The sequence below is a fragment of the Nocardia albiluteola genome, from assembly GCF_018860155.1.
Lineage (GTDB): Bacteria > Actinomycetota > Actinomycetes > Mycobacteriales > Mycobacteriaceae > Nocardia > Nocardia albiluteola.
In genome coordinates this window covers 300,222-357,892 of the sequence record NZ_JAHKNI010000001.1, presented here as the reverse complement: position 1 = coordinate 357,892, position 57,671 = coordinate 300,222, and the positions used below count along the sequence as shown (strand labels likewise).

Below are 57,671 nucleotides of genomic sequence, written 5' to 3'. Positions count from 1 at the left end.
GCGAGCCGGGCATCCGGCCGCTGCCGGAACCGGTGGCGATGCTGACCTTGGGCCAGTACTCCTTGCGCAGGAACGCCGTTCGCGGGATATCCGCGTACTCGCCCGCGCCGAGCAGCGACATCAGGTCCACCCGGTGTCCCTGCACGTACAGCTGTGCCAGCGCGGAGACGACGCCCGCGGCCTCGTCCTCCTTGCGCTTGAGGGTCGGGATCAGCGCGGCGTTGTGCGCACCCGCCGCGAAGGTGGTGCCCAGCACCTGCATCAGCGCAATGGAATTCGGCGCCAGCTCGAGGAAGGTGGTGATGCCGCCGTCCACGGCCAGGCGGATCGCGTTCGCGAAGTACACCGAGTGGCGCAGGTTGGTCACCCAGTAGTCGACGTCGTGCACCGGATCGTGGCCCGCGCGGTAGACCGTGGCCTTGTGCACGGTCGAATACAGGTCGTACTTCAGCCTGGTCGGCTCGATGCCCGCCAGCTCCGCGGCCAGCTCGCCCAGCAGCGGATCCATCTGCGAGGTGTGCCCCGCACCGCGGGTCTGCAGCACGCGCGCGAACTTGCCCTCGGACTCGGCGCGCGCCACGATCGCGTGCACCTGCTCCGGCGGGCCGCCGATCACGGTGTTGTTCGCCGCGGCGTAGACGGCCACCTCGAGATCCGGGTACTCCGGCAGCATCGCCTCGACCTCCGCGGCGCTGTACTCCAGCAGCGCCATATTGCGGATATCGGAGTCGGGCAACATCTCGTCGCCCTCCTTCATCAGGCGCGAGCGCGCGCAGATGACCCGTACGGCGTCCTCGAGCGGCAGGCCGCCGGAGATGTACGCGCCCGCGGCCTCACCCTGCGAATGCCCCACCACCGCACCGGGTTCGGCGCCGTGCGCGCGCAGCAGCGCGGCCAGGCCCAGCTGGATGGCGAAGACGCCGACCTGCGAGGTGCCGATGTCCCAGTCCTGGGCGTCGTCGAGCATCATCTCGCGGACCGAGTATCCGGCCTCGTCCTGCACCAGCTCGTCGACCTGGTCGACGGTGCGGGCAAAGATCGAATTCTCCAGGTAGAGCTGCTTACCCATCTTGCGGTGGTGCGAGCCGAAGCCCGAGAACACCCACATCGCGTCCTTCGCGGCGGGCGAGTCGGCGGTGAACACGCCCTGGCCCGGCTTGCCCGCGGCGATGGCGCGCAGCCCGGCGATCGCCTCCTCGCGCGTGGTCGCGACGACCACGCCGCGCGAGCGGCCGTGATTGCGCTTGGCCAGCGACCGCGCCACATCGGCCAGCGGGGTGGCCTGTCCCGCTTCGGATTCCAGCCAGTCGGCCAGATCCTGCGCGGCGCGGCGGCGGCGTGAGGGTAGGTAGGCCGAGACCGGCAGGATCACCGGAAGCGGCTCAGTGCGGGCCTCGGTCCATTCGGGGACAACGGGTTCCGGCGCCACGGCAGCGACATCCGTTGCCGCATCGGCATTCTCGAGGATCGTCTCGGCATCCGCGATCACGTCTGTGGTCTCGTCGTCCAGATCGGCGGCGCGCGCCTCGCTCGCGGGCTCGGCCGGTGCGGACATGGCTGCCGGAATGTACTCCTGGAGCACCAGGTGCGCATTGGTGCCGCCGAAACCGAAGCCCGAGATGCCGATCGTGGCCTTGCCGCTGTAGCGCGGGAATTCCGTCGGGGCCTCGATGACCTTCAGCCGCGCCTCGTCGAACGGGATATACGGGTTCGGGCCCGCGTAGTGGATATTCTGCGGAATGACGTTGTGCTGCAACGCCATGATCGCCTTCGCGAGGCTGGCCGCGCCGGCGGCCGACTCCAGATGGCCGAAGTTGGTCTTGACCGAGCCGATCAGCACAGGCGAGTCCGCGTCGCGACCCCGGCCGATCACGCGACCGAGCGCATTCGCCTCGATCGGGTCGCCGATGAGCGTTCCGGTGCCGTGAGTCTCGACGTAGTCCACGGTGGACGGCACGATTCCGGCATCCCGGTAGGCGCGCCGCAGCACCTCGGCCTGGGCGTCCGGATTCGGCGCGAGCAGGCCGTTCGAGCGGCCGTCGTTGTTGACCGCGGTGCCCTTGATGACCGCGTAGATCGTATCGCCATCGCGCTCGGCGTCGGCCAGGCGCTTGAGCACCACCAGGCCACCGCCCTCCGAGCGCACAATGCCGTTGGCATCCGAGGAAAACGCCTTGAGGTGCCCGTCCGGCGCCATCATGCCGATGGCGTCGAAGCCGAGGGTGCCGGCGGGCGCGAGCAGCATGTTCACGCCGCCCGCCAGGGCGACATCGGCGTCGCCGGCGCGCAGATCCCGCACCGCCTGATGCACCGCGACCAGCGTCGAGGAGCAGGCCGTGTCGATGGCCACCGACGGTCCCCGGAAATCGTAGAAGTACGACACGCGGTTGGAGATGATCGAGGACGAACTGCCCGTGATCGCGTAGGCATCCGCCGATGCGGGCGCATCGGGATCGGAATTACCCGCGCCCAGCACCGCGACCATCATGAAATCGTTGGTCGAGGTGCCGATGTACACACCGACCGGCTCGCCCTTGAGGTTGCTGGCGGGAATCCTGGCGTGCTCCAGGGCTTCCCAAGCCAGCTCCATCATCAGCCGCTGCTGCGGATCGACGCGCTCCACCTCGACCGGCGACATCGCGAAGAACTCCGCGTCGAAGCCCTTGACGACATCCTGCGCCAGATAGCCGCCCTTGGTGTTGGCCTTCTCGATGGCCGCGGCGATCTCGGGGTCGGCGGCGAACTCCGACCAGCGGCCCTCGGGGAGATCGCCGGTGCCGTCCCCGCCGCTGATCAGCAGCTCCCACGTCGACTCCGGGGTGTTCCCGGCCCCCGGCAGCCGCGTCGACAGGCCCACGATCGCGATGTCGTGCGCCTGCCCCGGCTGATATCCGGCGGTATAGAACGAGTCGTCGGCGATCTCTTCGGGCGCCTCCGGCTCGCCGTTGATGATGCGCTCGGCCAGCGCGGCGATGGTCGGGTGGCGGTACACGATCGTCGCGTCGAGCAACACCCCGGTCAGTTCCTCGATATCGCCGCCCAGGGCGATCGCGTCGCGCGAGGCCAGGCCGAATTCCTCCATCGGCCGGTCCACGGTGATGTTCTCGATCGGCTGACCGGTCGCGTCGGCGACCCAGCGCTGCAGCCACTCCCGCAGCTCGGCCACCGACATGTCGGTGGCCACCGCACCCCCGGCGGCACGAGCCGGAGCGACCTCCGAACCCCCTGCCGCGGAGGCGGTGTCGGTAGACCCGGCCCCTGGGGCGGTGGTCTCGGTTGCCCCGGGGTGGTGAGCCGGCGGAGCTTGCGGAGCCGGCGGGGTGGGTGAACTCTGGGTGCCGTCGTTGTCAGCCATCAATCCTCAAGCTACCTGTGTCCGGGTGATGCGCGGGCAGGGAAGGACGGCCGGTGCCGCCGTCATCTCACTCTTCATCGGGTGCATCAGGGAAGGCCTGCTGGGTGTAACCACCCCGCAGCGTGCCCTCGAGATACGCGATTTTGCAGGCGTTGCGAGCGATCTTGCCGCTCGAGGTGCGGGGGATCGAACCCGCCGGTACCAACAGTACGTCGCGAACGGTAACACCGTGACGCTGCGAGATCGCGCCGCGGACCGCGTCGGCGATCGGCAGCGCGTCGGCCTTGCCCGCGCCCGGACCCCGCTCGGCCACGACGACCAGCTGCTCGGAGGAATCGTCGGCGTCGAACGCCAGGCCCGAATGGCTGCCGGCCTCGAAGACCTCGGCGGGCAGCTGGTTGGCCGGCACCGAGAAGGCCGCGATGAAGCCGGGCCGCAGCGCCGTGGAGGCCTGCTGCGCGGAGTACTCGAGGTCCTGCGGGTAGTGGTTGCGCCCGTCGACGATCACCAGGTCCTTGACCCGGCCGGTGATGTACAGCTCGCCGTCGATGTAGACGCCGTAGTCGCCGGTTCGCAGCCAGATCGCGTCCTGCGGGGCGCCCTCGGCGTGACTGCCCTCGGCCTGACGGTGCACCAGCTGGTTCTTGAAGGTCTTGCGGGTCTCGGCCTCGCGACCCCAGTAGCCGATGCCGATGTTGTTGCCGTGCAACCAGATCTCGCCGACCCGGCCCTCGGGCTGCTCGCTCGCACCCTCGGCGCTGTCGATGGAATCGCCGTCGACGATCGCCGCCCATTGCGACAGCGCGACGTAGCCGCAGCTGACCTGCGGGATGGCCTTCGGGGCGCCCTGCTCGACCTTGACCACCCGGCCGGCGTTCAGCTCGTCGCGGTCGACGTAGATGACCTTGGCCTCGTCCTCGTGCCGGGTCGCGGAGACGAACAGCGTCGCCTCGGCCATGCCGTAGCAGGGCTTGATGGCGGTCTTGGGCAGCCCGTAGGGGGCGAAGGCCTCGTTGAACTTCTTCATCGAGGAGGTGGTGACCGGCTCGGAGCCGTTGATCAGCCCGATGACGTTGGACAGATCCAGCGACTCACCGTTCTTCGGCAGGCCGCGCGCGGCCGCGTGCTCGAACGCGAAGTTCGGCGCGGCGGCGAAGGTGCCCGCGCCGTCCGAGACCGCGGCGAGCTCCTTGATCCAGCGGTACGGCCGCCGCACGAAGGCGCTCGGGGACATGATGGTGATGTACTTGCCGCCGATCGCGGGCAGGATCACGCACAGCAGGCCCATGTCGTGGAACAGCGGCAGCCAGGTGACGCCGCGGGAGTTCTCGTCCAGGTTGATCGCGTGGACCATCTGCAGCAGGTTGGTGCCCGCGGCCCGGTGCGTGATTTCCACGCCGGCCGGGGTGCGCGTCGATCCCGAGGTGTACTGCAGGTAAGCGATATCGTCAACACGGACGTCGGGAACCACCCACTTCTCCCCGAGGGAGTCGGGCACGGCGTCCACGGCGATGATCCGGGGACGCTTGGCGGCGGGCAGCGCACGGAACAGCTGGCGCACCCCGGCGGCGGAGGAGCTCGCCGTCAGGATCGCCGAGGGGGCGCTGTCGGCCAGCACGGCATGCAGCCGGTCGGTGTGGCCGGGCTCGTCCGGATCGAACAGCGGAACCGAGATGCACCCGGCGTAGATCGCCGCGAAGAAGGAGATGACATAGTCCAGACCCTGCGGCGCCAGAATCGCCACCCGATCGCCCGGCTTGGTCACCTGTTGCAGGCGTGCGGCAACCGCGCGCAGCCGGATGCCGAACTCTTTCCAGGTCAGGTCCTGGTACTCACCGTCGCGCTCGCGTGAGTAATCGATGTACCGGTACGCCAGCGTGTTTGCGTCGTTGCGAGTGTGCTTCTCGACGTAGTCGACCAGGGTGCGACCCTCGGGGAGCTTGATGTTCCCGGTCTCGTCCAGGTAGTCGTCGAAAGTCTCGTCCGTCATTCCTTCTTCTCCTCCGAGGCACACGCAGCACGGCGACATGGCCGCTGTTACCTGTGAGGCCCCGACTCTCTTACGCCCGCGGCCGCTCTATCGTGCACGAGCCTGCCTGCAGCTTTTGTGGGCGGTCTGCGCGGTGACCACCTATCGGCTAGATGTATTCAAACCAGAGACATGTTACAGAGCATGCTCCGCAGTGGTCTGCCGAGTATCACCGTCACGTAACAGTGGAATCACCGGCGCGAACACGTCCATCTGAGTCGGAAACACTCCGATATAGGACATCGACGTGAGTCGGCGCACGTTACGGATCTGCTCGGCGATCTCGTCGTATGTGCCTATTGCCACATACGGCGAGGCCAGAATGTCTTCGACGGTCAACCGGACGTCCACCTCGAGATCCGGGTGCAAGCCCTTGTCGATCGCGTTGAGCGCCATCTCGGCGGTGCGCTCCCGGTCGTCGGTGATCACCACTGCGGTGATGGTCCAATTCAGCTCGATGTCGGCGAAACGATCACCGGCTGCCTCCTTGATCAAATTCACTTTCTGGATCGTCTTGTCGAGGGTAATTCCGGACAGTAGCCCCTTCCCATCGGTCGTGGTGACCGGAACGATCGAGATGATGTCGGCATGCTTGGCCGCCAGCCGCAGCATTCTCGGGCCGCCACCGCCGGTGACCAGCGGCGGGCGCGGGCCCTGCCGGGGTCGCGGCGTGCCCTTGATCCCGCGCACCTGGTAGTGCTTGCCCTCGAAGTGGCATTCCTGACCGCGCAGCAGCACGTCCAGGATGGTCAGCGCCTCATCGAGCTTCTCCAGCCGCACACCGGGTGACTCGTAGGGCAGACCCGCCGCCTCGAACTCGCTCCTGATCCAGCCCGCGCCGACGCCCAGTTCCAGCCGTCCCCGCGAGAGCACATCGATGGTCGCCGCGTCCTTGGCCAGCACCACCGGGTGCCGGAAGCCGTTGGCCAGCACCGAGGTCCCGATGCGGATCCGATCGGTGGCCACAGCCAGCGCGCCCAGCGCGGCGATCGGTCCCACCTGTGGGCCGAGGTGATCGGGAATCGCGAACGAGTCGTAGCCGAACTCCTCGGCCTGCTGGGCCAGCTTGATGAACCTGCGCGCACCACCCTCCTGCGGATTTCCCTCGCCTGCCGCCGCGAAGCGAAACCTTCGCGGCGGCGTGCCCAGCGCGGTCGGCTGACCGGCCGGCGCGGCGGCTTGTGTCATGAACCCATGCTTTCTGGCGTGTGCGGAAATTGCTGCGACGCCGGGCGGTCTGGAATGGACCGGCCCCGGCGTCGCGATCAGAGGTGCACTTTACAGCCTGTGGAGCAAACCGACTGGTTCTCGCCGGGACGCCCCCGCGAGACACGCCGGACCCTTACGAATGCCGCGGGTGGGGCGCCCCGTTGATCAGCCCTTCGGCCCAGTTCGCGGTCCACTGGGTGGCCGTGATGCCGTCGGCATCCACCACGAACGAGTTGTAGAGCCTGTGAACGGGATTCCCGGCCGCGTGCACCAGGGTCAGCACGCTGGGGATCATGTTGACCGGGCTGAGCGCCTGATTCGGGGCATCACAGATCAGATCCCCCTTCGCGCAGACGGTGTAGGTGCGGTTGGCCAACGCCCCGAAACCGGCCCGGGGCCCGGTCATGGTGATGCCCGGGACATTGAGCCCCTTCAGCGCGACCTCGGCCCCGATGCCGGGCGGGGTGGCGCCGACCTCGATCGCCTGGCCCGGATCCCGCCGGCCGTCTGCGATCAGCATCACACCGAGCACCTGATTCGCCGGCACCGGCCCCTGACCCGCCCCGATATTGGTGGCGATATCGCCCGCGATCACCGCGCCCTGGGAGAACCCGGCGATCACATAGGTCGTCAGGGGGCAGTTCTTGTACATCGTGGCCAGTTCGTCGTTCGCGCGGGTGGTGCCCTCGGACCGGCTGTCGTTGTAGGACTGCTGGCCGTCGGGCGGGAGCGCGATCGGATTGGAGAACTGCGCGACGTACGGCACGGTGTAGACGTCCAGGCGGCTGTTCGCGAACTGCTCCCGCGCCGGCTTGGTGACGTTGAGCATCAGCGACAGCGGATTCGCCGTCGGATTGTGCGGGTCGTCGTTGCTGTTGGACTCCCAGGTGCCCGGGATCGCCAGCAGCTGCACATCCGGGCAGGAGGCGGGCTGCGAGGTCGGCGGGCGCGGTGTGGGCGGGGCGGGCTTGGGCACGCGCAGCAGCCCGGCCAGCAGATACCACGCCAGGATCACCACGACGACGATCACCGCGATGATCGCCAGGAAACTCAGGCATCCGATGCGCCTGCGGCGGCCCCGCCCTCGAAAGTTCCGGCCCCCGAACCCGTTACGTCGCGGCGTCACTTGTCGCAGTACGTCTGGTTGGCCGCGTCGGTGTAGATCTGGCCCAGCTGAGCGATCGACATCTTATTGGGGTCGTAGGACGGATCCTGGCCGGCCATCGCGTTCACGTAGGTCTGGATCTCCTGGGCGGAGACGCCGCTCTTCTTGGCCTGGCAGACGTACTGGGCCACGGCCAGCGGGATATCGGAGGACGACGGGTTCACGCCCTTGGCCTTGAGCGCGTCCAGAAAGGCCTGATCCTTCGCGGTCGGCTTCGGCGTGCTCGGGGTCGGGGTCGTCTGGGCGGGCTGGGGCTGCTCCCTGACCGTGGTCTTGGGCGCGGGCGCCGCGGACGTGGTCGGGGCGGCCGGGCTCGGCGTCGGCGAGGACGATGCGGCGGAGGTCGTGGTCGAGGTCTGTAGCGTGGGCGTGCTCGAGGCGGTCGAGTCGTTGTTGCCACAGGCGCCGAGCAGCAGCACAGAGGCGATGGCGAGCGCCGCGCCGGCGGCGGCACCACGTCCGGCGATGATGTCGGTCGCCTTTCCACGGGTCCGAAGCATGAATTCGTATCCTCGATCTAGTCCGGGAGTCACAGGTCGCCATCCAGGCTAGCTGTGTTCATATGCCACCGCCGCACGCTGGCGTGTTGGCGACGACTCTCAGATCCCGTGCACCTCGGCCTTGCCGCCACGAAAGACGATGAAACCGGTCTGGAAGTTCTGCTGCACGCCGCCCGGCACCGCGAACTCGTCGCTGATCGGATAGCCGAGCCTGCCGCGCTCGAAGCCCTGCTGCCCCCAGGCGTCCATGATCGGGCCGGTGTGCACCGCCCAGGCGCCCGAGAGCGGGCTCCAGTAGATATTGCCGCCCTCGAATCGGCTGAGGCGCCCGGCGTTGGCCAGCGGCTGCTCGTCGGCGGCGGGGAAGCCCAGGAAGCTGTTCTCGAAGCCCAGCTGCGCGTACTTGCCCCGGATCAGGCCCTGGATCCGATGGGCGCCGGTCTTCGGGCTGAAGTAGACGGTCCCGTTCTCGAAGCCCTGCACGACGCCGTCCCTGTTCGGGGTCTTCAGCTCCGCTCCGGTCGGGTATCCGGCCGGTCCGCGTTCGTACCCCTGCTTGCCCCAGGCGTCGAGGATCGCGCCGCGCACCAGCTGGGCGCCGGTCTGCGGGGTCCAATAGACCATGCCGTTCTGGAAGGCCTGGAAGCGGCCGCGGCCGTCGGGCAGCGGGCGCTCGTCGGAGACCGGAAGACCCAGCGGCCCACCGGGTCCCACGCTCGCCTGGTAGGTGCCGCCGATCGCGCCGGCCACCGGGTGCGCCCCGGTCGCCTGCGACCAGAACACCTGCCCGCCGTGGAAGTCCTGGGCCGTGCCGCCGGTCACCTGGTATTCGCCGCCGGTGCAGGCGCCGAGCCACTTGCCCGCCTGCGCCACGCCCGCGATCGCCCCGGCGGGCTTGCAGGCGGGCGGATTCGGGTCCAGGCCCAGGGCGCCCGCGGCCTGCTGCCAGGACTGGCGCATCTCGAAATCCCAGTACGGCCACGAGTGCGTGCCCGAGGGCCGGAACTCCGCGGTCACCGGGATCGCCAGCTTGTTCAGCTGGCTGACGAAGTTCTGGCTGGTCAGCCGGGAGAGGATCTCGAGCCCCATGCCGGTGACATTGGTGCTGACGCCCGGCACGCCGGCCGGCGCGTCGAAGGCGCCCACGGTGCCCGCACCGGCCGAAACGTACAGGCTGATGCCCTTGAGCTTCGGGGCCAGCTCGTACGGGTCGTGCGCGGCCCACTCCGGGTTGGTGGGCGCGCCCCACATCTTGTTGGCGTCGAAGTTGCCCGCATCGCGCATCGCGAACATGATCGCCTGCGGCATGCCCAGCGTGGTGGTGGTCAGGAAGCCCGAGTGCGAGGCGGCGTAGCGCACCCAGCCCGGGTTGCGCCCGGCCAGGAACATCGCGGCCGTGCCACCCATCGAAAGCCCTTCCACGCCACGCACATTCGCCGCGCGCCACTGGTTCTCCAGCAGCGGCGAGAGCTCCTTGGTCAGGAAGGTTTCCCACTTGTAGGTCTTGCCGTTGTCCGGCTGCGCCCAGTCGGAGTAGAAGCTGGACTGGCCGCCGATCGGCAACACCACCAGGGCGTCCTTGTCGGCGTAGAAGTCGACCGCGCCCGCGTCGTGGGTCCAGCCGCTGAAGTCGTCGGTCGCGCGCAGGCCGTCCAGCATGATCAGCTGCGGGAAGTGCATGTCCGGGCGGGTGTACCAGTCGCGCGGCAGCAGCAGCTGCACCTGCACGGGCGAGCCCATCGACGGCGAGGTGATCCACAGCGAGACCCAGCGATCGGTCAGCCAGACCACCTTCTGGACCGCGGCGACGCCCGGAGGCGGCGCGGGGGCGGCCTGGGGCGCGGGGGCCGGCCGAGCCTGGGGCGCGGGGGCCAGCCGGGCCTGGGGCGCGGGGGCGGGCTGGGCCTGAGGCGCCGGTTGCGCGGGCTGCGGAGCGGGCTGGGCGGGTGCGGGTGCAGCAGGGGCGGCGGGGGCCGCGGGTTGCGGGGCGGCCTGCGGCGGGACGGGAGCGACGGGTATGCCCGCGGCCGGTGTCTCGCCGGGAGCGGGCGCCGCGACGGGCGCCTGGGCGGGTCCGTCCGCCGGAGCGGCAGGCGCCTCGGCCGGTCCCGGCGCCGGAGCGGGCGTCTGGGCTGCGGGCGCGGCGGGTGGCTGGGCGACGGCGGGGACGGTGGCGGCGGTGTACCCCACGGCCAGGGGCAGGACCACGATCGCGGCCAGTGCCGCCAGCCTGCTGCGGCGCGCCAATGCGCGCTCCGCTCTCCCCCGTGTATCAGATGCCACACCTGCCACAGAAGTTTTCTACCGCGCAGAGGGTCGTTCTCCCCGGAAGACGCGCGGGCACACGCCGAGTTATCAGGTTCGCCGCGGCGATCCCGGACTACTCCGACGCCGGGACCTGCGCATAAACGACGACCGGCGTCGTGCTGAGCACGACGCCGGTCGAGGGAGCTTACGTATGGCCTCAGGCGTGCAACGCCGCCAGGATGCCGGGCCGAGCCTTGGCCAGCTCGGTCTGCCAGTTCAGCCAGATGTGCGTGCCGGTGGCCGGGAAATCGTAGGCGGCCGGGATGTCCAGCGACTCCAGCCGCGCCTGGAAGGCGCGCGTGCTCACCATCGCGATGGCCTCGAGCGCCATCGCGTCGCCCGTGTTGAACAGGCAGGCCCCGCCGCAGCTCAGGTTGTCGCGCCCGTCCGGGAGGCCGCTGCCGGAGGAGATGAACATCGGCAGGCCGCGCAGCTCCGGCGCGAACACCATCGGGTCCGAGCGCAGCCACTGCGGGCTCCACGGCATGGCCATCGAGTCGACGTTGTAGCGGCCCGCGTCCAGCATCATGACGCGGATGGCCTCGCGCATACCCGGCGCGTTCCAGTTCAGCGGGCCCGAGAACGAGGCCGCGTACTTGAACTGGTCGCGGTGGAACGCCGCCAGTCGCAGCGACGCCGGGCCGCTCATCGACAGGCCCGCCACCGCCCAGTTGCTGTGCGAGACGCCGTAGTTGGCCAGGAAGTTGGGGAGCTCCTTGGTCAGGAAGGTCTCCCACATGTAGGTGAACTTCTGGCCGTTGGTGTTGCTGGGCCCCTGCCAGTCCGCGTACCAGCTGGACTGACCGCCGACCGGCATCACGAGCGTGACGTTGTCGTTACCGAACATCTGCTGCGCGTTGGTCTCGAACGACCAGGCGTTGCGATCGTCGCGGGCACGCAGGCCGTCGAGCAGCAGCAGCGCGGCGTTGCCGCCGTGGCGCGCCCACTGCACCTGCACCTTGATCGGTCCCATGCTGGAGGGAACCATCAGGTCCTGGTATCCGCCGGGCGGGGTCTGACGGACCGGATGCGCCACCGGCGCGGCCGTGGCGATCGTCGGAACCGTGACCACCGCGGCGAGCGGCAGAGCGAGCGCTGCGGCGCCCGCAGCGAGAAGGCGCGCACGCCAACCGAACTGAGCACGTCGCCCAGACCGGACATCCTTCGACACGGACGCCGACTTCGGCGCCGACGCGTCGGACCTGCCGAACCGCATGGGTCTTGCTCACTTTCTGCTGCTGTAGCCTGCTGTTGTAGCCATGTCGCATGACAGCAGGCGAGCTGCTGCCGAGGCGCACACCACACCCCGCATCGGAACCGAGTTTCCGACAGGGGAACGGCACGTCTACGAAGTTGGTCACACTTGCGCTCGCTGGACCATATTCGACCCGTCCACCGTTAGCAAGACGGGGGCGTATACGTGTCCGAAATCCGCCCGAGCACCTTTCGTAATCGTGCAGTGACCCTATCGCGTCCGGCCGGCTATGTCGCGGGAACCCTTCCCACAACCGGGCTTTCACGGCAAATGGCCACCCGATGTTCAAATTCATGTCCGGCAGCATCTTGTAGACCTCGTCGGTCCAGTAGGGCCAGTTGTGCACACCGGCGGCAGAGAGTCGAATACCGCGTTACCCGGACCGAAACCGTCCCACCGGGCCTGGAAGACGCGGGTGTCGGACAGCGAGATCGCCTCCAGCACCTCCGAATTCGTCAGATGGTAGGCGCCCTCCGGGCCGGCCACCGCGTCGTGCGGGCCGGGGCTTCGGTTACCGGTGGATATCCACAACCGAGTGCCGTGGGCGTGCAGCAGCCCGGCGAACTCCATGGGATTGTCGCGCTGCCAGCGCGGCCCCCCGGCCGAGCCCCACATGGCGTCGATATTGAATCCGCCCGCCTCGAGCATTGCCGCGCGCAGCCCCGCCGGCATCCCCGGCCCCATGGTGTTCAGATAGCCCGAATAGGAGGCGGCATAACGGAACTGGTCCGGGTGATAGGCGGCCGGCATCAATGCGGAACCGCCGCCCATCGACAGTCCGAACACACCGTTTCCGTGCGGATTGAAGTGCAGCCGAGCCGGCGCGAAAAATCCTGGATTTGATCGGGCCCATGCTGGAGTCGACCCAGAAATCGAATCCGGCCGGGTTGTACTTTGCCACGGCCGGGGGCGCACCCACCGCAACGGAAAGCGGCTGCACCACCGCCAGCGCCGCAACAGCTACCGCGCGACCGAGCCGGGAAAGCCGGCGACCGCGGCGGGCCGGACCGCGGCCTTCGGCAATCGCTCCGCATACCGATCCAGACCGCATCGAACAGACCTTTCGCCCGCGCGGCCAGCGCTGACCGCTATCCGAATGCATGACGCTCGGTTCTGCCCACCGCCGAAACCTCGGTATTCACCGATACTTTCGTCGATCGTGCCCGGCAGTTCTATCGGCAGTCGTTCGGAACCGCACGCTTGAAAACGCACCCGGATACCGAATTGTGATGGAACCGAGCTATTTGCTGTACCGCTGCCACACGCGAGGGGGCCCGGGATTTCCCCGAAATCCCGGGGCCCGTCAACTCGCCTTGCCGACAGCACTTTTCGACGCAGAGCTTCCCTTGGGCAACAACTCATCGCGTCGCCGCGGCGGCAATATGTCAGCCGATATTGCGCGACATGTCCGGAATCATCCGATACGCCTCGTTGCTCCAGTTGATCCAGTCGTGGATCCCGTAGCTGGGGAACGCGTAGACCACGTTCCGCGCGCCGAGGGTGTCCATCCGGACCTGGAACGAGCGGGTGTTCAGCAGCGCCATGAACTCCAGCGGCATACCGAGGATCACCCGGTCGGCCGCGACGCCGATCGGCGCGGCCATGTCCGCCTTATCCGGCATGGCACTGCCGGCGGCGACCCAGAGCCGGGTGTTGTCAGCAACCAGCCGCGGCGCGAAGACGAACGGATCCATGCGCAACCACCCGGGCCCCCAGGGCGGCGCCATAGAGTCCACGTTGTAGCCGCCCGCGTCGATCATCGCCATCCGGATCGCCTCCCGCATGCCGGGCGCGGAGACGTTGAGGTACCCCGAGAACGATCCGGCGTAGCTGAACTGGTCCGGGTGGTACGCGGTCAGCGTCAGCGCCGCGCTACCGCCCATGGACACGCCGAAGACGCCGTTGCGGGTGGCCCGGAAGCCCAGCCGGTCGTGCAGCGCGTTGCGCAGGTCCCGGGTCAGGAAGGTCTCCCAGTCGTAGCGGTAGTCCTTGCCGGGGTCGGACATGAACGTCTCCGTCGCGCCCGATCCGGTCGACGAGCCGAAGTTGGTCTTCGGCAGGCCGAGGAACGAGCTCGGCGCGTTCCAGTTGGCATAGAAGCTGGACTGCCCGCCGACGGGCATCACCACGTTGATGTTCCAATTGGCCAGTACCTCGGCCACATTGGTCTCGATCTCCCAGCCGTTGAGGTCCTGCCGGGCGCGCATGCCGTCCAGGGCGTAGACGACGCGGTCGGTGTTGCCGTCGCGGGCGCGCAGGATGCGGGTCTTCACCGGCCCCATCGCGGCGTTGGTCACCCAGAAGTCGAAGGCCCGCGGATCGAAGGCCGCGCGGGTGGGAGCGACGTCGCCGAACACCGCGACACCGAGCGGCAGGGCCACGGACAGCACCATGGCCACCGCCGTGCGCCACAGCCACCCCGAAAGACCGGGACGACCGAACCGGTCCGCGGCCGGTCGGGGTTGAGCGGATCGAGCGGGGTCTGGCTTACTGGGCGCAACTCGCATCGGGCATCGCCTTTCGCTCGGACACCCGGCCCGCACTAACCCTGCGGACCGGCACCGGGGTCATTCAACTCCCGAATTATCCCGAAGAGTGATCAGCGACACCGGCAAGTCGGAGGCCGTGTCTCGATAACAACAGCGAATTTGCAGCAAAAACCCGCAGTGACGAGAATCACTGCGGGTTTTCGCGCTGCCGGCGATCGCCGGGACGATCAGCCGATGTGCGCCGAGAGGTCCGGGATCATCTTGTCGACCTCGGCCTCCCAGTTGTGCCAGTTGTGCACGCCGAACGCCGGGAAGTCATAGGTGGCGTTGCTCGCTCCCAGGCTCAGCATCCGCAACTGGAAGGCCCGGGTGTTGGCCAGCGCCAGCGTCTCGAGCGGCGAACCCTGGATGACATCCATCGCGTTGTTCACATCGCCCGCGCCGGGCAGGCCGCTGGCCGCGGCGACCCAGAGCCGGGTGTTGTTGGCCTTGAGCATCGGCGCGAAGACGAACGGGTCCATGTAGTACCACTTCGCGCTCCACGGCGGCGCCATCGAGTCGATGTTGTACCCGCCGGCGTCGATCATCGCCACGCGCAGCGCCTCGCGCATGCCGGGCGCGGAGATGTTCAGGTAGCCCGAGAATGCTCCGGCGTAATTGAACTGATCCGGATGGTGCGCCGCCAGCGTGAGGGCCGCGCTGCCGCCCATGGACAGGCCGAAGGCGCCGTTGTGATTGTTCCGGAAGCCCAGCCGGTCGTGCAGCGCATCGCGCAGGTCGCGGTGGACGAAGGTGTCCCAGTCGTACCGGTAGCTCTTGCCCGGCCCCTGGTCGAAGATCTGCAGCGCGCCCGATCCGGAGGACGAACCGGTGGCCGCGGACAGGCTGTTCGACCCCGAGGCCGACCCCGACGAGCCCGCCTGCGGCGGAATCCCCAGGAAGGCGCTCGGCGCGTTCCAGTCCATGTAGAAGCTGGACTGGCCGCCGATCGGCATGACCACATTGATGTTCGCCCTGGTCAGGGCGTTGGCGACGTCGGTGTTGATCTCCCACCCTGACAGATCCAGACCGGCGCGCTCGCCGTCGAGCGCGTAGACCACGCGGTCGGTGTTGCCATCGGCGGCGCGGAAGATCCGCGACTTGATCGGGCCCATCACCGGGGAATTGACCCAGAAGTCGAATCCGGTCGGGGTGAACGCGGCGGTTGCCCCGCCGGCCTCGGCCAGCGACATACCCAGCACGGTCGCCAGCGCCACTCCGAGCGCGGTTCGCTTCATCCAGGTCCGCCGTTGCGTACCCTGCTGAAGCGACCGTCTCCGACGTCTTTCCTGCGCCCAACGCACAGTCACGCCTCGCATATTCTGTTCGGCCTTTCGTTGTGCGGCCGGGCTCGGCCGCTCCTTGCGGGCCGCCCCGGGGTACGCCAAATGCGCAACCGCCGAGGCGGAAGTACTCGCTGAGCTTATCGTGAGCACGATACCCGGACGTTACCAAAATGAGACGAAGTGGCGGAAAACGCAGTTTAGAGCCGGTAACGACCACGTCACACGACCCGGAACCGCGACCTACGGAAAGCGCGGCGACAACCACGACTCCGGGCCGGTCCAGCCTGCCCGATCCGACGCGGGATCGGGGGCTGGTCGGCGAAAATACACAGCTACGTCACAGCAAGCCGGGGTAGCACCGGCCCAGGCCCTACTTGGGCGGGGCCAGCGCCGGCGGAGGCGGAGGCGGGGCCGGATCGACCAGGTGGCAGCGCTCGATCTCGTACTTGGGCACGCGGTCGGTGCGGTACTTGGTGAAGGCGTAGGCCTGAAGCAGATTGTGCTTGAAGCGGTCGAACGTCAGCGGGCCCCGCGAGGACGCGAGCATCGCCTGGGTCTCCGGGCAGGCGATCGCGGTGCGCGCCTGCCTGACCCAGCGCTCGTCCATGTACCAGGGCATCCACGGATGCTGATCGACCATGCCGCTGTCGGCCACCACCCAGTCCGGGTAGAGGTCCTTGTCGTGGCCGATGCGCCCGTCGGCGAGGCGGTCGGTGTGGGCGGCCAGCGGATACGCCAACCCCTCCTGATCGATGACCTTCACGTCCAGCGGCACATTCATGCTGGTCATGCCGAGGTTCAGGAAGTAGACCGCGTGCGGGTATCCGCCCGCCGGGATCGGCAGCGGTGGCGGGGCGATGTACCAGAACGTGAACGAGGGGGAGTTCAGCAGCACGCCGCCGTTCGGGGAGTCCTCGATGTCCTGGACCATCGCCCGCATCCGCGGATAGTCGAGGTAGTCCTCGGCCAGGATCGGATGGTCGTGGCCGCCGTTCAAGACGTAGAAGATGCGCTCGTCGACGATGCCGTCCGCGCTGACCCCGCCACCGGCCTTGTTGCCGGTGGTGTTCGCCGCGACCAGCGCCCAGCCGATCATGGCCAGCCACAGCACCGGAAGCGCCAGCGCCCAGGCCGCGCTCGTCAGGCCCGCGCGGGCCTGCCCGACCGTGCCGAACCGCCAGACCGGCAGCACCGACACCGGCAGCATCAGCATGTAGAGCGCGGGCAGCAGCTGCCGGCCGTGCATGAAATCGCCGCCGACCTTCAGCTCGAAGACGATGTTCAGCAGCGCGCCGACGAGTATCAGCACGACGACCGCGCGCGGGGTGCGCAGCTGGTGGCGCAGCCCCAGGATCCGCGCGAGCCAGCGTGTCACGGCGTTGCGCGACCCCGCGCCGGACGCATCCGACTGCGCCGCAGCGTCATCGGCCTCCGCCGGCACGATTTCCGGCTGCTGCAGCGCACTTTCGGCCCGCCGCGACCGCACGAGCGGCACCGCGACCACCGCCAGGATCAGCAGCGGCGCCCACAGGTAGTACGGCCCGGTCAGGTCCCAGACGTACTTGAAACCCTGGCCCCACTTGTTGCCGCTGGCCTCCTTGGCGATCGCGGTATTGGGGACCATCAGGCCGTAGTAGCCCATCCGCCAGATCTGATAACCCAGCGGAACCGCGCCCCCGACCACAACGGTGCACGCGCGCAACACGATCGGCCCCACCCGGGAGGCCGGCATCGGGGCGAGGAACACCAGCGCCAGCGCCAGCCCGCCCAGCATGGTCATCTCCGGGCGCACCACCCAGCACAGCCCGGCCCAGAACACCAGCCCGAAAAGCAGTGCCAGCCGCGCCCTTTCGGCCTGGCTCCAGCGAATCAGCAGGTACCACAACACGCCCAGCCAGAAGATGACCAGGCAGTTCTCCAGGCCGGAGGTGGCGAAGTCGCGCGCCGGGGGCACCGCGATATAGACGATCGCGCCCGCGGGCAGCAGCAGTTGTGCGGTCGCGCCGCCCCACAGCCGCGCCGCGCCGAGCATGGCGAACAGCACCGCCAGGAGCGAAAGCGCCAACGCGGTAAACAGACTCACGTACTCGAGCCTGGCGTGGGTGATCCAGCCGAAGAACCAGATCACGTAGGTCCACGCGGCGCTGGTGTTGGTCTCCACCCGCTCACCCGCGTTGAAGACCGGGCCGTTTCCGGCCATCAGGTTGCGCACCGTGCGCAACACGATCAAGCCGTCGTCGGCGATCCAGCGGCGCGCCCAGGCGCCGCAGGCGAAGGTGACGATCGTCGCGACGATCCCACCGGCGAGTACGGCTCGGGAGGCCAGCGCGAAGCGCTGGGCGGGATCTCGTAGTCGGGCGCGCTCGGGCATATCGCCCGATACCTCCGCACCCTCCCGCTCTCCCCCGTCTGCCAGCATCTCGTCAGGTGAGATAGACAGCGACAACTACCGCTCCGATCCAGGCGATGGCCAGGAACTGCAAAACGCGGTCACCCAGCGCGATCTCTTCCGGTTCACCGGCCTCGCCACCATCGACGTCGACCGCATAGCGCAGGACTGCGATGGTAAACGGAATCATCGAGATGGCGAACCACTGGGTGTGCTTGTGATCGGTTTCGAACGCCCACAGGCCGTAGAACACCACCATCGCGGTGGCCGACAGCGTCCAGACGAAGCGCAGGTAGGTGGGCGTGTAGTACTGCAGCGAGCGGCGGATCTTCGCGCCGGTGTCCATGGCGATCTTCAGTTCGGCGTAGCGCTTGCCCGCCGCCATGAACAGCGAGCCGACCGCCATGATCAGCAGGAACCACTGGGACAGCGTGATATTCGCCGCCGCACCGCCGGCCACCGCGCGCAGCAGGAAGCCCGAGGACACGATGCAGATATCCAGCACCGCCTGGTGCTTGAGCCCGAAGCAGTAGGCCAGCTGGATACCGATGTAGACCGCCATGGTGATGGCCAGCTGCCAGGCCGCCAGGAACGAGCCCGCGATCGAGCCGATCAGCAGTACGACCGACAGCGCATAGGCCAGATGCACCGGCACGACACCCGCGGCGATGGGGCGGTAGCGCTTGGTCGGGTGCGCCCGGTCCGCCTCCACGTCCTTGGCGTCGTTGATCAGATAGATGCCCGAGGCCGCCATGCAGAAGACCACGAAGGCGATGCCGATGTGCCAATCCCTGGTCACGTCCGCGATCGCGTAGGTGCCGTTGGGCAGCTTGCCCGCCGCCAGCGGCGCGGCCAGCACCAGGACGTTCTTGACCCACTGACGCGGCCGCATGGTCTTGATCAGGCCCCCGACCAGTGTCTTGGGCGGGCCCTTCAGGACGGCGTCGTCGAGGTCGGTGCCGGTCGGCTCTTCACTCATTTCAGCGAGGGCTCTTTCCTGTGCGGTCACTTGATCTCTTTTCGGCGGCTAGCACTACTGCGGCTGATGCGGCACCCAACGCAGAACCGGCGAGCACGTCGGAGGGATAGTGCACTCCCAGGACGAGCCGGGAGAGCAGCATCGGAGGCACGAGCACCGCAGGCAAGGGTAGCCCGGTCAGCCGTCCGAGCAACACCGCCGCCGCCGTGGTCGAGGTGGCGTGCGAGGACGGGAAACTCAGTTTGCTCGGCGTAGAAACGTTGACCTGCACCGACGGATCGTGGGGGCGCGGGCGGCGGACGATTCTCTTGATGACGACCGACGCGGCGTGCGAGCCGAACGCGCCGACCGCGACGCCCGCCCACTGCCGGCGCCGTGGCTTGTCGACCAGCGCACCCAGCGCGCCGATCGCCATCCAGCCCAGGGCGTGCTCCCCGAAGTGGGACATCCCGCGCGCGGCGGCGACCACCCGCGGGTCGCGGCCGATGGTGCCCTGCACGGCGTTGAGGATCTTCACCTCGGCCGAGCGCTCCTGCAGGTCGGGCACGACGTGCAAGCCGGGCGCGTGGCCCGCCGCATCGGAGGCGGTGGCTGTCATTTCCTGGTCTCCTCTGTGCTCGGGGCGATCCCGAAGGCCTGCTCCCAGGCCGCGGTGCTGGTCAGCTTCGCGTGTGCGGCACGATACTGCTTGCGGACCTCGGGGAAGCGCTCGGCCAGCTCCCGCCGCAGCCGCATCGCCTCCTTGAACAGCGCCAGGGCCTGGCGGGGGTCGCGCTTGCGGTAGACCACGCCACGGCCGTCGGCCGTGGTGACGGTGACGCCGTCGACCTGCGAAAGCAGGAACCAGCGCGCGTCGAGGGTGGGGACGTTCAGCTGCGGGATCTCGTGGTGCTTCGGGTTGGCCTTGCGCACGTTGTGCAGCATGCCCTTGCCCAGGCGCGCCACCTTCGCGATCGGGTTGCCCGGCTCGCCCACCGCGCCGACCTCGGCGTGCGAGGCCAGCGGCAGTTCGGTGGACGAGGGCAGGATCACCGCGTCCGGGAACTGCTTGCGCATCGCGTGCACCTTGCTCAGCGCGGTCGGCAGCAGGCCGAACAGCTTGTCCGGACCCGCCAGATAGTCGCGGATCGCCTCGTTCTGGATGGCGACCGTCGAATACTCCAGGCACAGCAGGTGTTTCAGGGTGGCCTTGATGGTGTTGACGACCATCGGCCGGCCGTCGTTCGGCAGGTGCAGCGACGCCACGACCAGGCGGTTGCGCAGGTGGAAGTAGGCCTGCCAGTCGATCGCGTCGTCCTTGTCGGACCAGGCCATGTGCCAGACCGCCGCACCCGGCAGGGTGACCGTCGGGTAGCCGTGTTCCCTTGCGCGCAAACCGTATTCGGCATCGTCCCACTTGAGGAACAGCGGCAGCGGCTGGCCGAGCTCCTGGGCGACGGTGCGCGGGATGACGCAGGTCCACCAGCCGTTGAAGTCCACATCGATGCGGCGGTGCAACAGCTTCGAGTTGTCGCGGTCGCGCAGCGGGTTCTTGGCGAAGTCATGGTCGTATTCGACGTTCGGGGCGGCGGTCCACATGAAGATCGAGCGGTCCACCACCTCGCCCATGACGTGCAGGTGCGAGCGCTCCTGCAGGTTGAGCATCTGCCCACCGGTCAGGATCGGCGAACGGGCGAAGCGCGAGAAGGCCAGCGCGCGCAGAATGCAGTCCGGCTCGATCTCGATGTCGTCGTCCATGTAGACGATGTACTCGGCGTCGGTGGTCTTCAACGCCTCGTACATCACACGGCTGTAGCCGCCCGAACCGCCCAGGTTGGGCTGGTCGTGGATGGCCAGGCGATCGCCCAGCGGCGCGGCGGCCTCGGCGAAGCCGGGCTCGTCCACCACCTTGCGGGTGCCCTGGTCGGGAATGATCACCGCGCGGATCTTCTCCAGCACCAGCGGATCCGAGCCAAGGGCCGCAATGGTTTTCACCGCGTCGCCGGGGCGGTTGAAGGTCGGCATGCCGACCGCGATGCTGCCCGCGCCCGGCGCCTCGATCGGCGCGTACCAGCCGCCGCGATGCAACTGCACCGCCGAATCGGTGGTGATGTCGAACCAGATCCAGCCGCCGTCCTCGAACGGTGCCAGCTCCACCTCGAATTCCACTGCTGTCGTGGTCATCTCCGCGAGCTCCGCGGTCAGCTCGGCGGAATCCAGCGAACCGGTTCCGAATTCGCGGCCCTGCACGTGGATTCGCGAGCCGTCCGCCTTGGAGCGGTACACGTCCACCCGGCCGTGGCCGGACAGTTCCAGCCGCAGCACCACCGAGTTCAGTACGCTCCAGCGCCGCCAGTAGCTGGCGGGCACGGCGTTGAAGTAGGTGCAGAACGACACCTCGGACTCGGCGCCGATCGACAACGAGGTGCGCGAGATCGCGTGTGCGCGCCGGGAGTTGGTCTCGGACTCCTCGAGGTACAGCTTGCGCACGTCGAGCGGCTCACCCGGCCGCGGCAAGATGATCCGCTGCAGCAGCGAGATCGCGCGGGTGGGGGTCGCGGTATGTTCCAACGTCACTTGTGCGGTCATATCACTTCCTGCGGAAGATGTTTCGGGCTCACTCGTCCGCGGCGGCCAGCGGGGCGCCGGATTCGAGGTGGGGGCGCAGCGTGTTGTCGAACATGCTCAGCGCAGAGCCGATGGCCATGTGCATATCGAGATACTGATAGGTGCCCAGCCGGCCGCCGAAAAGCACCTTGGCCGTGGCGGTCTCGTTCTTGGCGAGCTCGCGGTAGGCGACCAGCTTCTCGCGGTTCTCGGTGCTGTTGATCGGGTAGTACGGCTCGTCACCGGTCTGCGCGAAGCGGGAGTACTCGCGCTGGATCACCGTCTTGTCGCCCGGGTAGTCGCGCTCGGGGTGGAAGTGGCGCGGCTCGATGATGCGGGTGAAGGGCACGTCCCCGTCGTTGTAGTTCATCACCGAGGTGCCCTGGAAATCACCGGTGTTCAGCACCTCGGTCTCGAGATCGATGGTGCGCCAGCCCAGTTCGCCCGCGCTGTAGTCGAAATAGCGGTCCAGCGGGCCGGTGTACACGACCGGGGCGTCCGGGCTCTGGGCACGGATCTCCTCGCGCACCTCGAACCAGTCGGTGTTCAGCCGGACCTCGATGAGCTCGGATTCGGCCATCTTCTCCAGCCACGCGGTATAGCCGTTGCGCGGCAGGCCCTCGTAGGCGTCGTTGAAGTAGCGGTTGTCGAAGGTGTAGCGCACGGGCAGGCGGGTGATGATGCCCTCGGACAGTTCCTTCGGATCGGTCTGCCACTGCTTGGCCGTGTAATCACGGATGAACGCCTCGTAGAGCGGGCGGCCGATCAGCGAGACCGCCTTCTCCTCGAGGTTGGAGACATCCTTGGAGTCGACCTCCGCGGACTGCTCGGCGATCAGCGCGCGGGCCTCGTCGGGGGTGAAGTAGCGGCCGAAGAACTGCGACAGCAGGCCCAGGCCCATCGGGAACTGGTACGCCTGGCCCTTGTGCATCGCGAACACCCGATGCTGGTAGCCGGTGAACTCGGTGAACTGGTTGACGTAGTCCCAGACCCGCTTGTTCGAGGTGTGGAACAGGTGCGCACCGTATTTGTGCACCTCGATACCGGTTTCCGGATCGGCCTCGGAGTATGCGTTGCCGCCCAGGTGGTAGCGCCGTTCGACGACCAACACCCGCTTACCTAACTGGGAGGCCGCCCGTTCGGCGATGGTCAGTCCGAAGAATCCGGAGCCGACAATGATGAGATCGAAGGGAGATGCGACGGTCACGGGTGCCCAGCGTATCGGAAGTCCGCGCGAGTGCCCGGTGGAGTCGAATACTGGGCCACCGCGAGGGCCGTGACGGGGGATTTTTCGGTCCCGGCCACCAGAATTTCGCATGCTGTTGCCGAAGCCGGGTCCAACCGGACATCGAACTGATATGTCATCGTTTTGAACGTACGACCAGTTTATTTCTGTGACAATCACTCCGCGGCAGCGTCGCCGCGATCCGACAGTTCGACCGGAAGACCCCCATATGCAGATCCCTGGCCCCCTGACCCCACTCCTGTGCGCGCTGGCCCTGTCGGCGGCGCTCGGCGCCGGCCTGCTGACCCCCACGGTCGCACACGCCGACGACCTCGGCACGCTCGGCGCCGTCCCGGTGGCCGACGGCACCGGGACGTGCGCCCAGGGCGCACCCACCGTCGACGACGTCGTCACCGAGGCCGCCTCCGCGGTGCGCACCGTGATTCCCGCGGGCCAACTGGTCTCCTACGACCGGCAGGTGCAGGATTTCCGCCGCACCATCGCCACGGTGCGGGTGCACCGCGACGGGCTCCCGACCGATCCGACGCAACGCCCCGGGCGACTGGGACAGCTCGACGATCCGATCGTCACCTATCTGGTCAACGGCCTCGACGCCATCCGCACCGGGCGCCTCGACCACACGATGTCGGTGTCGCGGCTCACCGTGAACGACGTCATCGAGGTGTTCATCCTCGCGAACCGGATCGTGAAGATCCCCGCCGCGATCCTGTCTGGGCTGGTGCCCACCGCCGGCTTCTTCCTCAGCTTCATCGTCAGTGCCGCGTTCGACGGCGTGCAGTGGCTCGCCCGCCGGGTGCAGGCGCAGATCCGCGCCACCTGCCTGGCGCCCGGCAGCTATCAGCGGCTGCATCTGGACGGCGCGGACTTCCCCGACGAGCACATCGCGGTGCCCGGGCCGATCGCCGATCTGGCCCGGCAACTGGTCCTCGCCGGTCCGAAATGCACCCCCGTCTCCGACCTGACCACAAGCACGGTCCTCGAGCGGGCCCGCGGTTTCCTGGAGCACACCGATCTGCCGATCGACCACGCCGCGGTGAACAGCACCGCTGCCGGAGTGCAGGAATTCCTGCGCGACAACCGCATTGCCAAGGCCGCGCTGCTGCGCAAGACCGATCAGCTCGGCCCGATCGTGGACTACCTGGACTACGGCCCCGTCACCTTCCTGGCCAACCTGGGTTTCGACATCTACGAGGGCAAGGCGCTGGACACCGTTCCCCTGTCGGATATGACGGTGGAGAACGCCTTCGATCTCACCACCGTCGTGCTGGACACGACCAGCCTGCTGCTCAGCGGCGCCGGCGTCGTCGCGGGGTGGACCGGAGTGGCATCGACGGTTCTCACCCCGCTCGGGATTGCCGAGACCCTCGCGTTCGCGCCCGAGTACTACGGGGCGCCGATCGTGCGCGGGGTGATGCAGTCGATGTGCGCGGTGTGAATTACTGGCCTTAGTAAGGGTATTGGGGTTGGGGGGCGTAGCCGTCGGCTACGCCCGCGCCGGTCGTGCGGGAGGCCACCCAGCGACCGGCCGAACTGGTCAGCGCCAGGCACATGGTGGTGAGTTCCAACGTGAACGCGAAGGTGAGGACGACCACGAAGAACGAGACGTTGCTGGCGACGTCCGAGGGGTCGGTGATGAGGCTGTACGCCACTCCACCCAACGCTGCGAGCAAGACAATGATCGGCATGGCGATCACTAGAATGCGCCCAATTCTTTGCTTGATCAGCAGCAGGATTGCCCCGGCCAGAAGCAGGCCGGCGAGGGTTCCAACAAGGATCAGCGCAATATAGTCACCGGTCAGCGAGTCCCCATTGCGCCGATCGGTCCACGTCCCGATGGCTCCGGCGAGGGCGTAGCAGAACACGGCAATGCCCTGGATCAGCGCCAGGACGCCCGCAGCAATGGCGGTACCTCCGCTGGGTTTGGGTACCCGAGTTCCCGGCTGCGGGGTGCCCTGCGGAGGGAAGCCATGGTGGAACGATCCCCCCGAGCTCGGATTTCCGGGCTGCCCATACGGATAGCTCATCGCCCTCCCCTTTCCTATCCGAGAGCGAGACACTACCACCGCCAGTTGCGCGGTCGGTGATTCGACCGAATCCCGTACTCGCGCACGATCATCGAGATTCGAACCGGCTCATCGTGTCCCATATACAGCTCGGCGGCCGCATCGCTGCGATGCGGCCGCCGAGGTGAATATTATTGTGCGCCGATAATTTTCGGCCTCGGGTCAGAACGGCCGCGGGGGCTGCTGGCCGTAGGCGGGCTGCGGGAATTGGGGCGCACGGCCGACCTCGCACCAGCGCCGGGTGGAGCCGGAGAGGGTCAGGAAGAGCATCAGGCCCGCGATCAGCAGGCCCGGGATGGCGAAGACGGCGGACAGGGCCACGCCCGAGGCGATTCCCACGATCGCCCCGATCAGGCCACCGAAGGCGCCGAAGCCGGACAGGATGACCAGCATGATGCGGCCGGCGTTCTTGTGATTCAGCAGCAGGATGCCGGCGAGGATGTACAGCAGGGCGATCAGGCCCTCGACCACCGCACCGAAGTAGTAGTCGCCGGAGGCGACGCTCTGCTGCGGCATCGACACCCCGGTGCCGCCATTCTGCGAATCCAGCGAACTGAGCTGGCTCTTGATGGCATCCAGATTCTCCTGAGCGACGCTCAGCTCGTGGATCGTGAAGACGATCAGGCCGATCCCGATGAGCGCCATGACGATCGCTAGCAGGCTCGCGGTGATCGCGGTGCCGCCGCTGGCAGCCTGTTGCGCGCTACCGGGTTGCGGAAATCCCGGCTGCTGGGGAAAACCCGGCTGCTGCTGGGGAAAACCGGACGGCTGCGGATATCCCGGTTGCTGGGGCGACCCCGGTTGTTGCGCGAAACCCGGCTGCTGCTGTGGATAACCGGGCTGTTGTGGATAACTCGGTTGCTGGGGATATCCCGGCTGCTGTGGATAACCGGGCTGCTGACCATACGGCTGCTGCGGATTCCCGCCGCCGTAGCCGGGCTGGCCGTACGGGTAGCTCATGACGTGTCCTTCTCACTCGGCTGCCCACCCAACGGGTGGTCGTCGGGTTGCGAATCCGGCTGGCCTGCGAGTGGTGTTCCCCGGGTCCTCCCCCTGTGCTGAGCGAACTGTACCGCGCGACGCCCGGCCCGGGCGATGTGAAAGCCGACCGGCCCGTCTGTCCATCGGTCCAGCCTCGACCGCCGGCCGATCAGCCGTCATTCCTCGGACGCCGCTTCGACGAACACGCACGGACAGCTGATCACTCGGCCCGTAAGTCGGTCGATGAAGCAGGCATGCCCGCACACCAGGGTGTGCGGGCATGCCTGCATTTCCACGAGCCTCCTATTTCAGGTGGGACTCCGAGTAGACCCGCATGGCGTCGCGCACGAACTCGGCCGTACCCGCACCGTGCTTGTCGTAGTTCGCCGCGAAACGCGGGTCCGCGACATACATGCCGCCGAGGCCGGTGAAGGCGCAGGCGTCCGGGCGCTTGCCCTGCCAGCCGATCGCGATCCAGTCGTAGTGACGCTGGACGACGGCCTGCACCTCCTCGGCGCCCGGCGCCAGGCCGGCCGCGTGGGCGCGGCCGTAGTCGGCGGCGATATCCAGGTGGGTCTGCTGGAGCGCCTGCTTGTCGGCCTCGCTGATCGAGCGCCACCAGCGGTCACCGCTCTCGTACGCCTCCCTGCCCCAGCGTTCGATCACCTCGTCCTTGTACCGGGTGTGATCGAAGCCGTCGAATGTTTCCGAAGCCATAAGTGGCTCACCTGCTTCCGTCTTGCGCAATGTGGTGTGCACCGACGCGATCTGGCGCGCGATCCGATCCTGCTGCTGCCGCAGCAATTCCAGATGCGTGCGCAATGCGGCCGCCGTATCCTGCTCTCCCGCAAGAACTTCGGCGATGACCGGCAGGCCGAGGCCGAGCTCGCGCAGCAGCAGAATGCGCTGCAGCCGCACGAGCGAGCCCTGGTCGTAGTACCGATAACCGTTGGCCCCGACCCGGCTGGGCGGTAGCAGCCCGAGCTCGCCGTAGTGGCGCAGTGTCCGGCTGGTGGTCCCGGCCGCCCGGGCCAGGTCCTGGATCGACCATTCGCCCTGTACCACCGCAACCTCCCTGATCACGTCGATGAAACCAGCATGCAAGTTGACGCTACGTCAATGTCAAGACGGAATCTCCGCGGAGCAACGGTCAGTATCCGACGGTGAATCGCGTGCGATGGTGCTTGGGCCGCTCAGCCTCATCGAGCAGCGCGACGGCGAAGTCCTCCATGGAGATGAACGAGTTCCCGTCCGCATCGCTGAGCAGCTCATCGGAGCCGATCCGATAGACCCCGCGCCGTTCGCCGGGCTCGAGCAGGGCGGGCGGGCTCAGGTAGGTCCAGTCGACGGGACCGTCGCCGTGCGCGTGGAATTCGCGCCACTGCGCATCGCACGCCGACGCGATCGGCATCAGATCATCGGGGAACCCGGGCATCTCCATCACGGTCCTGCCCTCCCCGGGCATGATCAGATTGCCCGCACCCCCGACGACCAGCAGCCGGACGTCGGCGGACGCGAGCCCCGCCAGCAACCCCGCCGCCACGTCGACCAGTTCGCGCTCGCGCCCGACGACCGGCCGCGTCGCGCTGATGACCAGGTCCCGCCCGGAACTCAGCTCCGACACCACGCCGGGATCGGTCGCGTCACCCGCCCGCACCTCGACCTCCGCGGGCAGCCCGCGCAGCCGGTCCGCATCGCGGGAGACGGCGGTGATGCGATGCCCCCGCGACAATGCCTCGGTCACGACCCGGCTTCCGACTGCTCCGGCGGCGCCAAACACGGTGATGTGCATAACTTTTCAACTCCTGTAACTGTTGAACCAACCCTGGCGGATGCGCCGGGGCTGTATGGGATCACCGAACCGAGAGGTGCCGTCCACCGCATCGGTCCGGCGCTGAATCACGCCCGGATGACGGATCCAGCATTCCGACGATCACTGCGCCGTTCGGAGACGTTGTCCCGCCACCGGCCCGCTACGATTCACAGCGGTCCTTCTCCGACAGTCGCTCCGTACTCCCGGCCGGCCCGCTCCGCCGCTTCGCGATCCTCTGCAGCCACCTCCTGGCGTTCCGGAACATCCTGCGCCACAACGTCATTGCCGTCCTTCCCGGGAGCCTGCGCCGCCTGTTGCTTCCCGGCGCCGATCTGCCCCAACAGCGTTCCGCCCAGCGCGATCGCGATGCCCGCCACCTGCAGCGGCGACAGGCTCTGGCCGAGCGCGACCCAGCCGATCACGGCCGCCGACAGCGGGCTCAGCAGCGTCAGGAATGCGACCGAGGTGGCGGGCAACCGCGACAGGCCCCGGAACCAGATCCCGTATGCCGCAGCCGTTCCGATCACGCCCAGGTAGAGGTAGCCGCCGATGTTGCGGGCGTCCAGCGCGGGCGGCGCGCCCTCGATGATCAGGGCGAGCGGCACCAGCAGCAGGCCGCCGGCGGTGAGCTGCCAGCCGGTCAGCGCCAGCGGGCCGACACCCTCGGGCCGTCCCCAGCGCTTGGTCAGCACGGTGCCCGCGGACATCAGTGCGGCACCGGCGATTCCGGCCAGCACTCCGATCGGGTCGAGAGCGGCCCCGGCCCGCAGCACGACCAGCGCGACGCCCAGGATGCCGACGACACCGGCGATCAGCTTGCGTGCGGTCGGCCGCTCGGACAGGAACAGCGCGGCGAAGCCCTGCGCGAACAGCGGGCCCGCCGCCGAGAGCACCGCGGCGACACCGCCGGGCAGCCGGTAGGCGGCCAGGAACAGCAGCGGGAAGAAGGCGCCGATATTGAGCGTGCCGAGCAGGGCCGCGCGCCAGATCCATTGGCCGCGCGGCAGCACCCGCGTGATGGCCAGCAGCACCAGACCCGCGGGCAGCGCCCGCATCAGGGCGGTGAACATCGGTCGGTCGGGGGGCAGGAATTCGGTGGTGATCGCGTAGGTCGAGCCCCACACCAGCGGCGGAAGCGCCGTGAGCGCGAGGGTCAGCGCGGTGGCCGTGGGTCCGATACGAGTGTTCGACATCTTGTCTCCATGTTCATTATCTCAACGTTGAAATAACACGACGGCGGGCCGGGTATTCCAAGTAGGTCAACGTTAAGATTCTTTCCATGCAGAGGAATGCCGATGGGTGACGCGGTAGACCTGATCACGGCCGCTTGGGCCCGCGAGCGGCCGGACGTCGACACCGACCCGATGGCCGTCGTCGGACGGCTCACCCGCCTGGGCCGCATACTCGACCGTGAGCTGCAGAAGTTCTTCGTCGCGCACGGCCTCGAGCGCTGGGAGTTCGACGTGCTCGCCACGCTGCGCCGCTCCGGCAGCGAGCAGGGCCTGACCGCGGGCCAGCTGAACCGGGCGGCGATGATCACCTCGGGAGCGATCACCAACCGTGTCGACCGCCTCACCGCGAAGGGCCTGGTCCAGCGCACCTCCGATCCCGACGACCGCCGCTCGGTCCGGGTTCAGCTCACCCCGGCCGGACGGGACAGGGTGGACGATCTGCTCGCGGCGCACATGGACAACGAGGAGCGGCTGCTGGCCGCCCTCTCACCGGAGGATCGCAGTCAGCTTGTCGGGCTGCTGCGCACGCTGTCCGAATCACTGGGCGACACGACGCTGACCTGAGGCCATCGACGCGGCCTCATCGAGCGTTGCCGGCTCAGCCGACCCCGAGGCCGAACCGACGCCGGTAGGCCGAGGGCGTGAGGCCGGTGTGGCGCTGCATCAGCGCACGCAGGTTGGCCGCGGTGCCCAGCCCGCTGGCCCGGGCCACGGCATCGAATCCGAGCTCGCCGCCTTCGATCAGGCGGCATGCGTATTCGAGTCGCTCCCGGGTGAGCCAGGCCAGCGGCGTCGTCCCCAGTTGCATCCGGAACCTGCGATGCAGCGTGGCCTGACTGACCGCGGCCCTGTCGGCGAGCGCCGCGACGGTCAGCGGGCGGTCCAGACGCTCCTGCGCCCAGACCAGCACCGGCGCCAGCGATTCGTCGCGCACCTGCGGCACCGGGCGTTCGATGAACTGCTTCTGACCGCCGTCGCGATGGGCACCGAAGACCAGCCGCCTGCTCACGGAGTTCGCGATGTCCGCCCCGTGGTCCCGTCCGACGATGTACAGCCCCAGGTCGAGGGCCGCGGCGCTCCCGGCGGCGGTGAGAATGTCGCCGTCGTCGACGAACAGCACATCCTCCTCGATCACCACTCCCGGGAACCGCCCGCGAAACAGCTCTGCCCACTGCCAGTGCGCGGTCACCCGGCGACCCTCCAGTACCCCGGCCTCGGCCAAAGTGAATGCCCCGCTGCAGAATCCGACCAGCCGCGCGCCGCGGGCATGTGCCCGCCGGATCGCCGCGAGCACCGCGGGCCGGCGCGGCACCTCGATGTCCGGGCGGTTCGGCACGATGAGCGTGTCCGCCGCATCGGCCGCGCTCAGGTCCGCGACGCCGGTGAGGGTGAAGAAGCCGTCCCGCATAAGGGTGCGCGGCCGCGGCGCGCACAGCCTGAAGTCGTACAGCTCGCGCCCGAGCTCGGGGCGGCGAAGGCCGAAAACCTCGATGGCGCAACTCAACTCGAAGGGATTCGAGTTCTCGTCCACGATTACCACGACGCGGTGCGCCGCGCGGCGCTCGCCTCGAGAGGATTCTTGCGACATATGCGATTTCTAGCACTCACGCCCGGCCCGCTCAACCGCCGACGATAAAGATCATGAGCAACGAACCGATCGAACTCGCCGCGGCGCTGGCCTGCTTCGATACCCTGTGGAGCCCGCGAATCGTCGCCGGCGTCAACGACTACGACGTGCGCGTGGCGAAGATCCAGGGCGAATTCGTCTGGCACTCGCACGCCGACACCGACGAATTCTTCCTCGTCCTGGACGGCGAGATCGACATCGCACTGCGAGAGGCGCAGGGCGAGCGCACCGTTCACCTCCCCAAGGGCTCGGTGTTCGTGGTCCCCAAAGGCACCGAACACAAGCCGATCTCGCGCGAGGGCGCATCGATCCTGCTGTTCGAGCCCACCGGAACCCTGAACGTCGGCGATCGGCACGACGAGGTCCCGGACTACGTGGATGCGACAACGGGTCACGAACTCGGCAGTGGGGCGACCACATCCAGCTGATAATCCGCCTCTGCGGGCCCGCGGCGGCAGATCGCCGAAGTTGGGCGGCACGAACCACGTCGGATCCTCCGGGCGGCGCGAACGGCCCGCCCTGCTCTTGCCGCCACTCGAATGGGCCGGTCGGGCATGCACAACCGCCGCGAACACCTCTCTAGAGCGGCCTGCGGTCCGTCGGCAGCGCCCTCACCCGTCGCAATCCTGGTCGCACGGCCCCCGCGGGCGGCGGTGGCGCTCCGCGGACATCCGACCGGTGGCGCCGCGGCGATCGGTGCGGTCTGGGAGATCAGTCACCCGCAGCCGGCGCGTCAACCGGTGGCGCAGCGGCGATCGGCGGCGCGGCAGCGACCGGTGCCGGGCCCGCCGCAGCGTCGGAGCCCGGGTTGGCAGAGGCATCCGTAGTGGGCACCGTCGCCCCGGGATCCCCACCGGGCACCCCGGGGCTCGTCCCGGGACCGTCCGCCGCCGGAGCCGCGGATGGCGCGGGATCAGGTGTCGCGGGCCCAGGCGGTACCTGCCGCGCGGGAGCGGGCGCAGGCGTGGGACCAGCGGGATCGAGGGCAACCGGCGGTGTCTGAGCCGGTGCCGCCTGATCCAGCACCGATTGCGGCGCGGGCTGCGCCGGGGCGGCCGGGGCCTGATCGGACGCGCCGCCCGGTGGGGCCGGTGCGGGCGAGGGTGTGGGGGTGCCGGGGGTGCCCGGCGCGGCATCGGCCGCCGCGCCCGGTGCCAGCTGCATCAATGTGGTGAAGTCGACGACCTGTGCACCCAGGGCCGGGGTCGCGACGATGACACCGTTGCGGTACAGCTGGAAGGTGCCCTCGCGGCCGGGCAACTGCGAGACCGGTCCCAGTGCGGCACCCAAAGGACCTGTGGGACCGCCGGTTTGGGCGTACTTCGCATCGACCGCACTGGTATCCACCGAGGCGCGCTGCGCGCCGTCGGCCGTCGGATCCGGCGGCGCGGGGGCGATGGCGGGCAGCAGCTGGTCGGGAGCGGGGCCGATGGCCATGGTGGTGATATCGCAGGGGTGTCCGCCGTTGGGCGCGGAGGAGTATTCCGTGCGGAGCAGGTGGCCGTCGCGCAGCAGCACCTGCCCGGCGGTGTCGCGCACCGCCGCGTCGCTGCGACCGTCCTCCCGCTCGGTGCCCGAATAGGCCTGGCAGTCCTGGGTGTCACAGGTCTGGGCATAGGGGTAGCGCGTTTCGGCAAGGGCGTAGGAGCGCGCGGCGATCGCCTGCGCCCGCAGCGCCTCGGCCCCGCCCTGATCGGCCCAGCCCGCCGACATCTCGGTGGGCACGACGCCGCGCAGGTAGTCCTCGGTGTCGACCTCGTTGACCGTGCGAATATCGTTGGCGTCCAACGCGACTCCGAGCGCGCCGCGGTACTCGCCGCCGCCGCAGAGCTTCAGATGTTCCGCCGCGGGCCGATCGGCGCCCGGATCGACCGGATAGGCCCACGGCTTGTCCGTGGCCCCCTGCCACACGGTGTCCCCCGCGCAGCCCGCGGTGATGGTAACCGCCGCGCCCCCGCCGGGCGTCGGCGTCAGATGGACGGCCTGCCCGGGGTCGACGTGGCGGTCCGCGACGGTCAGGCCGGAATCGGAGTAGACGGCGAGGGGCTGGCTGTCCTGTCCCATCAGCCGCACCCGCACTCGCGTCGGCGCGATCGTGGCCGGCTGGGCCCCCGGGTAGTAGTACTGCAGGATATTCATGGCACTCATGCCCGACTGAGCCTTGCCGAACGCGCCGAGCTGGCTCATGCCGCGGCCGTGTCCCTCGCTGACCCCGGCGGCCGGTCGGACCGGATCGCCGTGCGGCCACGCCCAGTACAGGGCGACACCGCCGGCCGACGTCGCGACGACGACCACGCTCACCACCGCGACACGCCGATGCCACCGTCTTCGTAGTAGCTCCCCGCGCCGCAGCGCGGCAATCCCTCGACGTTTCGTGCGTGTCATCGTGCACTCCCCACGGCTTCCGCGGACCGGACCGACCGAGGCGATCACGTTTCTGATCGGAACCCCGACCCGCTGGACGGCTATCCGAAAGCTACATTCGAGTTATCCTACATAAGCCTCTACATAAGGTTTAGATTTGTGACAGTTGGGACTAGTGTGACGCCAGATCCGTCAGGAATCAACCATCTCCTCCTGCTGACGGTCGCCGGTTCTACCTGAATGGGAGATGCTCGTGCCGCACCGCAGACCGAAACGATCGTTCGTCCTGCCGGTTGTCACCACACTGGCGGTGGCCGCGCCACTGGCCGCGCTCGCCATGCCGGAACGGGTCGAATACCGCAATACGGATAACAGCGATCTTGCGGCTATTCCGGCGCAACTCGTCGAGATCGGGCTCGCCCAGGCCCCGGACGTGGTGCTGCCGCTGCGCGAGCTGACCGGCCTGAACCTGCCGGACCTGCATCTGTCCGACCTACGTCAGCTACCGCTGCCGAAGTCCGTGCAGATCCCCCAGGGGCTGCCACTGCCGCCCGGCGTGCAGCTCCCCGCATCGATCCCGCTCCCCCAGTTCAACCAGCCGCAGGCGGGCTCGCCGAGCCAGCCCGCGCCGCAGGGCTCGTTCGCACCGCTTCACCAGCCCGGAATGCAGCCCCCCGCCGCACCGCAGCTGCTGCCCGGCGTCCAGCTCCCCGGCGCATCGCAGTCCCCCGGCACCCCGCCGCCGAGCACACTGCAGACGCAACCGGGCGTCCAAGCCCCGGCAGCGACCCAGCCCGGCGCGCAGTCCCCGGCACCCCAGGGCCAGCTCGGTGCACAGAATCCCGGTGCGCCCCAACCCAACTCGCAGGCCCCCGCCGCTCCCCAGGCACCGGCCGCCCCGGCAGCACAACCCAACGCCCAGAGTCCTGCCACACCGCGGACGCAACCCGTCCCACAAGCTCCCGGTCGCTCCCAACTCCAGCCCGGCGCCGCCCCGGCTCCAAGCGCACCGCAGGCCCCCGGCACCCCGCATGCTCCCGCCGCGCCCCCGGTACCGGCTCGCACGCAGAGTCCCGCCGCACCGCAGGCAAGGTCGATCGCCCAGCCCCAGGCCGCACCGCTGGGCGCCTACACACCCCAGCTCCCCGCGGCACCGGAAAGCCCTGCGGCACCACAACTTCCGGGCGTTGCCCCAGCTGCCCCGTCCGTACCCGCGCCCGCCGCGGCCGCCCCCGCACCGGCCGCTTCACCCGCCGCCGACCCGGCACCGGCGGTAATTCCCGGAGCCGACCCCAACGCCCCGGCACTCGCGCGGGGTGCGGTCGCGCCCGACCTGAGCGGCAAGGTCGGGGCCGAGGTCAAAGAGCTCACCCGGGACAAGCCCTTCAGCATGGTCGCGCTCACCGCGAAGGATATGGACGGCACCAACGCGCTGATCCGGTCGCGCAATGCCGATGACGGCTGGGGTCCCTGGTATCCCACGTCACGGGTCGACACCGGCGGCAACGACCACGGCTCGACCGACAGGGCCGGCACCGAGCCGATCTACGTCGGCCTCACCAGGGCCGTGCAGGTCCTGGTGACGCACAAGGCCTCCGGCACCGTGCCGCCCGGCGTGACCCCGGCGCGCTCGGACGATCCCGAGCTGATCGGATCGCCGGATCTCTCTGCCGTGCTGATCGATCCGGGCCGCGTCGCCGCGGATGCGGCCCTGTCCACCGTCGCCACGCCGCTGCCCGGCGGCGGGCCGAAGGTGATCACCCGCGCCGAGTGGGGCGCGGATCCCTCGCTGCTGTGTGACAAGCCCACCTACGACGACGGCCTCGGCGGCATCACCGTGCACCACACGGACGGTCGCAACGACTACACCCAGGCCGAGTCCGCGGGCATCGTGCGCGCCATCTACGCCTATCACGCAAAGACGTTGCACTGGTGCGACATCGGATACAACGCGCTGGTCGACAAGTACGGCCAGATCTTCGAGGGCCGCGCCGGCGGGCTGGACAAACCGGTCGAGGGCGCGCACGCGGGCGGCTTCAACGAGAACACCTCGGGTGTGGCGCTGATGGGCGACTACCAAACCCAGACTCCCAGCGATGCGGCGATCCAGGCGCTCGGGCAGTTCATCGGCTGGCGCGCCAGGATGGCCGGGCTGAACCCGCAGGGCACCACGACCATGTATTCCGAGGGCACCCAGTACAGCAAGTACAACCAGGGCCAGGCGGTGAAGCTGCCGATCGTCTTCGCACACCGCGATGTCGGGCGGACGACCTGTCCCGGCGACGCCGCCTACGCGATGATGGACCGCATCCGCACGATCGCCGCGCAGACGGCCGGGGCGGTCGACACGAATCCCGGCACCGATGCGAAAGCCGCTGCACCCAGCGGCAACTCGGCCCTCACAACCAATACCGGTGCGGGTACCCAGAATTCGGGCACGACACCGAAATCCCAGCGCACCCAGGACGATATCGCCACGCTGGCGTCCCTGACCACCAAGCTGCTCGGCATGGTCGACCACAATGCGGTCGCGAAATACTGGGCCGCACAGGGCGGCCCGAACAGCCACCTGGGCGCGGTCGCCGCCGAGCCGCGGCCGACGCCCAACGGCGGCCAGGTGGCGAGATTCGTCAACGGCTACGTCTATGCCGCCCCGGACGGCACCATCATCGAGCTGGCCGGCCGCCTCCTGGACCGCTTCATCCAACTCGGCGGCGACGCCGGCCTACTGGGCCTGCCGCTGAAGGACGCCTACCCGATCCCGGACGGCATGCGCAGCGACTTCCAGAACGGCTCGCTGATCGTGAACACGATCACGGGACTCGTTACGACGCTGTACAAGATCTACAGCGAGACCGGCAACCCGATCGCCCAGGCCGGTCCGACGCCGAACCCCACCGGCGGCCCGTAACCCTTACCCTTCAGCTCCACCAGCGCTCGAGAATCCGTGCCACTCCGTCGGCGGAGTTCGACTCCGTCACCTCGTCGGCGGCGGCACGGGCATCGGGGTGGCCGTTGCCCATCGCGACGCCGTACCCGGCCAGGCGGAGCATCGAGACATCATTGGGCATATCGCCGAAAGCGAGGATAGCGCTGTATTCCACGCCCACCCGCTCGGCGACGAAGGCCAGCCCGGAGGCCTTGGTGACGCCGGGAGCGGACAGTTCGATCAGCCCGTTGTTGGTCGAATAGGTGACATCGGCACGGTCGTCGAGGTGCGGCGCCAGCGCGGCGTGCATGTCGGCGCTGGTCGCACCGGGTAGTCGGATCAGCATCTTGATGGCCGGGGCCGCGACGACCTCGGCGCGGGCGACCTGGGTGTCGTCGGGGTTGAGCCAGGCATGTTCATACTCGGGCGAACTCACGAATTGCGGGGTCGCGGCGTCGTGCGCGCTCTCACCCACCCGCTCGGCGGCAAGCCCGCAGCCGGGCAGCACCCGCTCGGCGAGCTCGGCCAGCGCGGCCAGGCTGGCCACGTCCAGGGAGCTGTTGTGCAGGATGCGATCCGAGGCGCTGTCGTAGATCACCGCTCCGTTGCCGCAGACGCACAGCGGCGCGAAACCCAGCCCCTCGACGACGGGATCGATCCAGCGCGGCGGGCGCCCGGTGGCGAGCACGAACTGCACCCCGTCGGCGACCAGGGCCGCCACCGCGGCGCGGGTGCGCGGGGTCACCTGCTCGTCCTCGTCGATCAGCGTGCCGTCGACGTCGGTGGCGACCATCTTCGGTTTCGGCAGGTGCAGGCGAGTCACCCATTCCATCCTGCCCGAAATGCGGGTCCGGATGTAATCACAATTCGGGACGCCGCCAGGGGCTGTCGTCCGCCGCGCCGGCGACCGGAGGCGCGGCGGGGAAGGGCGTCGGCGCGGCGGAGTACGGCGCCGGACCGTTCGGCGGCGACGCGGGCTGCGCCGGATACGGCGGCAAGGCGCCCGGTACCCACGGCTGTGCGCCCGGCGGCGCCGCGGGACCGGGATTCGGAACCGGCCCGCCCGCAGTGGGAACGGGGCTCGCGGGCGGAGCCGGGGCGGCACCCCCGGGCGGCGAGGTGAGTTGCTGCACCGGCGCCTGCGCCAGCCAGCGGGTGGTTGCGGGCAGCACCGTCAGCACGATCGTGGCGATGGGGAACACCAGCCCGAACGAACCGCCGACGAGCCCGAGCCTGCCCGAGGCGCTCACGACCACTCCGCCCGTTATCGCCACGCCGATCCCGGCGATCCCGATCAGGATCGCCAGCGCGCAGCCCGCGAGGACCAGCATCCGCCCCATCTGCGAGCGCCGGAACAGTCCTATCGCCCCCATCGCGAGCAGCGCACCGCAGACCACTGCGAGCGCCCCGATCACCAGCATGTAGGCCGGATACCACGAGATGTTGTACATGCCGTCGATCTCGTTGCCCTGGGTCGTGGCCAGCACCACTTGCACGAGCCCGCCGAACACCTGTCCGACCGCTCCGAGGGATGCCAGCACGCCCGCCGCGATCGCCGTTCCGCCACTGGCGTTCTGCTGTGGATACGGCTGATATTGCCCCGGATATGGCTGATAACTCATCGATCGGCCCCCTTGTCCCGGCCACCGTACTGCTCGCGGTGACGATCCCCGCAGAATATCGCGGAATAGTGTTCACCAGGCACCGTGCGTAACACGCCCGCTCGAGCTTCTGTCCCTATGATCGGGGGCTAGTAACCGACCCGAGGGGACTGATGACCGGCTTTCTGCTGCGACGCGCGGCGAATTACGTCGTGCTACTGGTGCTCGCGTCATTCCTGACGTTCGCGCTGGCATCGCTCACGTTTCATCCCCTGGACAGCCTCGAGCAGCGCAGCCCCCGCCCGCCCCAGTCGGTCATCGACGCCAAGGCCGCGGAGCTCCACCTCAACGAGCCGATCCTGCCCCGCTACGGCACCTGGGTGAAGGGCGTGGTGCTGCACGGCGACTTCGGCAAGACCCTGGCCGGGCAGCCCGTGACTCAGGAGCTGGGCCGCCGGATCGGGGTGAGCCTGCGACTGCTGGTAATCGGGTCGGTGGTCGGCACGATACTCGGGGTGCTCATCGGAGCGGCGGGCGCGATCCGGCAATACCGGTTCAGCGATTACTTCACCACGATCGTATCCATGCTGCTGCTCAGCACGCCGATCTTCCTGCTGGCGACCCTGCTGAAATACGGTGCGCTGCAGATCAATCTGGCCGCCGGGCAGCAGATATTCCTCTATACCGGTGAAACCTCGGCCGCGGCGGTGAACGGGTTGTGGAACCAGATCGTCGACCGCGCACAGCATATGGTGCTGCCGACCCTCGGCCTGGCCCTCGGCTCGATGGCCGGTTACAGCCGCTATCAGCGCAACGCGATGCTCGATGTGCTGCAGAGCGATTTCATCCGCACCGCGCGCGCCAAGGGCCTCACGCGCAAGCGCGCGCTGTACAAGCACGGCCTGCGCACCGCCCTGATCCCGATGGCGACGCTGTTCGCCTACGGCCTGGGCGGCGTGATCACCGGCGCGGTGTTCACCGAGAAGATCTTCGGGTGGCACGGCGTCGGTGAATGGCTGGTGGACGCGATCAACGCCCAGGACCTCTACATCGTGGTCACCGCCACGGTGTTCGCCGGCCTGGTGATCCTGATATCCGGCCTCCTGTCGGACATCGTGTACGCGATGCTCGATCCCCGGGTGCGTGTGTCGTGACGGAGCGCAGCGAGGGAACCACGAGCACAGCCGCCTCTGGCACAGCGGAGCCGAGCGCTAGCGAGGTGGAGCTGTGACAGACGTGGAGCTGCTGGCGGGCGGCGCGCCCGAGCCGGCCGCGGCGGGACGCTGGAAACTGGTGTGGCGCAGGTTTCTGCGCAACAAGCCGGCGATCGCGGGCGCGATCGTGCTGCTGCTGATCGTGATCGCGGCCTTCGCGCTGCCCCCGATCCTGCCCTTCGACTACAAGCACATGGACTACTCGGCCCTGTACCAGGCGCCGAACCCGACGCACCCCTTCGGTACCGACGGCAACGGCGAGGACGTCCTCGCGCAGACGCTGCACGGCCTGCAGAAGTCGCTGATCATCGGCTTCTGCGTGGCCATCCTCGGCTCGATCGTCGCGGTGAGCGCCGGATCGGTGGCCGGACTGCTCGGCGGCTGGACCGACCGGGCAATCATGTGGCTGGTCGACCTGCTGCTGGTGGTGCCGAGCTTCATCATCATCGCGATCTTCTCCCCGCGCACCAAGGGCAGCAGCTCGATTCCGCTGCTGATCCTGCTGCTGGCGGCGTTCGGCTGGATGATCAGCGCCCGCATCGTCCGCGGCCTGACGCTGAGCCTGCGCGATCGCGAATTCGTCCGGGCCGCACGGTATATGGGCGCCTCGACGCGCTCGGTGATCGTCAGCCACATCGTGCCGAACGTGGCCTCGTTCCTCATCATCGACACCACCCTGGCCCTGGGCGGCGCGGTGTTGTCCGAAACCGGGCTGAGTTACCTGGGATTCGGTGTACAGCCGCCGGACGTGTCGCTGGGCACGCTGATCGCGGCGAATCCCGGCTCGTCGCTGACCTTTCCGTGGTTGTTCCTGTTCCCGGGCGGCTTCCTGGTCGCGATCGTGTTGTGCGCCAACCTGGTCGGCGACGGCCTGCGCGACGCATTCGATCCGAGTTCCGCGCGCGCCCGGGCACGGCGCAAGGCGGACAAGCCGAGCAAGCAGAAGGTAAAGGCGTCATGACGGACCCGACGGTCATCGAGACCCTGAACGAGGGCGCTCGGCAGGTCACGACCGCGCCCCTGCTGGAGGTGTCGGACCTGCACGTGTCGTTCCCGGGCGAGGAGGGCCGCATCGATGCGGTGCGCGGGGTCGACTACTCCGTCTCCGACGGCGAGGTGCTCGCGATCGTCGGCGAATCGGGTTCGGGCAAGTCGGTCTCGTCGCTGGCGGTGATCGGCCTGCTCCCCGATCAGGCGCGGGTGCGCGGCTCGATCCGGTTGCGCGGCAAGGAATTGCTGGGCATGGACGACCGGCAGCTCTCGACGCTGCGGGGCAGCCGGATCTCCATGGTGTTCCAGGATCCGCTCTCGGCGCTCACCCCGGTGTACCGAATCGGCGATCAGATCGCCGAGGCCCTGCTCGCGCACGGGAAGATGAGCGAGAAGGAGGCGGCCCAGCGCGCGGTGGAGCTGCTGGATCTGGTCGACATTCCCGAGCCGGAGGTGCGGGCGCGGGCGTTCCCGCACGAGTTCTCCGGCGGCATGCGCCAGCGCGTGGTCATCGCCATGGCGATCGCCAACGATCCGGAGCTGATCATCTGCGACGAGCCGACCACCGCGCTCGACGTGACGGTGCAGAAGCAGGTCCTGAACCTGCTGCGCAAGGCCCGCGACATCACCGGCGCGGGCGTCATCATGATCACCCACGACATGGGGATCGCCGCCACCGTCGCCGACCGGGTCGCGGTCATGTATGCCGGGAAGATCGTCGAAACGGCCGGCACCGCAGAACTTTTCCGGTCGCCCCGGATGCCGTACACGGTCGGGCTGCTCGGGTCGATCCCGCGCATGGACGGCCCGCCGCGCGCGCCGCTGATTCCCATCGTCGGATCCCCACCTGCCATGCATGCGCTGCCGCCCGGCTGCCCCTTCGCGGTGCGCTGCCCGGTCGCCATCGACGAATGCCGCGCCGCGGAACCGCCGCTGCAGGACATCGACCCCGGTCATCGGGCCGCCTGCATCCGCACCGCAGAGGTCGGCACCGTCGACCTGTTCTCCGCCTACCAGCGCGAGATCACCGAGCCCGAGCGCGAGGCCGCCACGGACGACCATGTGGTACTGCGGGTTTCGGACCTGACGAAGGTGTTCCCGATCACCCGCGGCGTGGTGTTCCGCCGCCGCACCGGTGAGGTGCGCGCGGTGGACGGGATCAGCTTCCAGGTGCGCGCGGGGCGCACCCTGGCACTGGTCGGCGAGTCCGGATCGGGCAAATCCACGACGCTCACCCAGATCCTGGACCTGGCGCGGCCGGAGGCGGGCAGCATCGAGGTGCTCGGCAGCGACGTCGCCACCCTCACCAAGGCCCGCCGCCGCGAGATCCGCGCGAAGATGCAGATCGTCTTCCAGGACCCGTCCGCCTCGCTGGATCCGCGGATGCCGATCTTCGACGCGCTGGCCGAGCCGCTGCGCATCGCGGGGCGCTCCCGCGAGCAGATCCGCACGCGGGTACCGGAACTGCTGCGGCAGGTGGGCCTTCGGCCCGAGCACGTCGACCGCTATCCCGCCGACTTCTCCGGCGGGCAGAAGCAGCGCATCAATATCGCCCGGGCCCTGGCGCTGGATCCGGAGATCCTGGTGCTCGACGAACCGGTCTCCTCGCTGGATGTCTCCATTCAGGCCGGGGTGCTGAACCTGTTGCGGGACCTGCAGACCGAGCGCGGGCTGTCGTATCTGTTCGTCTCCCACGATCTTTCGGTGGTCCGCAACCTCGCGCACGACATCGCGGTGATGTACCGGGGCAAGATCGTCGAATCCGGTCCGGCCGAACGGATCCTGAACGACCCGGAGCACGAATACACTCGCGCCCTCATCGACGCCATCCCCGTGCCCGTCGTCGGCATGAATTGACCCGTCCCGAGGTAGGAGCAACCGTGAAGAGACGCACATTCGCCAAGGCCGTTGCGGCGGCGGCGGTTTCCACGGCGTTCTCCTCGGCGGCATGTTCCTCCGGGGGCAACACCCCGACCGGATCGACGGCGATCGGCACCACGAACGACATCAATCCCCGACCGCCCGAACAGGTCCGCGAGGGCGGCAACCTGCGCCTGGCCATCACCGCCTTCCCGTCGAACTGGAATGTGCAGTCCGCCGACGGAAACGACGGCGAGGTAGCGGATCTCGTGCGCTGGATGATGCCGCGGGCGTACCGGGCCGACGCCGCCGGCCAGCTCACCATCGACACGGACTATTTCACCGACATCAAGCTGACCTCCACGAACCCGCAGCAGGTCGTCTACACGATCAACCCCAAGGCGGTCTGGTCCGACGGCACCCCGATCACCTGGGAGGATCTCGCCGCCACCTGGCAGGCCCTCAACGGCCGGGACAAGCGGTACCTGATCGCCATCACCAACGGCTTCGACCGGGTGGCGAAGGTCGAGCGCGGCGTCGACGACCGGCAGGCCGTCTTCACCTTCAGCACGCCGTACGCCGACTGGCGCGGGCAGTTCGCGGGCAACTCCATCCTGTTCCCGAAGTCGGTGACGAGCGCGCCCGATGCGTTCAACCACAGCCTGGTGGACCACATCTCGGCGACCGCGGGACCCTACGTCGTGCAGTCCACCGATCGCACCCAGGGCCGAATCGTGCTGGCCCGCAATCCGAAATGGTGGGGTGCGGCGCCGAAGCTCGGGACAGTCACCTACAGCGTGCTGGACCAGTCCACCTGGGCCGCGGCCCTGCAGAACAACGAGCTGGACGTGGCGCGCCTGGCGAACCTCAACGGCATCCGGCTGGTCCGGGCCACGCCGGGCGTCAGCATCCGGCACGCCCCGGCTAATCTGTGGCGCTGGATCACGTTCAACGGCGCGCCCGGCTCGATCCTGGCCGATCCCGCACTGCGCGTGGCCATCTCGAAGGCGATAGACCGGCAGACCATCGCGAACGTCACGCTCAACGGTCTCACCGACCATCCACGGGTGCTCAACAATCACATCTTCGTCGAGGGACAGCAGGGCTACCAGGACAATTCGGCGCCGGTCGCCTACGACCCGGCCGCCGCGGCGCGGCAGCTCGACGCGCTGGGCTGGAAGCTGCAGGGCGACGTGCGCGTGAAGGACGGCAGGCAGCTGATCATCCGGGACGTCATGTACAACGATCCGCTCTGGGTGCAGGTCGCGAAGATGATCCAGCAGGATCTGGCCAAGGTCGGCGCCAAACTCACCCTCGACACCAGGCCCGGCCAGAACTACTTCACCGACGTGATCATTCCGGGCGACTTCGACGCCTCGCAGTATGTGCTCAGCGGTGATGCGTTCGTGTACAACAGCATTCCGCAGCAGTTCGGCTTCTACCCCAACAATCTGCAGGGCAACTACGGCCGCATCGGCTCGCCCCAGCTGAACGACCTGATCGATAAGACACTCACCGAACTCGACCCCGCCAAGGCCATTGCGCTGGCCAACCAGGTCGACGCCCAGATCTTCGCCGAGGGCCACTCGCTGCCGCTCACCCAGGATCCGGGCAACTGGGGAACGCGCGCCACCCTCGCCAATATCGGGGCCCCCGGACTGGCCTCGTACGACTACACCAGAATCGGCTTCGTTCAGTGAGCGGAGCGGAGCGGAGTGAACCAATGAAGCCAGCGTGCCAGACGCACGACGGAGCCGAGCGCCAGCGAGGTGCAGTCGTGAGTTTGTCCCGACGGAAGGATCGATCCATGCGGATTCGTTCGAAAGTTGTCCCGCTCGCGATCCCCGCGGTCGCGCTCGGATTGATCGTGTCGGGATGCAGTTCCGGCGGCGGCAATCAGGTCGCCAACGTCAACGTGGGGACGACGAACGACATCAACCGGCAGGATCCGGGCACCCTGCGCGACGGCGGCAACCTGCGCCTGGCGATCAGCTCGTTCCCGGCCACCTTCAACAACCTGCACATCGACGGCGGCGACGCCGACGTGGCCTCCATCGTCGATCCGCTCATGCCGGAGCCGTTCGTCAGCAACGCGGCCGGTGAGTTGTCGGTCAACCACGACTATTTCACCGACGTCAAGCTCACCAACACCAATCCGCAGCAGGTCACCTACACCATCAACCCGAAGGCCGTGTGGTCGGACGGCACGCCCATCACCTGGGCGGATCTGCAGTCCGAGGCGCACGCGCTGGGCAGCGCCGGACAGGGATTCCAGGTCAGCTCGACCCAGGGCTTCGAGCGCGTGGCCAAGGTGGAGCGCGGCGCCGACGACCGGCAGGCGGTCGTCACGTTCAACAAGCCGTACGCCGAGTGGCAGGGCATGTTCGGCCCGCTGTACCCCAAGTCGGTCACCGAATCCCCGCAGGCCTTCAACGATGTCGACCGCAACGACCTGAAGGTGAGCTCGGGCCCGTTCGTCATCACGAACATCGACAAGACCCAGGACCGAGTCGTGCTGGGCCGCAATCCCAAGTGGTGGGGCGCGACTCCCAAGCTCAGCACGATCACCTTCACCAGGCTCGATCAGAGCGCGGTCCTGGGCGCGGTGCAGAACAACGAGATCGACTACACCTATGTGTCGGGGCTGGCGAATGTGGTGGCGGCCAAGGGCACACCGGGCATTGTCGTGCGGCGCTCGCCGGAGCCGAGCTGGAGCCACATCACGTTCAACGGCGCGCCCGGCGCGCTGCTCGCCGATTCCAAACTGCGGATTGCGATTTCGAAGGCGATCGACCGGCAGGCGATCGTGACGCAGGCGCAGACCGGCATCGTCGACAATCCGAAGCCGCTGAACAACCACGTCTTCGTGATGGGCCAGAAGGGCTATCAGGACAACTCCGCGCCCGCCGCGTTCGATCCGACCGCGGCGGCAAAGGATCTGGACGATCTGGGCTGGAAGCTGAACGGCAATGTCCGGGAAAAGGACGGCAAGAAGCTGGAATTGCGCGATGTGATGTTCGATCAGAAGGAGTGGGTCGACACCGCCAAAATCGTCCAGCAGGATCTGGCCAAGGTCGGGGTCAAGGTGGACATCCAGACGGTCCCCGGCAACGGGCTGTTCACGAACGTCATCGATCCGGGCAATTTCGATCTCGCGCAGTTCACCTGGGGCGGTAGCCCCCTGCCGCTCACCGCGCTGCCGCAGATATACGCCTACGACCCGAACAATCTGCAGGGCAACAAGGCCCGCATCGGCTCGACCCAGCTGAACGATCTGATCGAGAAGACCATCTCCGAACTCGAGCCGGCCAAGGCCAGCGAGCTGGCCAACGAGTGCGACAAGATGATCTGGCAGGAGGGCTATTCGCTGCCGCTGCAGCAGGCCTCGGGCACCTACGCCACCCGCGCCAACCTCGCCAATATCGGCGCCTTCGGCCTGGCCAACGCGGACTGGACCAAGGTCGGCTTCCAGAAGTGATTTCCGGCTCGGGCCATCCCCTGGCCTATCCGGTGCTGACGACGCTCGGCGCCCTGGCGATCTGCCTCGCCTGGGCGCCGTACGCCGATCTGGAGCAGCTGAGCATGCTGGGGGCGGTGGCGGTGGTCGTGCTGTGCTGCAGCGCCTTTCGGCTGGCGGTGGCGTCCGGGGTATTGCCCTGGCACACGCCCGCGGCCGGGCGGGCGCAGTGCCGGCGGGTGCGGCAGCAGCATCGGCTGCTGAGCCGGTCCTGGCTGGAATTCACCGCGGACGGCGTAACCCGCTGGCTGCCGGTGTATTTCGATCCGGCGCTGGTCACGTTGTGCGATGCGGTCGCCGAATTCGGCAACGGGACGGTCGAACTCGGTGAGCTCCGACTGTACCCGTCGGGCGCTGTGCGCACGAAGGAGCCGATCGGGCGCCTGCACGACAATCCCACCCGCCCGGACCCGGACGGCCCGGACCACGCCGCGGCCTCGGCTCGCCTCACTCGCCGCCTACTGCTGGATGCTCAATTCGCCATCGCCGCACCGTTTGCCGGACTGTTGTGGGTGTACGTAGCGGGCGGCGGTTTCCCCGCCTTCGCCGGTGCGGTGACTGTCGCCGCGGGTGTCTGCATCTGGTTCGCGGCCATTCGTGGCTCAGACCCGAGCTGAGCTACGCCGATCGGTCAGCGCTGTCCGACTCAGGCCAGTGCGACGACGGCCGGGCGGGCGTTCAGTTCGGCGTCGATGCCCCGGTGTCCACCGGGCACACTGCCCTGTCGGCGCCCGCGATTACGCCGGTTGCTGCTGCGTCGAGCTGTGGATCCCGCCGCCGCCTTCGGCCACCGCGTTGTACTCGACCGGCACCACCGTACGTCCCGGAAAGACGTCCGCGAGAATGCCTGCCGCGCGGTCGTCACCGCGGCGGTCGCCGTAGGCGGGCAGGTACACCGCGTCGTTGCCGATATAGAAGTTCACATAGGTGTAGAGGAATTCCGCACCGCGGGTACCGGGCATCTCGGCCGGATTCGGTTGCGGGAGTTCCACGATGTCGAATCGGCGGCCGCGGGCGTCGGTCGCCTCCCGCAGAATGTCCTGGGCGCGGGCCGCGGCGCGGGCGAAGGCGTCGTCCGGATCCGGGTCGCCCGGCCGATCCACCAGCACCACACCGGGTTCGGCGAAGCGCGCCACCGCGTCGACGTGACAATCGGTGACATCCAGGCCCGAAACGCCCTGCAGCCACACCACCTTCGTCACCCCCAGCAGTTCGGCCAGGGCGCGCTCGATGTCGTCGTGATCGCTGTCCGGATTGCGATTCGGGTTGACCAGGGAACTCTCGGTGGCCAGCAGGGTGCCCTCGCCGTCGACCTCGAGCGCCCCGCCCTCGGCGACGATCGGCGCGATCACCCGCTCGACACCCACGTGGTCCAGGACCTTGCGCGCGACCCTGGCATCCAGGTGGCATTCGGCCTTCTGGCCCCAGCCGTTGAAGTTGAAGTCGACCCCGGCCACACTGCCGTCGGGGGCGGCGACGAAGACCGGACCGGTGTCGCGCACCCAGAGGTCGTCCAGCGGCGCGGAGACCACCTCGACCGCGCTCCCGACGGCGTAGCGCGCCTCGTCGATATGTTCGCGCCGAGCCAGCAGCGCCACCGGTTCCCGATCGGCAATGGCACGGGCCAGCCGGGTCACATCAGCGCGCGCCCGGGGCAGCAGTTCCTCCCACACGGACTCCTTCGCCGGCCATGCCAGCCAGGTCCGGGCGTGTGGCGCGGACTCGGCCGGCATCGCATAGCGCATCATGATCTCCGACGGTATCCACTCCGTCCGGTATGCGCCATGAATTGGCTGGTTAGGGGCCTGCACGCGGGAAAATCACGGCGTGCCGCCCGCGTGTCGTAACGCCCGTCCAGTCCGTTTTGTGCCGTCATGCCCTTATTGGGCAAATTTCCGGCGTCGGGGCCGTCATTCGGGCGCGTCGGCGGCCGGATCGGTGAAGGCCGTCCGGTGGTCGCGCACCCACTCCTCGTAGGCCCGCGGCGGGCGCCCGAGCACCTCCCGCACGTCGTCGGTGAGCGTGGTGTTGCCGCCGGAGCGAATGAATTCCGTGCCCGCGAGCGCCCCGTCGATGAAGCCGTCTGTCATGCCCCGCTCCCGCATCGCCGCGCGCACCGCGGCCAACGGCAGCTCCCGCATCGTCACCGGCCGCTCCAGCACGGCGGCCAGCACGAAGGCCTGCTCCGGTTCGGACAGCGCGGCCGGGCCGGTCAGCGTGTACGTCCGGCCCGCGTGGTCGTCCGAGAGGAGCGCCCGCACCGCGACCTCCGCGATATCGCGAGGATCGATCGTGCCCTGTCGGCCGGTGCCGGTCCGGACGGGCACCGCCTCGCCCGCGCGCACCGCCTCGGCCCAGGCCAGCGTGTTGGCCGCGAACTGGCTGGGCCGCAGGATCGTCCACTCCAGCCCGCTATCCCGCACCGCCTGCTCGCCGGGGCTGTGCCAGGTCGCGAAGACGCCGAGGTCCGGATCGCCGGTACCGATCGCGGAGAGCTTCACCACCCGCCGCACTCCCGCCGCCCGCGCCGCGGCGACCAGCGCGGGGTCCCCGCCCGGCTGCCCCGGATCGAGCACGCCCACCAGGAATGCGGCCTCCACCCCGGACATGGCCGCGGCCAGCGATTCCGGCTCGGCATAATCGCCCCGGACGACCTCCACACCCTCCGGAAGCTTCGCCGCCCCGGGATTCCGGGTCAGTGCACGCACCTTCTCGCCACGCTGCGCCAGCTGCCGGACCACTTCACTGCCAACGGTGCCCGTGGCACCCGTCACCAAAATCATGCATCCGACTCTGCCGTCCCAACTACCTGCACCTATAGGAAAAATCGGCACAACCCGCACCGGACCGACGAGGCCTACAGTGGATCGGGTGACCACCCCGCTCACCCGCACGCCCAACGCCGGGCGCCGGCGCATCACCTCGCGCCCCGACGCACCCGCCCCGCAGTCGCGCGGAATACCGAGCATCGAGGGTGTCCGCGCGGACGAGGCCGAGCGCCCGGCGAAGGCCCCGGACGAGCGACCCGCCATATCCTCCGCGCGCCGTCGCACCCCCGCGCGTCCGCGCACACCCGGCGGGGAACGCGCCGGCATGCGCACCGCCGACCGCTACGAGCGCTCGATGGGAGTACCGCGGGCGCTGCGGCCCTGGTTCAGCCAGGCCGGGCAAATCCCCACCCTCGACGCCGCCGGCCTGCCGTTCACCCACATTCCCGACGCCGCAACCCGATTGACCCTGCGGCACGAGGTCACGGGACGCCGCGACATCGTGATCGTCGGCCCGCGCACCCGCGCGTCCTACAACGCCGCGGACGAGCCCGCCTCCTGCCTGCGCCTGCACATCGCGCCGGGCGCGGTCCGCCCGCTGCTGGGCGTCCCCGCGGCCGAACTCACCGACCGCCTCGTCGACCTCGACGAATTGCCCGGACCGCTGGGCGAATTCGCCGACCGCCTACTGAACAGCTCCTTCACCGAGGCGATGGCGCTACTGCAAGACGCACTGCCACAGCGCATCTCCGACGACCCGGCGGACAGCTCCCGGCGCGCGCTGCTGGACGCCGCGATGTCGGCCATGGCCGCGGCCCCGGCGCCGATCCCCGAGATCGCCGCCCGCCTGGCCGTGAGCGAACGCCACCTGCGCTCGCTGTTCACCACCGGAATCGGGTTGTCCCCCAAGCATTTCGTGCGTATCGACCGAATCCGGCGCCTCGTCTCCGAGCCCGGGGGCGGCCCGCTGGCCGAGATCGCCGCCACCGCGGGCTATTACGACCAGTCGCATATGACCGCCGACTTCCGCGCCCTCATGGGCACCGTGCCCACGCGATTCTTCGGCGGCAACCTCCCCGCGCCGACCCCCTGCCAATCGCTGCTCGCCGTTCGACCGGCGGCCTGACGCGGCCACAGCGCGCAACCCGCCGGGCAGACCGCCGCTCCATCGACACCCACGCCGACCCATCGCCGCAGGTGCTGCGAACCGGCCGCAAGATGCGCGGACGCACGAGCCGGCTATCGCCTACACCGGATACAGCACACCGCCGTTGGCGACCCTCGACCGTTCGGGATCGTCGATCGCCGTGTGGCTCAGGCGCTCTCTTCGGACTGACGTTGCTCCCTGGCCGCCCGTCGCCGGGCCAGTTCCTCCTGCTCCAGCACCGCGGCCCGCTCCAGCGTGGGCGCGCCGCCGCCGAGGCGGGCGGGCACCCAGCGCGCGCCGGTGGGCATCTCATAACCCTGCTGGGCTCGCTCGAGCAGATCCTGCATGCGGGAATGCAATTCGGCGGTCAGCGCGTCGACCGCCGCGGCGGTGGGCTCGTGACCGGGCGCGGGCAGCGGCTCGCCGATGCGGATGTGGATCGGAAAACGATGGCGACCCAGCTGTTTCGGGATGTCCTTGGTCCAGATGCGTTGGGCACCCCAGATGGTCATCGGCACGATCGGCACGCCGGATTCGACGGCCATGCGCGCCGCGCCCGACTTGAATTCCTTGAGCTCGAAGCTCCGGCTGATGGTGGCCTCGGGATAGACCACCACGATCTCGCCCTCGCGCAGCGCGGTCACCGCCCGCTCATAGGATTCCGCGCCGTGACCGCGATCGACGCCGATCGCCTTGCAGTGCTTCATCAACCAGCCCACGATGCCGTGCTCGAGCTCGGCCTTCATCATGTAGCGGACGTTGCGGTGCGACTTGCGCCCCACCAGCCCGACCTCCATGAAGTCCAGGTAGGCCGTGTGGTTCACGGCCAGTACGGCGCCGCCCGAGCGCGGAATGTTCTCCTGCCCGGCGATATCGAGCCGCAGGCCCTGCGCCCAGCACACACCGTGGACCAATCCCGCCAAGACGTCGAATACAGGCTCCCGTCCCATAGCGACGAAACTACGCGACGATGCCCGGTCCGTCCTAGTGGTCCGATCCATCCAGGGTCGATTCCCGGCGTGCGGCGGCCTTCGCGGCGGCCTCGGCGGCGTCCATCGCGTCGGCCTCCTCGAGGGTCGGCGCGCCACCACCCAGGCGGGTTGGCACCCAGTACGCGCCGGGCTCGTGCTGATAACCCTCCTGCAGCTGCGCGAGCATCTCCCGCATGGTCGCGCGCAGCCGCTCGGTGAGCTCGGTCGCGGCGGCCGTGATGTCCCCCTGCGCGGACGGCGGCTGGATCGGCTGGCCAACCTGGATCCGGATCGGGGTATTGGTGCGCCCCAACCGCTTCGGATACCCCTTGGTCCACACCCGCTGCGCGCCCCAGATCACCATCGGGACGATCGGCACCCCGGCCTCGATCGCCATCCGGGCGGCACCGGATTTGAACCCCTTGATCTCGAAGCTGCGGCTGATCGTCGCCTCGGGGTACACACCGACGAGCTCGCCCCGGCGCAGGTAGTCCAGCGCGGCGCGGTAGGAGTCCGCCCCGGCCGAGCGATCCACCGGAATATGGCGCATCGCGCGCATGATCGGCCCGGAGACCCCGCTGTCGAACACCTCCTTCTTGGCCATGAACCGGATGTACCGCTTCGGGGTGCGCGCGGGCAGCCCGGCGTAGGTGAAGTCCATGTACCCGGTGTGATTGATGGCGATGACCGCGCCACCGGCGGCGGGGATGCGCTCTGCCCCTCTGACATCGAATTTCAGCCCCTGCGCGAAGAAGACGGTGCGGGCCAGGCCGATGATCGACCTATAGAAGGGTTCCACAATTCCGCTAGCGTAGACCCCCGTCACGTAGTGCACTCATCTCGCGCAGACGAAAGAGGTTCGCCGCAGTGGAATTGCCTCGCCCGGCATCGCACGACCATGGCCTCCGCACGGGCCGATCTGCACGGACGGCAGGGCTGGCGGCCCTGCTCGGCGGGCTGGCGCTATGCCTGATTGCCGGGTGCGACTCGCGGGTGGGCATCGAGGGCACGGACTACAGCACCGACGATCCGCAACCCCCCGCCTCCTCGGCCACGCCCACGCCGACGACCTCGGCGGCCGCCGCACCGGCGCTGACGCCCAAACCCGGCGAGCTCATGGTCACCGTCTCGCTCACCAAACCCGACTCCGACGCCGCCGACGCCCTCACCCGATGGGCCATGGACCTGCAGACGTTGCCGACCGACCGGCTCGAGGACAAGTGCTGGACCATGGCGCCGCAGAACGTGGATTCGATGTACACCGACAAGCGGGCCATCCTCAGCGCCCTGGCGCGACCGGGCGTCGACGACGGTACGGCGATCACTTGGACGGGCCCGGGTCGCGCGCCGATCACCGTCGTGGCCCAGCGCACCGATATCGACAGCGGCTACGCGTGCCCGCGGGTCTTCCCGGCCGGTACGCACCCGGGCTTCAACGACGCAGATGCGCGGCACACGGTCCGCCGCTACCTGGACCGCCTCACCGGCGCCCCGCTGAACCCGGCCGACAAGGAATCCACGCATCCCCTGGTCTGCCCGGCCGGCCCCGCCACCTGGGACCCCAGCGGCAGCGGCCACCCGACCGCGCCGCCGGCGGCCCTCGACGTCGGCATGCTCGGCGGAGTCGAATCGTTCGTCGACCAGGCGATCACCTCCGAAGCCCCGCGAGGCGCCTACATCAAGGTCTCCGCGCCGGTTCTCACCGCGCTCGGGTCGCAGCAGGATCGGACATTCACCCTGAAGGACGGCAAGCAGGGTTACTGCATCGGTGCCGTAGCACCCTAGGGGCGCCCTCTCCCCGCAAGGGCACCGCATCCCGCAAACCAGTACCCTGGGTGGCTGGCAACCTCAGGAGGAAGTTCGTGCAGATCACCAGTGTCGGACACGCCGGATTCCACATCCGCACCGCGGCCGGGACCATCCTCTGCGACCCCTGGGTCAACCCGGCGTACTTCGGCTCATGGTTCCCGTTCCCCGACAACACCCGTCTGGACTGGGACGAGCTGGGCAACTGCGACTTCCTCTACGTCTCGCACCTGCACCGCGACCACTTCGACGCCAAGCATCTGGCCGAGCACGTCAGCAAGGACGCCACCGTACTACTGCCGGACTATCCGGTGCCGGATCTGCGCCGCGAGCTCGAGAAGGTGGGCTTCACGAAGTTCGTCGAGACCGAGAACTCGGTCAAGCACACCGTCACCGGTCCCGGCGGCGACATGGACGTCATGATCATCGCGCTGCGCGCGCCCGCCGACGGGCCGATCGGCGACTCCGGGCTGGTCGTGTCCGACGGCGAGACGGTCTGCTTCAACATGAACGACGCGCGCCCGGTCGACATGGACGTGCTGCACGACGCGTTCGGCCACGTGGACATCCACCTGCTGCAGTACTCGGGCGCGATCTGGTACCCGATGGTCTACGACATCCCCGCGCGCACCAAGTCGAATTTCGGCAAGCAGAAGCGCCAGCGCGGCATGGACCGGGCGCGCAGCTACATCGAGCAGGTCGGGGCCACCTGGGTGGTGCCCTCGGCCGGTCCGCCGGTCTTCCTGGACGAGCAGCTGCGCTACCTGAACGACGACCGCGGCGACGAGGGCAACATCTTCCCCGATCAGGCGGTGTTCCTGGAGCAGATGCGCATCCACGGCAATACCGGTGGCGTGCTGATGATTCCGGGCTCGGTCGCCGATGTGCGCGGGGCCGAACTGGAATTGCAGCACCCGGTCGATCCGGACGAGATCTACGGCGACAAGGCCGGCTACATCGAGGCGATGGCCCAGCGCATGGCGCCGGTCCTGGCGTCCGAGAAGGCCACCTGGGCAACGGATTCCGAGCCGCTGCTACCCCAACTCAAGGACCTGTTCGAGCCGATCATGGCCCAGAGCGACCTGATCTGTGACGGCATCGGCTATCCGGTCGGCCTGGTGCTGGGCGAGGAGACCTTCGTCCTGGACTTCCCCAAGCGAGCGGTGCGCGAGCCGATCGAGGGAGAGGGCAGGTACCGCTACGGCTTCCGCATCGAACCGCAGCTGGTGCGCACCGTGCTGCGCGATCGCGAGCCCGACTGGGTGAACACCATCTTCCTGTCCACCCGGTTCCAGGCGTGGCGCATCGGCGGCTACAACGAATTCCTCTACACGTTCTTCAAATGCCTCACCGACGAGCGGATCGCCTACGCCGACGGCTGGTTCTCCGAGGCCCACGACGATTCGGCCTCGTGCGAGCTCGCCGGGTGGGAGGTGCAGCGCCGCTGCCCCCACCTCAAGGCCGATCTGTCGAAATTCGGTGTGGTGGAGGGCAACACGCTCACCTGCAACCTGCACGGCTGGCAGTGGGATCTGGAGTCGGGGCGGTGCAAGACCTCCAAGGGGCACGAATTGCGTTCGCGCAAGCTCTGATCGCAGCTACCGGAGCCCGCGGAACTCCTCCGCGGCCTTGCCGCTCGATTCCCTCCGACCGGCTATGAATCGTAACCGGTATCGACGGGAATCCAGCCGTTGCTGGAGAACTCGTGCTCCGGCGCTCCCGCGCCGACCAGGCCGTGCTGAACGTTGAGATCGCTGATCAGGTCGGCGACCGGCTGCGAATCGCTGTAGTGGTAGCCCTGGGCCAGGGCGAAACCGAGCTCGGTGAGCACCGCGGCCTGGTACTCGGTCTCCACGCCCTCGGCGATCACCTGCAGATCCAGCGACTTACTGAGTGCGGCAATGATACCCAGCAGCGGCGGGGCCGGGGTATCGGACCGGATAGCCGCCACGAACGACTGGTCGACCTTGAGGATGTCGCTGGGAATCGTGGCCAGGCGGCTCAGCGAGGAGTACCCGGTGCCGAAATCGTCGATCGCGATGCGCACCCCGCGATCGCGCAGCGTGTTGAGATTCCCGATGGCCGTGTGGGATTCGGCCGCCAGCTCGCTCTCGGTGACCTCCAGCACGAGCTGGTCGGCGGGCCAGCCGGTATCGGACAGGATCCCGGAAACCCGGTCGGCATAGTCGGATTCGGCCAGTTCGAGGCCGCTCACGTTGACATTCAGCGTGAGATCGAGCTGGGCGAAGGTCTCCTGCAGGCGGGCGGCGTCCGCGCACGCCCGACGCAGGACCAGCTCGTCCAGGTCGGAGATCAGGTCGTATTCCTCGGCCAACCCGGATCAGGCCCTCGGTCGTCACGTCCGGCTGGGCGCTGGAGGACCAGCGCAGCAGCGCCTCCACGCCGACCGCGCGGCTGCCCCCGCCCTCGCTCAGGCTCACGATCGGCTGGTAGTGCACGTCCAGGGCGCCCTTGTCGATGGCCTCGCGCAGCTCCACCGCCAGCGGCAGCTGCCGCGAGGACTCGAGCACGGTGCGGTTGCGCCCGGCCTGCTTGGCCCGGTACAGGCCGACATCCGCGCGGCTCACCAGCAGCGACCCGGACTCGCCCGACTGCCAGGAGGTCACGCCCGCCGAGCATCCGGTGGTGACCGCCGCCCGCAGCTGCTCGGTGAGCAGTATCGCGGCCTGTTCAGTGGTGTTGGGCAGCAGCAGGGCGAACGCGTCGCCGCCGTAACGGGCCAGCCGCTGATCCGGCCCGAGCAGTTTGGACCACGTGTCGCCCACCCGCTGCAGCACCGCGTCGCCGGCCCGGTGGCCGAGGTGGTCGTTGATCTTCTGGAAGCGGTCCAGATCCACCAGTACCAGCGCCAGCCCCTGACCGGTGCGGGTGGCGTGCCCGATCGCGGCGGCCAGCGCGCGATCGAAACCGCGCCGGTTCAGCAGTCCGGTGAGCACGTCGATATCGGCGTCCGAGGCCATCCGGGTCAGGATCCCGACCACGACGGCGACCCCGAAGGTGACCCCCGCCGGAATCATGCCCGACCACCACGGCAGCCCGCGCGAGGGCACCACCCACAGGCACAGCGCCAGCGCGAACACCATGTGCGCCGCAACCCATTGCCAGGCAAAGAAAATCGCGGCATCGCAGGCGATGAACACGTAGAACGCCGCCAGGCTGATCGCGCCGACGGTATTGGGGAACCAGTGCACCGCGATCGTCACCAGGACCGTGGCCACCGCGACATAGCCGTGGTGAATCGAATGCGGCAGCTGCGGGCCCCAGATCAACAGGCTGACCCCCAGGAGCAGGGCCACCGCCGCCGCGCCGCCCACCAGGGGCCGATTGCCGTCCTCGCCCGGGGCGAAGGCAGTGAGCAACAGGCCCAGCACCCCACCCATGACGTAAAACGCACCGGTGGTCCGGGCCATCACCATTGCCGTCGCTAGCGCCGAAGCCGTCCGCACCCGCGTCCGGGTATCGCCGCGAGAGCCGAATCCGCGCACGCTGCCTAGCCTAGACACAGTTGTCCTGGGCAGTAGTCACATCCGCAGGAATCGACGGGCAAAGTCGGCCGTCCCACCTTCGCGCACACCGTTCACGCATGCTCCGCGCGGCCGGGGCACCCTGCGGAAATAGATCGCTAATCATCAGCTACCACGAGACGCCGCGCTATACGGCCTCGAGCACGTCCTTACCAACGAAGGGCACGAGCGCCGCGGGCACCCGCACCGAACCGTCGGCGCGCTGGTGGTTCTCGAGCAGCGCCACGATCCAGCGGGTGGTTGCCAGGGTGCCGTTGAGGGTCGCGGTGATCTGCGGTTTGCCGTTCTCGTCGCGGTGGCGAACCGAGAGCCTGCGGCCCTGGAAGGTGGTGCAGTTCGAGGTCGAGGTGAGCTCGCGATAGGTCTGCTGGGTGGGAACCCACGCCTCGCAGTCGAATTTGCGCGCCGCCGAGCTGCCCAGATCGCCCGCGGCCACGTCGATCACCCGGTACGGCACCTCGATCGCGGCGAGCATCTCCTGCTCCCAGGCCAGCAGCCGCCGGTGCTCGGCGTCGGCCTCCTCCGGCTTGCAGTAGACGAACATCTCGACCTTGTCGAACTGATGCACGCGGATGATGCCGCGGGTGTCCTTGCCGTAGCTGCCCGCCTCCCGCCGGAAGCACGACGACCAGCCCGCGTAGCGCTTCGGGCCGTTCGACAGATCCAGGATCTCGCCCGAGTGGTATCCCGCCAGCGGCACCTCCGAGGTGCCGACCAGGTACAGGTCGTCCTCCTCCAGGTGGTAGACCTCGGCGGCGTGCTGCCCCAGGAACCCGGTGCCCGCCATGATCTCCGGACGCACCAGCACCGGCGGGATCATCATCGTGAATCCGTTGGCCATCGCCCGCTGCGCGGCCAGCTGCAGCAGGCCCAGCTGCAGCAGCGCGCCGTAACCGGTGAGGAAGTAGAACCGGGCACCGGACACCTTGGCCCCGCGCTCCATGTCGAACAGCCCGAGCGACTCGCCGAGCTCCACGTGGTCCTTCGGGGTGAAGTCGAATTCGGGTGTGGCCCCGACGGTATCGAGCACGATGTAGTCGTCCTCGCCACCGGCGGGCGCGCCCTCCTGGACGACGTTGGGCAGCGCGCGATGCGCGGTGTCGAATTCGGCGTCCGCGGCCTTCTCTGCCGCCTCGGCCTCCTTGACCTTCGCCGAGAGCTCCTGGCCCTGGGCCAGCAGCGCGGGGCGCTCGTCCGGGGACGCCTTGCCGACCTTCTTACCCAGCGCCTTCTGCTCGGCGCGCAGCGTGTCGGCGGTCGCGACCGCGGCGCGGCGGGCGGCGTCGGCCTCGAGCAGGGCATCCACCAGCGCCGGATCCTCGCCGCGGGCTCGCTGCGAGGCGCGCACGACGTCGGGGTTCTCGCGCAGGAATCGGAGGTCGATCATAAGCAACCAGCCTAATGGGGCGCGTCCACCGATATTCCGCAGGTCCCGCCGGGGTCCGCGGTGGTCACCGCAACCTGTCGTAGCGACCCGGCGCCCGCGCTGACATGATGGACCGCGATGCCCTCCGATCATGCGTCACAGGCGCCCGAACCCGGATCCGAGCCCGACTGGGACGACTCGGCCTCCGAGTGGATGGAATCCGACCCCGACTGGGAGCAGCCCGGCCCCGAGCCGGCCCCGCCCCGCGCGGCCGGACGCTCGCGCGCGGCCACTCGCTCCCGGGCCGCGGCGCGCTCCCACCTGCCCGCGCACAAGATGCGCTGGGGCCTGGCCGCGGTCGCCGTCGGCGCGGTAGTCGCCGCGGTGGTGACGCTGTCCATCTCCGGGTTCCGGAGCTCGCACGGGCTCGAGACGCACGATCCCGGCGGCGGCACCACCGGCGCCCGCGTCGATTCCGCGTTCGGCACCGCCGCGGCGGGCGACTGCCTGAACTGGACCGATCCGAAGACCCTCGACCTGTCCAAGGTCAACTGCGCCGCCAAGCACCTGTTCGAGGTGACCGCCGACATCAACCTGAGCGACTACCCGGGCCGCGAGTTCGGCCCGGGCACCCGCTTCCCGGATTCGCTGCGGTTCGCCGAGCTGCGCGACGAGCACTGCGTCACCGCGGCCCAGGCCTACCTGGGCGGGCGGCTCGACCCGCGCGGCCGTTTCGTGGTCGGCATGATCAATCCCGGCGAACCGGCCTGGACCGGCGGGGACCGCGACATCCGCTGCGGCCTGCAGCTGATCAGCGCCACCGGCAACGCCACCCAGCAGACCGTCGGCCGCGTGCGCGACAGCGACCAGTCCCGCACCTTCGATCCGGGCACCTGCATCGGCATCAACCAGAGCCTGCCCACCAACGAGCCCGTCGACTGCGCCAAACCCCATGCCTACGAGGTGATGTCGGCGGTCGACCTGGGCACCCAGTTCAACGGCGCCCCGCCGGCGAGCAGCGATCAGGACAAGTACATGCAGCA

The 57,671-nt window shown here is 68.7% G+C and carries 44 protein-coding genes and 1 pseudogene (2 of these 45 cut by a window edge); 14 read left to right on the top strand and 31 right to left on the bottom strand.

Translation table 11 applies throughout. The features are described 5' to 3' along the window. From pks13 to glf, 15 genes are all read right to left on the bottom strand, one after another. A protein-coding gene (gene pks13, locus KO481_RS01620) for a polyketide synthase Pks13 (RefSeq protein ID WP_372451871.1) crosses the window boundary here: on the bottom strand, positions 1-3,355 show its 5' portion. The gene continues 2,069 nt to the left of window position 1, outside the view; 3,355 of the gene's 5,424 nt are visible here — the first part of the coding sequence; its start codon is at positions 3,353-3,355; the stop codon falls past the left edge of the window. A gap of 67 nt (positions 3,356-3,422) precedes the next feature. Next, positions 3,423-5,345, bottom strand: coding sequence for a long-chain-fatty-acid--AMP ligase FadD32 (gene fadD32, locus KO481_RS01615; RefSeq protein ID WP_215915121.1), 1,923 nt, complete (start codon positions 5,343-5,345; stop codon positions 3,423-3,425). A 174-nt stretch (positions 5,346-5,519) separates the two neighbouring features. After that, positions 5,520-6,572: an LLM class F420-dependent oxidoreductase gene (locus KO481_RS01610; protein WP_215915120.1), complete on the bottom strand. Its 1,053-nt coding sequence runs from the start codon at positions 6,570-6,572 to the stop codon at positions 5,520-5,522. Positions 6,573-6,726: 154 nt separating this feature from the next. After that, positions 6,727-7,719 carry a cutinase family protein gene (locus KO481_RS01605; protein ID WP_372451870.1) on the bottom strand — a complete coding sequence of 331 codons (993 nt, stop codon included), beginning with the start codon at positions 7,717-7,719 and terminating at the stop codon, positions 6,727-6,729. Then, a complete protein-coding gene (locus KO481_RS01600) occupies positions 7,716-8,258 on the bottom strand; it encodes a DUF732 domain-containing protein (protein WP_245400222.1) in 543 nt (180 codons plus the stop codon). The genes KO481_RS01605 and KO481_RS01600 overlap by 4 nt, the downstream gene beginning before the upstream one ends. Before the next feature lie 99 nt (positions 8,259-8,357). Continuing rightward, entirely contained in the window at positions 8,358-10,133 is a 1,776-nt protein-coding gene (locus KO481_RS01595; RefSeq protein ID WP_245400363.1) for an alpha/beta hydrolase-fold protein, read from the bottom strand. A 589-nt stretch (positions 10,134-10,722) separates the two neighbouring features. Further along, positions 10,723-11,781, bottom strand: a complete 1,059-nt coding sequence (locus KO481_RS01590; RefSeq protein WP_215915119.1) for an alpha/beta hydrolase — start codon at positions 11,779-11,781, stop codon at positions 10,723-10,725. Between the two features lie 330 nt (positions 11,782-12,111). Then, positions 12,112-12,606, bottom strand: coding sequence for an alpha/beta hydrolase-fold protein (locus tag KO481_RS42680; protein ID WP_308166226.1), 495 nt, complete (start codon positions 12,604-12,606; stop codon positions 12,112-12,114). A gap of 599 nt (positions 12,607-13,205) precedes the next feature. After that, a complete protein-coding gene (locus KO481_RS01580) occupies positions 13,206-14,213 on the bottom strand; it encodes an alpha/beta hydrolase (RefSeq protein ID WP_245400221.1) in 1,008 nt (335 codons plus the stop codon). 323 nt (positions 14,214-14,536) lie between these two features. Further along, positions 14,537-15,586: an alpha/beta hydrolase gene (locus KO481_RS01575; protein WP_245400220.1), complete on the bottom strand. Its 1,050-nt coding sequence runs from the start codon at positions 15,584-15,586 to the stop codon at positions 14,537-14,539. 418 nt (positions 15,587-16,004) lie between these two features. After that, on the bottom strand, positions 16,005-18,053 hold the full coding sequence (locus tag KO481_RS01570; protein ID WP_372451869.1) for an arabinofuranosyltransferase AftB family protein: 2,049 nt from the start codon (positions 18,051-18,053) through the stop codon (positions 16,005-16,007). A 4-nt stretch (positions 18,054-18,057) separates the two neighbouring features. Further along, positions 18,058-19,002: a decaprenyl-phosphate phosphoribosyltransferase gene (locus KO481_RS01565; RefSeq protein ID WP_215915116.1), complete on the bottom strand. Its 945-nt coding sequence runs from the start codon at positions 19,000-19,002 to the stop codon at positions 18,058-18,060. A 1-nt stretch (position 19,003) separates the two neighbouring features. Then, positions 19,004-19,600: a phosphatase PAP2 family protein gene (locus KO481_RS01560; RefSeq protein WP_215915115.1), complete on the bottom strand. Its 597-nt coding sequence runs from the start codon at positions 19,598-19,600 to the stop codon at positions 19,004-19,006. Further along, positions 19,597-21,570 carry a glycosyltransferase gene (locus tag KO481_RS01555; RefSeq protein WP_215915114.1) on the bottom strand — a complete coding sequence of 658 codons (1,974 nt, stop codon included), beginning with the start codon at positions 21,568-21,570 and terminating at the stop codon, positions 19,597-19,599. Before KO481_RS01555 ends, KO481_RS01560 begins: the two co-directional genes overlap by 4 nt. Before the next feature lie 28 nt (positions 21,571-21,598). Continuing rightward, a complete protein-coding gene (gene glf, locus KO481_RS01550; protein WP_308166224.1) occupies positions 21,599-22,795 on the bottom strand; it encodes a UDP-galactopyranose mutase in 1,197 nt (398 codons plus the stop codon). A gap of 247 nt (positions 22,796-23,042) precedes the next feature. On the opposite strand from glf, the gene KO481_RS01545 reads away from it, so the two are divergent. Beyond that, positions 23,043-24,269: a hypothetical protein gene (locus KO481_RS01545; protein WP_215915112.1), complete on the top strand. Its 1,227-nt coding sequence runs from the start codon at positions 23,043-23,045 to the stop codon at positions 24,267-24,269. Positions 24,270-24,279: 10 nt separating this feature from the next. Here the strand turns inward: KO481_RS01545 and KO481_RS01540 are convergent, their stop codons facing one another. From KO481_RS01540 to KO481_RS01520, 5 genes are all read right to left on the bottom strand, one after another. Then, positions 24,280-24,858 (bottom strand): hypothetical protein, encoded by a 579-nt coding sequence (locus KO481_RS01540; protein ID WP_215915111.1) that lies wholly within the window; start codon positions 24,856-24,858, stop codon positions 24,280-24,282. A 201-nt stretch (positions 24,859-25,059) separates the two neighbouring features. Then, positions 25,060-25,857 carry a hypothetical protein gene (locus KO481_RS01535; protein ID WP_215915110.1) on the bottom strand — a complete coding sequence of 266 codons (798 nt, stop codon included), beginning with the start codon at positions 25,855-25,857 and terminating at the stop codon, positions 25,060-25,062. Positions 25,858-26,181: 324 nt separating this feature from the next. Then, the gene (locus KO481_RS01530; RefSeq protein ID WP_215915109.1) at positions 26,182-26,943 is read right to left on the bottom strand and encodes a MerR family transcriptional regulator; all 762 of its coding nucleotides are present in this window, start codon (positions 26,941-26,943) and stop codon (positions 26,182-26,184) included. Between the two features lie 85 nt (positions 26,944-27,028). Then, positions 27,029-27,670: an NAD(P)-dependent oxidoreductase gene (locus KO481_RS01525; RefSeq protein ID WP_215915108.1), complete on the bottom strand. Its 642-nt coding sequence runs from the start codon at positions 27,668-27,670 to the stop codon at positions 27,029-27,031. A gap of 188 nt (positions 27,671-27,858) precedes the next feature. After that, the gene (locus KO481_RS01520) at positions 27,859-28,884 is read right to left on the bottom strand and encodes an EamA family transporter (protein ID WP_215915107.1); all 1,026 of its coding nucleotides are present in this window, start codon (positions 28,882-28,884) and stop codon (positions 27,859-27,861) included. A 102-nt stretch (positions 28,885-28,986) separates the two neighbouring features. On the opposite strand from KO481_RS01520, the gene KO481_RS01515 reads away from it, so the two are divergent. Beyond that, positions 28,987-29,487 (top strand): MarR family winged helix-turn-helix transcriptional regulator, encoded by a 501-nt coding sequence (locus KO481_RS01515; RefSeq protein ID WP_215915106.1) that lies wholly within the window; start codon positions 28,987-28,989, stop codon positions 29,485-29,487. A 34-nt stretch (positions 29,488-29,521) separates the two neighbouring features. Here KO481_RS01515 and KO481_RS01510 read toward each other — a convergent pair whose 3' ends face one another. Beyond that, positions 29,522-30,511 carry a GlxA family transcriptional regulator gene (locus KO481_RS01510; RefSeq protein WP_215915105.1) on the bottom strand — a complete coding sequence of 330 codons (990 nt, stop codon included), beginning with the start codon at positions 30,509-30,511 and terminating at the stop codon, positions 29,522-29,524. A gap of 53 nt (positions 30,512-30,564) precedes the next feature. Here KO481_RS01510 and KO481_RS01505 point away from each other — a divergent pair, with 53 nt between their 5' ends. Then, positions 30,565-30,978, top strand: a complete 414-nt coding sequence (locus KO481_RS01505; RefSeq protein ID WP_215915104.1) for a cupin domain-containing protein — start codon at positions 30,565-30,567, stop codon at positions 30,976-30,978. 283 nt (positions 30,979-31,261) lie between these two features. Here KO481_RS01505 and KO481_RS43825 read toward each other — a convergent pair whose 3' ends face one another. Then, the gene (locus tag KO481_RS43825; protein WP_281065996.1) at positions 31,262-32,935 is read right to left on the bottom strand and encodes a SpoIID/LytB domain-containing protein; all 1,674 of its coding nucleotides are present in this window, start codon (positions 32,933-32,935) and stop codon (positions 31,262-31,264) included. A 232-nt stretch (positions 32,936-33,167) separates the two neighbouring features. On the opposite strand from KO481_RS43825, the gene KO481_RS01495 reads away from it, so the two are divergent. Further along, positions 33,168-35,825 (top strand): N-acetylmuramoyl-L-alanine amidase, encoded by a 2,658-nt coding sequence (locus tag KO481_RS01495; protein WP_308166222.1) that lies wholly within the window; start codon positions 33,168-33,170, stop codon positions 35,823-35,825. Positions 35,826-35,835: 10 nt separating this feature from the next. On the opposite strand, the gene KO481_RS01490 is transcribed toward KO481_RS01495, so the two are convergent. Both KO481_RS01490 and KO481_RS01485 read right to left on the bottom strand, forming a co-directional pair. Next, positions 35,836-36,675 carry an HAD family hydrolase gene (locus KO481_RS01490; RefSeq protein ID WP_215915103.1) on the bottom strand — a complete coding sequence of 280 codons (840 nt, stop codon included), beginning with the start codon at positions 36,673-36,675 and terminating at the stop codon, positions 35,836-35,838. A gap of 28 nt (positions 36,676-36,703) precedes the next feature. Then, positions 36,704-37,465: a hypothetical protein gene (locus KO481_RS01485; RefSeq protein ID WP_215915102.1), complete on the bottom strand. Its 762-nt coding sequence runs from the start codon at positions 37,463-37,465 to the stop codon at positions 36,704-36,706. Positions 37,466-37,617: 152 nt separating this feature from the next. On the opposite strand from KO481_RS01485, the gene KO481_RS01480 reads away from it, so the two are divergent. From KO481_RS01480 to KO481_RS01455, 6 genes are all read left to right on the top strand, one after another. Then, on the top strand, positions 37,618-38,598 hold the full coding sequence (locus KO481_RS01480; protein ID WP_215915101.1) for an ABC transporter permease: 981 nt from the start codon (positions 37,618-37,620) through the stop codon (positions 38,596-38,598). A gap of 73 nt (positions 38,599-38,671) precedes the next feature. Then, positions 38,672-39,619, top strand: coding sequence for an ABC transporter permease (locus KO481_RS01475; RefSeq protein WP_215915100.1), 948 nt, complete (start codon positions 38,672-38,674; stop codon positions 39,617-39,619). Next, a complete protein-coding gene (locus tag KO481_RS01470) occupies positions 39,616-41,505 on the top strand; it encodes an ABC transporter ATP-binding protein (protein ID WP_215915099.1) in 1,890 nt (629 codons plus the stop codon). The genes KO481_RS01475 and KO481_RS01470 overlap by 4 nt, the downstream gene beginning before the upstream one ends. 23 nt (positions 41,506-41,528) lie before the next feature. Beyond that, entirely contained in the window at positions 41,529-43,208 is a 1,680-nt protein-coding gene (locus KO481_RS01465) for an ABC transporter family substrate-binding protein (protein ID WP_215915098.1), read from the top strand. Between the two features lie 107 nt (positions 43,209-43,315). Beyond that, positions 43,316-44,986 (top strand): ABC transporter family substrate-binding protein, encoded by a 1,671-nt coding sequence (locus KO481_RS01460; RefSeq protein WP_215915097.1) that lies wholly within the window; start codon positions 43,316-43,318, stop codon positions 44,984-44,986. Next, positions 44,983-45,642: a hypothetical protein gene (locus KO481_RS01455; RefSeq protein WP_308166219.1), complete on the top strand. Its 660-nt coding sequence runs from the start codon at positions 44,983-44,985 to the stop codon at positions 45,640-45,642. Before KO481_RS01460 ends, KO481_RS01455 begins: the two co-directional genes overlap by 4 nt. A gap of 120 nt (positions 45,643-45,762) precedes the next feature. On the opposite strand, the gene KO481_RS01450 is transcribed toward KO481_RS01455, so the two are convergent. Next, positions 45,763-46,773: an agmatine deiminase family protein gene (locus tag KO481_RS01450; RefSeq protein WP_215915096.1), complete on the bottom strand. Its 1,011-nt coding sequence runs from the start codon at positions 46,771-46,773 to the stop codon at positions 45,763-45,765. 162 nt (positions 46,774-46,935) lie between these two features. Next, positions 46,936-47,808 (bottom strand): NAD(P)H-binding protein, encoded by an 873-nt coding sequence (locus tag KO481_RS01445; protein WP_215915095.1) that lies wholly within the window; start codon positions 47,806-47,808, stop codon positions 46,936-46,938. 88 nt (positions 47,809-47,896) lie between these two features. Here KO481_RS01445 and KO481_RS44250 point away from each other — a divergent pair, with 88 nt between their 5' ends. Then, positions 47,897-48,919 (top strand): AraC family transcriptional regulator, encoded by a 1,023-nt coding sequence (locus KO481_RS44250; protein ID WP_215915094.1) that lies wholly within the window; start codon positions 47,897-47,899, stop codon positions 48,917-48,919. A gap of 188 nt (positions 48,920-49,107) precedes the next feature. Here the strand turns inward: KO481_RS44250 and KO481_RS01435 are convergent, their stop codons facing one another. Both KO481_RS01435 and KO481_RS01430 read right to left on the bottom strand, forming a co-directional pair. Further along, positions 49,108-49,890 (bottom strand): lysophospholipid acyltransferase family protein, encoded by a 783-nt coding sequence (locus tag KO481_RS01435; protein WP_215915093.1) that lies wholly within the window; start codon positions 49,888-49,890, stop codon positions 49,108-49,110. 34 nt (positions 49,891-49,924) lie between these two features. After that, positions 49,925-50,710, bottom strand: a complete 786-nt coding sequence (locus tag KO481_RS01430) for a lysophospholipid acyltransferase family protein (RefSeq protein ID WP_215915092.1) — start codon at positions 50,708-50,710, stop codon at positions 49,925-49,927. Positions 50,711-50,778: 68 nt separating this feature from the next. On the opposite strand from KO481_RS01430, the gene KO481_RS01425 reads away from it, so the two are divergent. Together KO481_RS01425 and KO481_RS01420 are read left to right on the top strand one after the other, a co-directional pair. Beyond that, positions 50,779-51,696, top strand: coding sequence for a hypothetical protein (locus KO481_RS01425; protein ID WP_215915091.1), 918 nt, complete (start codon positions 50,779-50,781; stop codon positions 51,694-51,696). Between the two features lie 77 nt (positions 51,697-51,773). Then, on the top strand, positions 51,774-53,309 hold the full coding sequence (locus KO481_RS01420) for a Rieske 2Fe-2S domain-containing protein (RefSeq protein ID WP_215915090.1): 1,536 nt from the start codon (positions 51,774-51,776) through the stop codon (positions 53,307-53,309). Positions 53,310-53,371: 62 nt separating this feature from the next. Here KO481_RS01420 and KO481_RS42660 read toward each other — a convergent pair whose 3' ends face one another. The 3 genes and pseudogenes from KO481_RS42660 to serS all read right to left on the bottom strand — a co-directional run bounded on the left by KO481_RS42660 (position 53,372) and on the right by serS (position 56,649). Then, the gene (locus tag KO481_RS42660; protein ID WP_245400219.1) at positions 53,372-54,052 is read right to left on the bottom strand and encodes an EAL domain-containing protein; all 681 of its coding nucleotides are present in this window, start codon (positions 54,050-54,052) and stop codon (positions 53,372-53,374) included. A 250-nt stretch (positions 54,053-54,302) separates the two neighbouring features. Next, positions 54,303-54,698, bottom strand: a pseudogene (locus KO481_RS42655) (GGDEF domain-containing protein); the annotation flags it as partial. Between the two features lie 691 nt (positions 54,699-55,389). Beyond that, positions 55,390-56,649, bottom strand: coding sequence for a serine--tRNA ligase (gene serS / locus KO481_RS01410; protein ID WP_215915089.1), 1,260 nt, complete (start codon positions 56,647-56,649; stop codon positions 55,390-55,392). Positions 56,650-56,841: 192 nt separating this feature from the next. Here serS and KO481_RS01405 point away from each other — a divergent pair, with 192 nt between their 5' ends. Beyond that, on the top strand, positions 56,842-57,671 hold the 5' portion of the coding sequence (locus KO481_RS01405) for a septum formation family protein (RefSeq protein WP_215915861.1). The gene runs 286 nt beyond the window's last position; only the first 830 of its 1,116 coding nucleotides appear in the window; the start codon lies at positions 56,842-56,844; the stop codon falls past the right edge of the window.

Coding starts and splice junctions, on each gene's coding strand:
- KO481_RS43825 (WP_281065996.1), bottom strand. CDS start 32,935: ATGACACGCACGAAACGTCGAGGGATTGCCGCGCTGCGGCGCGGGGAG.
- KO481_RS01480 (WP_215915101.1), top strand. CDS start 37,618: ATGACCGGCTTTCTGCTGCGACGCGCGGCGAATTACGTCGTGCTACTG.
- KO481_RS01575 (WP_245400220.1), bottom strand. CDS start 15,586: ATGAAGCGAACCGCGCTCGGAGTGGCGCTGGCGACCGTGCTGGGTATG.
- KO481_RS01545 (WP_215915112.1), top strand. CDS start 23,043: ATGCAGATCCCTGGCCCCCTGACCCCACTCCTGTGCGCGCTGGCCCTG.
- KO481_RS01600 (WP_245400222.1), bottom strand. CDS start 8,258: ATGCTTCGGACCCGTGGAAAGGCGACCGACATCATCGCCGGACGTGGT.
- KO481_RS01540 (WP_215915111.1), bottom strand. CDS start 24,858: ATGAGCTATCCGTATGGGCAGCCCGGAAATCCGAGCTCGGGGGGATCG.
- KO481_RS01445 (WP_215915095.1), bottom strand. CDS start 47,808: ATGATTTTGGTGACGGGTGCCACGGGCACCGTTGGCAGTGAAGTGGTC.
- KO481_RS01590 (WP_215915119.1), bottom strand. CDS start 11,781: ATGCGGTTCGGCAGGTCCGACGCGTCGGCGCCGAAGTCGGCGTCCGTG.
- KO481_RS01490 (WP_215915103.1), bottom strand. CDS start 36,675: ATGGAATGGGTGACTCGCCTGCACCTGCCGAAACCGAAGATGGTCGCC.
- KO481_RS01570 (WP_372451869.1), bottom strand. CDS start 18,053: ATGCTGGCAGACGGGGGAGAGCGGGAGGGTGCGGAGGTATCGGGCGAT.
- KO481_RS01580 (WP_245400221.1), bottom strand. CDS start 14,213: ATGGTGCTGTCCGTGGCCCTGCCGCTCGGTGTCGCGGTGTTCGGCGAC.
- KO481_RS01460 (WP_215915097.1), top strand. CDS start 43,316: ATGCGGATTCGTTCGAAAGTTGTCCCGCTCGCGATCCCCGCGGTCGCG.
- KO481_RS01505 (WP_215915104.1), top strand. CDS start 30,565: ATGAGCAACGAACCGATCGAACTCGCCGCGGCGCTGGCCTGCTTCGAT.
- KO481_RS01525 (WP_215915108.1), bottom strand. CDS start 27,670: ATGCACATCACCGTGTTTGGCGCCGCCGGAGCAGTCGGAAGCCGGGTC.
- KO481_RS01520 (WP_215915107.1), bottom strand. CDS start 28,884: ATGTCGAACACTCGTATCGGACCCACGGCCACCGCGCTGACCCTCGCG.
- KO481_RS01485 (WP_215915102.1), bottom strand. CDS start 37,465: ATGAGTTATCAGCCATATCCGGGGCAATATCAGCCGTATCCACAGCAG.
- KO481_RS01470 (WP_215915099.1), top strand. CDS start 39,616: ATGACGGACCCGACGGTCATCGAGACCCTGAACGAGGGCGCTCGGCAG.
- KO481_RS01610 (WP_215915120.1), bottom strand. CDS start 6,572: ATGACACAAGCCGCCGCGCCGGCCGGTCAGCCGACCGCGCTGGGCACG.
- KO481_RS01565 (WP_215915116.1), bottom strand. CDS start 19,002: ATGAGTGAAGAGCCGACCGGCACCGACCTCGACGACGCCGTCCTGAAG.
- KO481_RS01555 (WP_215915114.1), bottom strand. CDS start 21,570: ATGACCGCACAAGTGACGTTGGAACATACCGCGACCCCCACCCGCGCG.
- KO481_RS01510 (WP_215915105.1), bottom strand. CDS start 30,511: ATGTCGCAAGAATCCTCTCGAGGCGAGCGCCGCGCGGCGCACCGCGTC.
- serS (WP_215915089.1), bottom strand. CDS start 56,649: ATGATCGACCTCCGATTCCTGCGCGAGAACCCCGACGTCGTGCGCGCC.
- fadD32 (WP_215915121.1), bottom strand. CDS start 5,345: ATGACGGACGAGACTTTCGACGACTACCTGGACGAGACCGGGAACATC.
- KO481_RS01535 (WP_215915110.1), bottom strand. CDS start 25,857: ATGAGCTACCCGTACGGCCAGCCCGGCTACGGCGGCGGGAATCCGCAG.
- KO481_RS01560 (WP_215915115.1), bottom strand. CDS start 19,600: ATGACAGCCACCGCCTCCGATGCGGCGGGCCACGCGCCCGGCTTGCAC.
- KO481_RS01515 (WP_215915106.1), top strand. CDS start 28,987: ATGGGTGACGCGGTAGACCTGATCACGGCCGCTTGGGCCCGCGAGCGG.
- KO481_RS01435 (WP_215915093.1), bottom strand. CDS start 49,890: ATGGGACGGGAGCCTGTATTCGACGTCTTGGCGGGATTGGTCCACGGT.
- KO481_RS01450 (WP_215915096.1), bottom strand. CDS start 46,773: ATGATGCGCTATGCGATGCCGGCCGAGTCCGCGCCACACGCCCGGACC.